This is a genomic window from Bradyrhizobium sp. cir1 (assembly GCF_014198245.1).
GTDB lineage: Bacteria > Pseudomonadota > Alphaproteobacteria > Rhizobiales > Xanthobacteraceae > Bradyrhizobium.
This window is the reverse complement of record NZ_JACIHE010000008.1, coordinates 171701-229371: the sequence shown is the minus strand read 5'-3', so window position 1 is coordinate 229371 and position 57671 is coordinate 171701. Positions and strand designations below refer to the sequence as shown.

Annotated in this window: 54 protein-coding genes (2 of these 54 running past the window's edge); 6 read left to right on the top strand and 48 right to left on the bottom strand. The window is 63.1% G+C overall.

The genetic code is table 11. The features are described from left to right. The 10 genes from GGD63_RS18865 to GGD63_RS18820 form a co-directional block, all read right to left on the bottom strand. Positions 1-538: the 5' portion of an ABC transporter ATP-binding protein gene (locus tag GGD63_RS18865; protein WP_183244584.1), read on the bottom strand. It extends 356 nt beyond the left edge of the window; the window shows 538 of its 894 coding nt (coding positions 1-538); it begins with the start codon at positions 536-538; its stop codon lies off the left edge, out of view. Next, a complete protein-coding gene (locus tag GGD63_RS18860) occupies positions 535-1569 on the bottom strand; it encodes a branched-chain amino acid ABC transporter permease (protein ID WP_183244582.1) in 1035 nt (344 codons plus the stop codon). The genes GGD63_RS18865 and GGD63_RS18860 overlap by 4 nt, the downstream gene beginning before the upstream one ends. 3 nt (positions 1570-1572) lie before the next feature. After that, the gene (locus GGD63_RS18855) at positions 1573-2439 is read right to left on the bottom strand and encodes a branched-chain amino acid ABC transporter permease (protein ID WP_183244580.1); all 867 of its coding nucleotides are present in this window, start codon (positions 2437-2439) and stop codon (positions 1573-1575) included. 12 nt (positions 2440-2451) lie between these two features. Then, positions 2452-3639 (bottom strand): ABC transporter substrate-binding protein, encoded by a 1188-nt coding sequence (locus GGD63_RS18850; protein WP_246785549.1) that lies wholly within the window; start codon positions 3637-3639, stop codon positions 2452-2454. 395 nt (positions 3640-4034) lie between these two features. Then, a complete protein-coding gene (locus GGD63_RS18845; protein ID WP_183244578.1) occupies positions 4035-4955 on the bottom strand; it encodes an SDR family NAD(P)-dependent oxidoreductase in 921 nt (306 codons plus the stop codon). 176 nt (positions 4956-5131) lie between these two features. After that, complete coding sequence (locus GGD63_RS18840; protein WP_183244576.1) at positions 5132-6007, bottom strand: MaoC/PaaZ C-terminal domain-containing protein; 876 nt, start codon at positions 6005-6007, stop codon at positions 5132-5134. After that, positions 6004-6810: a citryl-CoA lyase gene (locus GGD63_RS18835; protein ID WP_183244574.1), complete on the bottom strand. Its 807-nt coding sequence runs from the start codon at positions 6808-6810 to the stop codon at positions 6004-6006. The genes GGD63_RS18840 and GGD63_RS18835 overlap by 4 nt, the downstream gene beginning before the upstream one ends. Before the next feature lie 38 nt (positions 6811-6848). After that, positions 6849-7832, bottom strand: coding sequence for a tripartite tricarboxylate transporter substrate binding protein (locus tag GGD63_RS18830; RefSeq protein WP_183244572.1), 984 nt, complete (start codon positions 7830-7832; stop codon positions 6849-6851). After that, positions 7829-9994, bottom strand: a complete 2166-nt coding sequence (locus GGD63_RS18825; RefSeq protein ID WP_183244571.1) for an acetate--CoA ligase family protein — start codon at positions 9992-9994, stop codon at positions 7829-7831. Before GGD63_RS18825 ends, GGD63_RS18830 begins: the two co-directional genes overlap by 4 nt. After that, positions 9991-11322: an acyl-CoA dehydrogenase family protein gene (locus GGD63_RS18820; RefSeq protein ID WP_246785548.1), complete on the bottom strand. Its 1332-nt coding sequence runs from the start codon at positions 11320-11322 to the stop codon at positions 9991-9993. The genes GGD63_RS18825 and GGD63_RS18820 overlap by 4 nt, the downstream gene beginning before the upstream one ends. A 93-nt stretch (positions 11323-11415) precedes the next feature. Here GGD63_RS18820 and GGD63_RS18815 point away from each other — a divergent pair, with 93 nt between their 5' ends. Then, positions 11416-12459 carry a substrate-binding domain-containing protein gene (locus GGD63_RS18815; protein WP_210315868.1) on the top strand — a complete coding sequence of 348 codons (1044 nt, stop codon included), beginning with the start codon at positions 11416-11418 and terminating at the stop codon, positions 12457-12459. Positions 12460-12714: 255 nt separating this feature from the next. Here the strand turns inward: GGD63_RS18815 and GGD63_RS18810 are convergent, their stop codons facing one another. The 26 genes from GGD63_RS18810 to GGD63_RS18685 form a co-directional block, all read right to left on the bottom strand. Further along, complete coding sequence (locus GGD63_RS18810) at positions 12715-14028, bottom strand: alpha-amylase family glycosyl hydrolase (RefSeq protein ID WP_183244567.1); 1314 nt, start codon at positions 14026-14028, stop codon at positions 12715-12717. An 18-nt stretch (positions 14029-14046) separates the two neighbouring features. Further along, positions 14047-14241: a hypothetical protein gene (locus tag GGD63_RS18805; protein ID WP_183244565.1), complete on the bottom strand. Its 195-nt coding sequence runs from the start codon at positions 14239-14241 to the stop codon at positions 14047-14049. 12 nt (positions 14242-14253) lie between these two features. Next, positions 14254-15237: a dihydroxyacetone kinase subunit DhaK gene (dhaK, locus tag GGD63_RS18800; RefSeq protein ID WP_183244563.1), complete on the bottom strand. Its 984-nt coding sequence runs from the start codon at positions 15235-15237 to the stop codon at positions 14254-14256. 36 nt (positions 15238-15273) lie between these two features. Beyond that, complete coding sequence (locus tag GGD63_RS18795; protein ID WP_172784643.1) at positions 15274-15687, bottom strand: hypothetical protein; 414 nt, start codon at positions 15685-15687, stop codon at positions 15274-15276. 1 nt (position 15688) lies between these two features. After that, positions 15689-17308, bottom strand: a complete 1620-nt coding sequence (ptsP, locus tag GGD63_RS18790) for a phosphoenolpyruvate--protein phosphotransferase (protein WP_183244561.1) — start codon at positions 17306-17308, stop codon at positions 15689-15691. A gap of 1 nt (position 17309) precedes the next feature. Continuing rightward, entirely contained in the window at positions 17310-17612 is a 303-nt protein-coding gene (locus GGD63_RS18785; protein WP_183244559.1) for an HPr family phosphocarrier protein, read from the bottom strand. A 31-nt stretch (positions 17613-17643) separates the two neighbouring features. Then, complete coding sequence (gene dhaM / locus GGD63_RS18780) at positions 17644-18036, bottom strand: dihydroxyacetone kinase phosphoryl donor subunit DhaM (RefSeq protein WP_036041954.1); 393 nt, start codon at positions 18034-18036, stop codon at positions 17644-17646. Next, positions 18033-18656: a dihydroxyacetone kinase subunit DhaL gene (dhaL, locus tag GGD63_RS18775; RefSeq protein WP_183244557.1), complete on the bottom strand. Its 624-nt coding sequence runs from the start codon at positions 18654-18656 to the stop codon at positions 18033-18035. The genes dhaM and dhaL overlap by 4 nt, the downstream gene beginning before the upstream one ends. A gap of 13 nt (positions 18657-18669) precedes the next feature. Further along, the gene (locus GGD63_RS18770; protein ID WP_183244555.1) at positions 18670-19692 is read right to left on the bottom strand and encodes an ABC transporter ATP-binding protein; all 1023 of its coding nucleotides are present in this window, start codon (positions 19690-19692) and stop codon (positions 18670-18672) included. Next, on the bottom strand, positions 19685-20782 hold the full coding sequence (locus tag GGD63_RS18765; protein WP_183244553.1) for an ABC transporter ATP-binding protein: 1098 nt from the start codon (positions 20780-20782) through the stop codon (positions 19685-19687). The genes GGD63_RS18770 and GGD63_RS18765 overlap by 8 nt, the downstream gene beginning before the upstream one ends. A 10-nt stretch (positions 20783-20792) precedes the next feature. Next, entirely contained in the window at positions 20793-20996 is a 204-nt protein-coding gene (locus GGD63_RS18760) for a hypothetical protein (RefSeq protein WP_157284013.1), read from the bottom strand. Then, a complete protein-coding gene (locus GGD63_RS18755; RefSeq protein ID WP_183244551.1) occupies positions 20993-21955 on the bottom strand; it encodes a carbohydrate ABC transporter permease in 963 nt (320 codons plus the stop codon). Before GGD63_RS18755 ends, GGD63_RS18760 begins: the two co-directional genes overlap by 4 nt. After that, positions 21952-22875, bottom strand: coding sequence for a carbohydrate ABC transporter permease (locus GGD63_RS18750; protein ID WP_246785561.1), 924 nt, complete (start codon positions 22873-22875; stop codon positions 21952-21954). Before GGD63_RS18750 ends, GGD63_RS18755 begins: the two co-directional genes overlap by 4 nt. Before the next feature lie 123 nt (positions 22876-22998). Continuing rightward, on the bottom strand, positions 22999-24357 hold the full coding sequence (locus GGD63_RS18745; protein WP_183244547.1) for an ABC transporter substrate-binding protein: 1359 nt from the start codon (positions 24355-24357) through the stop codon (positions 22999-23001). 1102 nt (positions 24358-25459) lie between these two features. After that, a complete protein-coding gene (locus GGD63_RS18740; RefSeq protein WP_183244741.1) occupies positions 25460-27001 on the bottom strand; it encodes an aldehyde dehydrogenase family protein in 1542 nt (513 codons plus the stop codon). Between the two features lie 52 nt (positions 27002-27053). Then, complete coding sequence (locus GGD63_RS18735; protein ID WP_183244545.1) at positions 27054-28211, bottom strand: alpha-hydroxy acid oxidase; 1158 nt, start codon at positions 28209-28211, stop codon at positions 27054-27056. A 7-nt stretch (positions 28212-28218) separates the two neighbouring features. Beyond that, a complete protein-coding gene (locus GGD63_RS18730) occupies positions 28219-29094 on the bottom strand; it encodes an IclR family transcriptional regulator (protein ID WP_183244543.1) in 876 nt (291 codons plus the stop codon). Positions 29095-29109: 15 nt separating this feature from the next. Beyond that, a complete protein-coding gene (dapA, locus tag GGD63_RS18725) occupies positions 29110-30015 on the bottom strand; it encodes a 4-hydroxy-tetrahydrodipicolinate synthase (RefSeq protein WP_183244541.1) in 906 nt (301 codons plus the stop codon). A gap of 31 nt (positions 30016-30046) precedes the next feature. Further along, positions 30047-31858, bottom strand: a complete 1812-nt coding sequence (locus tag GGD63_RS18720) for an ABC transporter permease subunit (RefSeq protein WP_246785547.1) — start codon at positions 31856-31858, stop codon at positions 30047-30049. Continuing rightward, positions 31824-32924 carry an ABC transporter ATP-binding protein gene (locus GGD63_RS18715; protein ID WP_183244539.1) on the bottom strand — a complete coding sequence of 367 codons (1101 nt, stop codon included), beginning with the start codon at positions 32922-32924 and terminating at the stop codon, positions 31824-31826. The genes GGD63_RS18720 and GGD63_RS18715 overlap by 35 nt, the downstream gene beginning before the upstream one ends. Positions 32925-32950: 26 nt before the next feature. Next, positions 32951-34036: an ABC transporter substrate-binding protein gene (locus GGD63_RS18710; RefSeq protein ID WP_183244537.1), complete on the bottom strand. Its 1086-nt coding sequence runs from the start codon at positions 34034-34036 to the stop codon at positions 32951-32953. 1 nt (position 34037) lies between these two features. Beyond that, a complete protein-coding gene (locus GGD63_RS18705; RefSeq protein ID WP_183244535.1) occupies positions 34038-35504 on the bottom strand; it encodes an FAD-binding oxidoreductase in 1467 nt (488 codons plus the stop codon). 719 nt (positions 35505-36223) lie between these two features. Further along, a complete protein-coding gene (locus GGD63_RS18700) occupies positions 36224-36628 on the bottom strand; it encodes a hypothetical protein (protein ID WP_183244533.1) in 405 nt (134 codons plus the stop codon). 36 nt (positions 36629-36664) lie between these two features. Then, positions 36665-38320, bottom strand: coding sequence for a cation/acetate symporter ActP (gene actP, locus GGD63_RS18695; RefSeq protein ID WP_210315879.1), 1656 nt, complete (start codon positions 38318-38320; stop codon positions 36665-36667). After that, positions 38320-38619: a DUF485 domain-containing protein gene (locus tag GGD63_RS18690; RefSeq protein WP_183244531.1), complete on the bottom strand. Its 300-nt coding sequence runs from the start codon at positions 38617-38619 to the stop codon at positions 38320-38322. Before GGD63_RS18690 ends, actP begins: the two co-directional genes overlap by 1 nt. 31 nt (positions 38620-38650) lie before the next feature. Then, positions 38651-39901, bottom strand: coding sequence for an FAD binding domain-containing protein (locus GGD63_RS18685; protein ID WP_183244529.1), 1251 nt, complete (start codon positions 39899-39901; stop codon positions 38651-38653). 177 nt (positions 39902-40078) lie between these two features. Here GGD63_RS18685 and GGD63_RS18680 point away from each other — a divergent pair, with 177 nt between their 5' ends. Further along, positions 40079-40744 (top strand): TetR/AcrR family transcriptional regulator, encoded by a 666-nt coding sequence (locus tag GGD63_RS18680; RefSeq protein ID WP_183244527.1) that lies wholly within the window; start codon positions 40079-40081, stop codon positions 40742-40744. A gap of 98 nt (positions 40745-40842) precedes the next feature. Here the strand turns inward: GGD63_RS18680 and GGD63_RS18675 are convergent, their stop codons facing one another. From GGD63_RS18675 to GGD63_RS18665, 3 genes are read right to left on the bottom strand one after another with little or no spacing between them, the layout of a single operon-like run. Beyond that, positions 40843-43083, bottom strand: coding sequence for a molybdopterin cofactor-binding domain-containing protein (locus tag GGD63_RS18675; RefSeq protein ID WP_183244525.1), 2241 nt, complete (start codon positions 43081-43083; stop codon positions 40843-40845). Beyond that, positions 43080-43568, bottom strand: coding sequence for a (2Fe-2S)-binding protein (locus GGD63_RS18670; RefSeq protein WP_183244523.1), 489 nt, complete (start codon positions 43566-43568; stop codon positions 43080-43082). The genes GGD63_RS18675 and GGD63_RS18670 overlap by 4 nt, the downstream gene beginning before the upstream one ends. After that, positions 43565-44914: a cytochrome c gene (locus GGD63_RS18665; protein WP_183244521.1), complete on the bottom strand. Its 1350-nt coding sequence runs from the start codon at positions 44912-44914 to the stop codon at positions 43565-43567. Before GGD63_RS18665 ends, GGD63_RS18670 begins: the two co-directional genes overlap by 4 nt. A gap of 386 nt (positions 44915-45300) precedes the next feature. Here GGD63_RS18665 and GGD63_RS18660 point away from each other — a divergent pair, with 386 nt between their 5' ends. Then, the gene (locus GGD63_RS18660; RefSeq protein ID WP_183244519.1) at positions 45301-46509 is read left to right on the top strand and encodes an MFS transporter; all 1209 of its coding nucleotides are present in this window, start codon (positions 45301-45303) and stop codon (positions 46507-46509) included. A gap of 174 nt (positions 46510-46683) precedes the next feature. Next, positions 46684-47808 carry an alkene reductase gene (locus GGD63_RS18655; RefSeq protein ID WP_183244517.1) on the top strand — a complete coding sequence of 375 codons (1125 nt, stop codon included), beginning with the start codon at positions 46684-46686 and terminating at the stop codon, positions 47806-47808. Positions 47809-47834: 26 nt separating this feature from the next. On the opposite strand, the gene GGD63_RS18650 is transcribed toward GGD63_RS18655, so the two are convergent. From GGD63_RS18650 to GGD63_RS18615, 8 genes are all read right to left on the bottom strand, one after another. Beyond that, entirely contained in the window at positions 47835-49118 is a 1284-nt protein-coding gene (locus tag GGD63_RS18650; protein ID WP_246785544.1) for an adenylate/guanylate cyclase domain-containing protein, read from the bottom strand. A 101-nt stretch (positions 49119-49219) separates the two neighbouring features. Next, positions 49220-49900: a YoaK family protein gene (locus GGD63_RS18645; RefSeq protein ID WP_183244738.1), complete on the bottom strand. Its 681-nt coding sequence runs from the start codon at positions 49898-49900 to the stop codon at positions 49220-49222. A 1-nt stretch (position 49901) separates the two neighbouring features. Next, positions 49902-51317 carry an alginate export family protein gene (locus GGD63_RS18640; RefSeq protein ID WP_183244515.1) on the bottom strand — a complete coding sequence of 472 codons (1416 nt, stop codon included), beginning with the start codon at positions 51315-51317 and terminating at the stop codon, positions 49902-49904. A gap of 9 nt (positions 51318-51326) precedes the next feature. Next, positions 51327-52265 carry a glyoxalase gene (locus GGD63_RS18635; protein WP_183244513.1) on the bottom strand — a complete coding sequence of 313 codons (939 nt, stop codon included), beginning with the start codon at positions 52263-52265 and terminating at the stop codon, positions 51327-51329. After that, the gene (locus tag GGD63_RS18630; protein WP_183244511.1) at positions 52262-52729 is read right to left on the bottom strand and encodes a DoxX family protein; all 468 of its coding nucleotides are present in this window, start codon (positions 52727-52729) and stop codon (positions 52262-52264) included. The genes GGD63_RS18635 and GGD63_RS18630 overlap by 4 nt, the downstream gene beginning before the upstream one ends. Position 52730: 1 nt before the next feature. After that, entirely contained in the window at positions 52731-54617 is a 1887-nt protein-coding gene (locus GGD63_RS18625) for an amidohydrolase (RefSeq protein ID WP_183244509.1), read from the bottom strand. Then, the gene (locus GGD63_RS18620; RefSeq protein ID WP_183244507.1) at positions 54614-54904 is read right to left on the bottom strand and encodes a XapX domain-containing protein; all 291 of its coding nucleotides are present in this window, start codon (positions 54902-54904) and stop codon (positions 54614-54616) included. The genes GGD63_RS18625 and GGD63_RS18620 overlap by 4 nt, the downstream gene beginning before the upstream one ends. Positions 54905-54930: 26 nt before the next feature. Continuing rightward, positions 54931-55581, bottom strand: a complete 651-nt coding sequence (locus tag GGD63_RS18615) for a hydrolase (protein WP_183244737.1) — start codon at positions 55579-55581, stop codon at positions 54931-54933. Between the two features lie 88 nt (positions 55582-55669). Between GGD63_RS18615 and GGD63_RS18610 the strand changes: the two genes are divergently transcribed. Next, positions 55670-56710 (top strand): alpha/beta fold hydrolase, encoded by a 1041-nt coding sequence (locus GGD63_RS18610; protein WP_246785543.1) that lies wholly within the window; start codon positions 55670-55672, stop codon positions 56708-56710. Positions 56711-56723: 13 nt separating this feature from the next. After that, positions 56724-57356 carry a hydrolase gene (locus GGD63_RS18605; protein ID WP_124159847.1) on the top strand — a complete coding sequence of 211 codons (633 nt, stop codon included), beginning with the start codon at positions 56724-56726 and terminating at the stop codon, positions 57354-57356. 18 nt (positions 57357-57374) lie between these two features. Here the strand turns inward: GGD63_RS18605 and GGD63_RS40820 are convergent, their stop codons facing one another. After that, positions 57375-57671 carry the final stretch of an AraC family transcriptional regulator gene (locus GGD63_RS40820; RefSeq protein ID WP_312013324.1) on the bottom strand. The gene runs 345 nt beyond the window's last position, so the window shows 297 of its 642 coding nt (coding positions 346-642); its start codon lies off the right edge, out of view; it ends in the stop codon at positions 57375-57377.

Genomic DNA, 57671 nt, shown 5'->3' with positions numbered 1-57671 from the left:
GCCCGAACGCCTCGACCAACGGAGAGATCTTTTTCCAAGCGTTGCTCTCGCTCCGACTGAACCGCACCGCGCGGGAGATATTTTCGCGGACCGTCGCGTTCCGAAACGTATTCGTCTGCTGGAAACTCCGGATGACACCGCGGCGACTGGTTGCGTGTATCGGCCTCCCGGTTATGTCTTCATCCTCGAGCAGAACTCGTCCGGCGCTTGGCCGCAGCATTCCGCAAGCGACGTTGATGAGCGTCGTCTTGCCGGCGCCATTCGGCCCGATAATGCCCAGCACTTCGCCTGGAGCGACGGTGAAGCTCACGTCGCTGAACACATGAAGTCCACCAAAGCTCTTCCGAATGCCTTCCACTCTCAGCCCGGCACCCATGCCGTCTTCGGGGGACGGCACGGTCGTCCTTTCGATGTTTCGGGGACCCATAACGCCGTGCAAATCGCCGGGGCTGAGGCTCCCGAGGTCGCAAACCGGGGTTCCGCGCCCTGTCCAATCGGCGACTTCCTCACTCTTCGGCGATCCACTTGCGAAGCTCATGGTCGCGACTCCGTAGCGGTCGAAGTCGGTATCGTCGACGCTGTGTGCAGCGGCCGGCGAGTGTCCAAGGAGATCAATGGCTGCAAGACTCGTTGCAGAGTGCCGAGAATGCCTTCTCGCGCGACGAGGACCGCTACAACGATCAGTGAGCCGAACAGGAACTGTGAATACTCGCCGCGGAACGCAAACATGTCTCCGGCCCATACCAGCAGGATTGCGCCGACGACCGGACCGAGCATGTTGCCCTTACCGCCTATGATCACGTAGGCGATGTAGTTTACCGATGATAGCGGACTGAATGACGTCGGATGCGCCGTCAGCAGCATATTGGCCAGGGCGAAACCTGCCAGTCCGGCCACTCCTGCGGCAACCGCAAAGCCGAACGACTTGTAGTGCCACACCACAAGCCCGAGACTTTGCGCGAGCAGTTCATTCTCCTCGATGGCCGCGAAATGCTGATGCAGACCGAGAGTCACGGCCGACGTTATCAGCGCTCCGGCGAGCGCGAGACCGATCGTGACAAGGAGGACGCCCTTGTTGTCGCCGAGCTCGAAACCGAAGAGCGTCACCGCCGGCATACCGACAAGACCGTTCGATCCGCCGGTCAAGCCCGGGGTCTCGAACAGGACGAGTTGAGTAATCTCGGTCAGAACGAAGGTGACCAGGACGAAATAGACACCGGACAGACGGAGCACCAGCGCACCGAGCGGAAGCGCGAACAGCATAGGCACAAGGAAGCTGCACGCCCCCAGGATCAGGACATCGGTCACCCCGTGGCGAAGTCCCAGGAGGGCGGAGGTGTACGCCCCGATTGCCATGAAGGTCGGAACGGCGAACGTCATGAGATTCATGCGCAGCATGATGAAGACGCTGAATGCTGCCGTGACGGCGATGAGAATCTGATCCACCAGCGAGTAGATCGCCGGATTCTCGGTGCTCCACGGAACGACGAAGGCGAGCGCGATAGCCGCGATGCTCGCCGCAGCCGCAAGCACGCCAGCTGGTGCGGCTTCTTGACTTGAAATCAGCATGACTCAGGCTCCACGCACACGCTGACCGAACAGACCCGAGGGCTTCACCACCAGCATGAGAAGCACGAGTACGAACAGCACCAAGGCGCCCTTTGACCCCCCGAGGTAGACGGCCGAGAACGCCTCCACCATCCCCACGATGAACGCCGCGGCGGTCGCACCTCCGATGCTGCCGAGACCGCCGAGGATCACGATCAGGAATGAAGTCGCCAGCACGGGATCGCCAACGTGAGGCGCGAGCGAAAGTATCGGCGTGACCAACGCGCCTGTGAGTCCCGCAAGTCCGGTCGCCAGCGCAAACGCCGCGGGAAACAACAGCTTCGGCCGAAGGCCCTGGGCGGTCGCCACGGCCCGATCATCGGCGAGAGCACGAAGCGCGCGGCCGAAGTCGCTGCGATAAATCAGCGCGTACACCGAGGATATGCCGACCAGGCATACGACAAGAACCACAAGGTTCTCGATGGGGATGAAGAACCCGTGCCAGCGCAGGACGCCGGTCAAGGGAAAGGTGAACGCAGGCGACTGCGGCCCGAAAACGGCAAGGAGGCTGCTCGACATCATCAAGTACAATCCGAGCGTCAGCATGAGCGTCGACAGGTGGTCGTCGACGAGTCGATCAAGCAGGAAGCGCTCGAACAGGTATCCGAGCGCGGCTGTACCCAGCGCCGCAAGGATCACGGCGATCAGATATGGTGTGCCCAGGAACGCCATTGACGCGTACGCGAGATACCCGCCGAGGACGTAGAAGCCGCCGTGAGCGAAGTTGACCACGCCGAGAATGCCGAAGATCAGGGTGAAGCCGAGAGCGAGTAGCGCGTACTGCGCCCCCAGGCTGACACCGATGAGGATGGTGGCGACGATGCCTTCCACGGATAGGGCTCGCTATTTTCCGGTGGCTGCTTCGACGCGTGTGATCGGCTGCAGCTGGCCGTCGGTGATGAGACCCACGCCGAACGGAAAGGACAGTTCCTGATTGACGCCGAAGAACTCCTGCCCGATCCAGTGGCCCGTCCCGATGTTCGGATCCGTCACCGGCAGGGAGCGCAATGCCTCTGCCACCTTCGCCGTATCGGTGATCGTCCCAGCCTTGGCGATCGCCTTCAGCACCATCCGGACACCAGCCGCCCACTGGAAGAAGAGGTTGTTTTCGGGCCGGTCCGCGCCCATCATCTTCTTGTAATCGTCGGCGATCATCTGAGCCTTTTCGTCGACGACGATGGGCTCGTACCAATAGAAATTCTTGAGAACGGAGTCTCCGCCGGCGACCCGCGAAATCTCGCTATAACCCGGCCCTCCGAGCCGCCCGATCGGTCCCTCGAAACCCGCTTGGCGCAATTGCTTGACCAGGATGCCAGCGTCCCCGGTCGGCGAAGAGGCAAGATCAACCGCCTCCGGCTTCTCGTTCATGATGCGCGTCACAAGCGGCGCAAAGTTGGTCGTGCCACGCTGATAGTATTCCTCGGTGGCCGCGATACCGTTCTTCTTGTAGGCCTCGGCCTCGACCGGAACGATATCCGTCCCGCCTTGATCGTTCGGCGCAACCAACACGACGCTCTTCATTCCGAACTTCTGCTTAGCGATCTTGATAATCGGATCAGCCCAGCCGGACGGCCCCGGTCCCACGTGGAAGACCAGCGGCCATTGCGGTCCAATCGCATCCTTGGCGTAGCTGCTGGCCAATACCAGCATCGAGTTCCGCTTGGCGATCGGCTTGACCCCGGTCAGCTCGGGCGAGCCGATTGCGCCGATGATGAACTTCACCCCCTGACCTGCCAGCGCATTCGCCGCTGCCGCTCCGCCTTCCGCCGTATACTTGCTGTCGATGGCCACAACGCTGACCTGGCAGGGAGCGCCGTCGATCTTGATCAGGCCATCGCGATTTGCCTCGGCGGCCACGAACTCCACCGCGCCTTTGAGTGCCAGGCCCCACTGCGCCGCGGGCCCGGACAGCACGCCGACAACGCCGATCTTGAGCTCTTGGATCCCGGCAGCTGCAGCGCTGCCGGCTAACGTGCCCAGCGCGGCCAACGCCGCCCCAGCCATCGCGAAATCACGACGTGTGATCTTCATTATGTCCCTCCCATATAGATCGTTTCATTGTTCTAAGTCGTAAGCGGGTTGCGCAACTTGAGCTCCGCGCACGGTCACCGAGAAGCCCCTCATAAGCTGTTTCTCGGAAAATTTCGCGAATACTCTAGCCGGGTCCTGCTGCCGGGGCGTTTCTTATTACAGGCTTATGCACCCCACGCCGTCGTAAGTCAATGAAACGATTCATTTCGATTTGGAGATTTTACACAGGACCAAACTTCGTCCAGCGAGCCACAGAGCAGCCGATCCCTCCTGTGAAGGTCACACCGTGCTCGCAGAAGAAGGCCACGCCGTTTGCCGAGGCCACTCAGAACTAGCCGATCAATCGGTGACCGGCCTTAAGGTTGGCGCGGCCGCCGATTGCACGTCCGGTCGTCTTACACGGGGTCCCAGCAGAACACGTCGCTGGAGCGGTCGAGCCCGAAGAACGACGCGCGCATCGCGGGCATCGCGTGATCTGCGATGGTCTCGGGCGTCCATCCTTCCGTCCTCTGGACCGAGCGCAGCGGCCGCGGTTGGGACATGAGCATGATCTCGTTGTTGCGTACGACAAAGATCTGCCCGTTCACCGCGGCGGCTCTGTCGCTGCCGAGATAGACGGCAAGCGGCGCAATCTTGTCGGGGGTCATCTGCTTGACCTTTTCCACGCGCGCCTGCTGCTCGGGCGTATCGGTAGGAATGGCGCCGACCATACGGCTCCAGGCGAATGGTGATATGCAGTTGGACCGCACGTTGAACTTCTGCATGTCGAGCGCGATGATCTTCGACAGGCCGACGACGCCCATCTTCGCCGCGGCATAGTTCGATTGGCCGTAGTTGCCGATCAGGCCGGACGTGGACGTCATGTGCACGAAGGCACCGCTCTGCTGTTCCCGCATGTGCGGAGCAGCCGCCCGACTCACATGGAAGGCGCCATAGAGATGCACTTTGATTACGGCACTCCACTCTTCCGGGCTCATCTTGTAAAAATATCTGTCCCTCAGAATACCCGCGTTGTTAACGACGCAGTCTATCCTTCCGAAGGTGTCGAGAGCCTGCACGATGATCCGGCTGGCAGAGACGGCCTCCGCGACGCTGTCGGTATTTGCCACAGCCTGCCCACCGGCCGCTCTGATCTCTGCCGCCACCGACTGGGCCGGGCCCTCGTCGGCCCCCTCGCCGCTGACCGATGCGCCGATGTCGTTGACGACCACCTTCGCTCCGCGTGCCCCCATCAGCAGGGCGATGGAGCGCCCGATTCCTCCGCCGGCTCCGGTCACAATCACGACCTTGCCGTCCAGCCGCACCTCACTCGTCATGTTTTCGCTCTCTCGGTTGTTCGTCGGACCTCGCCGCCTTTCGTACGGTACGTCCCCAATCAATGGATCGCCGCCCAGTGCTTCAAAACGCCTGGGGCAAGGCGGCCTTTCCCCCGGCTGGCCGGATCGGACTGAACCGGCGTGATTGCTGAAATCGTCCGCTTTCGGGCGCGGCTCTAGCCAAGCCGGGCATTGCCGTGATTGAGCACCACAACTCCACGTTCGGTGGCGATGGCGCGGAACGCTACTTCTTCCCCCACGCGCCACATTTGAACCGCGATGGAATCGCCCGGAAGAACGGGCGCCGTGAACCTGGTGTCGAGGCCACGCAGGCGCTCGACACGCCCTTCGCAGCACGTCTCCAGCAGCGCCCGGCACGCTAGTCCGTAGGTCGCCAGACCATGGAGGATCGGACGCTGATATCCTGCTATCCGGGCGACCTTCGGATCCGCATGCAGCGGATTGTAGTCACCCGACAGCCGATAGATCAGCGCCATGTCGCGCCGCGTGTCGACTTGCCATACGGCGTCAGGCGGGCTGTCCGGGACTGCCTTCAGCGCGGGAAGCGGCTGATCGCTGGGCTGGCCTGTGGCGCTGTAGCCTCCGTCGCCGCGACAGAAGCGGACCTCCTGGACCGTCGCGAGATGCGCCCCGGAGGCCTTATCATGAATCATACGTTCCGTATGGATGAGCGCTCCCTTGCCTGCCCCCTTGTCGACGACGCTCGTCACGCGCGTGCGGCCGACGACGGTGCCTTCTGACGGAATTGGTCTGAGGATTTCGAGCCTCTGCTCGCCATGGACCAGCCGGATCCAGTCGATTCCTGTCGCGGGGTCCCGCACCCACTGGCCGGGCAAAGCGAGCACGCACGCCATGCTCGGCACCGCGCGCAACGGCTCTTCCCCCTGCTCGTACACGAAGGCGAGGTGCGCGGAGCTCAGCGGCTCGGCACCCAATCCGAGTCCCAGCGCATAGAGCATGGTGTCGCGTTGCGAGTATGTGTGCTCGACCTCGGGGAACTCCCAATTCTTCACACGCCAATAGTCGATCATGACGTCACCCCGTCAGCGGAAGACGACGTGGGCCGCAGGTGCCGGGCGGCCTCCTCTTCGGTTCGCCAAAGGATTTCCATGGCCATGGGCTGCTGAGATTCCTCGAGTATGTGGCCCACGAGACCGATGGCCCGCGCCATGACCCCGAAGCCGCGCACCACTTTCCAGGGAAAGCCGAACTCGCAACAGATGGCGCCGATGGCGCCGGTGGCGTTCACCGGCAGGGACTTGCCCGACTTGGCCTCGGCCTGGCGGGCGATCAGATTCATGAGTGTCGTATAGCGTCCTGCCATCCCGTTCTCGGCCGCGATCTCGAACAGGCGCGGTGCACGCGGATCGACGGGTTTGTGGTAGGGGTGGCCGATCCCGGGAATGATCTCTTTCCGAGCACGATATGCGTCGACCGTGGCGCTGGCGATCGCCTCGAGGTCCGACGCGTTCGCTGAGGCCTGAATGGCCTCGTAGAGCATGCGAGCCGCGCCCTCGGTACTGCCGACGAACACCGTTCCGAGGCCGCACAGCCCGGCGGCGACGGCGGCCTGGAGCGACTCCGGGGCACCCGCATAGGTCATCCTCGCAACGATGGCGCTCGGCGTGATTCCATGCTCCACAAGGGTAATCAGCATGGCGTTGAACACGCGCGACTGCTCCGGGGTCGGCCCGTTCCCCGTCAACTGGAGAAAGGCCATGTCTCCGAGATTCATATGGCCGAGAATCTCGCTGGCGATATCTTTCCCACGGACCGTTATCCGGTCGGGCGTGCTCCATGCAATGTCGGAGCGAATAGGATTGGTCTTACGCATTGGGGCCTTCCACTTGCTGTTCGCCTGGAGAGGCGCGCTCAATTCGAATCCACGTCGAGGGTCTTGATGAGCGCGCCGAGTTCCGCATAGTCCTTCCGCATCGTCTCGCCGAGTTCGTCTCCCGAAGCGTAGGCGACTTGATAGCCGGAGGATTCAAAGGTCGATCGCGCGTCAGGCTTGTTGAGCGTCCGCGCGATCGCATCGCTGAGCCGCGCGACGATCTGCGGCGGCGTGCCGGCCGGCGCAAAGATACCCGTCCACCCCGTCGCCTTGAATCCGGGAAACATTTCGGAGATCAGGGGAATGTTTTCGGGACTCTTGTCGAGAGTGGGGGCCGTGGAGGCAAGCGCGCGCAACGTGCCGGACTTGATGAAGTCGGCCGCGCTGCTGCCCCACACGTCGAACATGAAGTCGATATTGCCCGCCAGCAGGTCGGTCCGCGCAGGAGCATATCCCTTGTAGGGCACGTGAACGAACTTCACCCCGGCCGCGCGGGCAAGCTGCTCCGTGGCGAGGTGGTTGGTCGAGCCCAGCCCCGCCGAGCCGTAGGTGATCGTCTCGGGCTTTGCTTTCGCAGCGGCGAGAAGATCAGCGAGCGTCTTGTAGGGAAGGTTGGGATTTATGAGAAGGACGCTGTTGTACTCGGTCAGTTGCGCGACCGGAACGAAGGCCTTGAAAGGGTCGTAGGGGATATTCTTCTGCACATGCGGGTTGACCGCCTGCGTGCCGACGTGGCCGAGCCCGATCGTATAACCGTCGGGCGCGGCACGCGCCACCTGCATCATGCCGATTGTGCCGGCGGCGCCGCCGACGTTCTCAACGATAACCGACCCTCCGAGCACTTCGGCGATGCCCGCCGCTACATAGCGGGCGTGTGCGTCGCTGGGGCCGCCGGCGGAAAACGGAACGATCAGGCGAATAACCTTGCTCGGCCAGCCGGTCGGCTGGCCAAATACGGGTCCAGTCTCAGCGCACACCCCCGCCAGCAGGGCGCCTCCCAGAAGCCCACGTCTCGAGATCATGCTGTTACACTCCGGTCTTGCCGGGTCTTGCCATCTTGCAGAATGTCCGACACGGATTGCGGGCGCGTGCTTTCCTTCCGCACGATGAGCGCGTCGAGTGCGACCACGCCCTCGCCTTCCGGAAGGACCATCATTGGATTGATGTCGACCTCGGCCACCTGATCACGATGCGCGACCGCGAAGCGCGACAGAGCTGCCAAACTGCTGGCCAACGCATTCACGTCACCCCGCACCCCACCCCGCGCGCCGAACAGGATCTGCGCGCCGCGGATCTCGCCGATCATACGATGGGCTTCAGCTTCGTCGAAGGGCGCGAGCCTGAACGAGACGTCTCGCAGGAGCTCCACATGGATGCCCCCGAGGCCGAACACGACGACGGGCCCGAACACAGCGTCGTTGACGACGCCACAGATCGACTCGATCCCACCGGTTCGCATGGGCGAAACCAGAATGCCGCTAACTCGCGCATCCGGCCTGGCTTCGGCAACGCGCTGCAGAAGCGCCCTCGCCTGCTCCTCAACCGCCTCCGGCGTGCGCACGTCGAGCACGACGCCGCCGACCTCCGTCTTATGCGGAATGTCCGGGGAGACGATCTTCAGCACCACCGGAAGCCCCACCTCCCGCGCGGCCTCGGCCGCCTGCGCAGGCGTGGACACGACCCGCTCCGCAAGAACCGGAATTCCGTGCCTGCTGAGAAGAAGCTTGGCATTGTACTCGTCGCCGACATCGGGCAACACGGCTGCTGCGGGCGCATTCAGGACGCGGGAAGGAGGCAACTCGAGGCGGCTTCGTATGACGTGGAGCGCATGGAGCGTCCGAATGGCACGATGCAGATCCTCGAAGACAAGGAAGCCGGCCTCCTCGTACTGCCGCCGAATCTCCGATGGCACGACCATCTCTAGCGCAATGACGGCGTCAGGATGGTCCTGCCTCAGTGCGGCAAGGGCGCCGAGCAGCGGGGAGCCAATGCTCGGGACGGCTGGAGCGCTGGTGAGAAAGCAGACGAGCGATCCGTATTCGCCCTCGTCGAGCGCACACGCGATGGAGCGGCTGATGAGGCTTGGATCGTTCACGCCTTGAGCTGTGACGTCAATGGGGTTGCGCGTTCCCGCGAACGGGATCATGGCGGTGATCTTGCCGCGCGCGCCTTCGTTCAGCGGGGTGACGTCCAGTCCCGTCTGCACCGCCGCGTCCGCCGCGAGAATGCCGAGACCACCCGAGGTCGTCACGATGCCGAGCCGCGAGCTGGATGGGAAGCGGCCCTGGAGGCAGGCATAGGTCAGGTCGAGGAGTTCGTCGATGCTCTCGGCACGGTAGGCACCATGTTGGCGCAACACCGCATCATAGATCTTGTCCTCTCCAACAAGCGCGCCGGTATGGGATGCGGCGGCGAGCGCGCCCGCTGCGGAGCGCCCGACCTTGATCGCGATGACCGGCTTGCCGTGCTCACGAGCAGCTTCCAGCGCGCGCACGAATCTCGGACCTTTGCGGATCGCCTCGACAAAGAGCGCGATCACCTTCACGTGCGGGGCGCGCGCCATCCATTCGACGCACTCCGACACCTCGATGTCCGCCTCGTTGCCGGTGGTGATCCAGTGTCCAATGCCGATGCCGCGCTGACGGCACATATAGGCGAGATGTCCCCCGGCTGCTCCGCTCTGGCTGACGACGCCGAGCCCTCCCGGGAACATGACGCCGGTGTCGAATGCCTGCGTGAAGGTGCCAAAGAAGCCCAAATGCGAATTGAATGCACCGAGGCAGTTGGGGCCGAGCAGACGCATTCCGGACACCCGGGCAATCTCCTCGATCCGCTGCTGCCGCCCTGCGCCCTCCGGCCCCACTTCGGCGAAGCCAGAAGAGAAGATGATGGCGCAGCCTATCCCCTTTTCGGCGCAGGCCTCGATCGTCTCGACCACGAGTTCGGCGCTCACGATGACGATGGCAAGATCCACCGCCCCCGGAATATCGCGGACGTCGGCGTAGGCGCGAAGACCCTGCACTTCGTTGCGGCGGGAATTGACGGGATAGACCGCGCCGGCGAAGCCGGCCTCGCGCAGATAGCGCAGGGGACGCCCGCCGATACGATTGCTGTCATCGGAGGCTCCGATGATTGCAACCGATCGCGGCGCGAACAGCGCAACGAGAGTTGCGGGAGCGGTCATTCGAGGTCTCCCGCCAGAAGATACCGCGCAATCGTGCGCAGTTGAATCTCCGTCGTCCCGTCCGGAATGCGCAACAGTCGCGCCCAGCGGTACCCCGCCTCCAGCCTGAGCTCATTCGAGAGCCCCATGGCGCCGTGGACCTGGATGCACTGGTCCATCACGCGATTGAGCATCTCGGTGGCGTACATCTTCACCATCGAGACCTGCTTGGTCGCCGGAAGCCCCTGGTCGATACGCCAGGCACAGTCCCGGGTCATAGATTTGGCGGCGTAGATGTCGGTTGCGCAGCGGGCGATCATCATCTGAATGGCCTGGTGACCGGCGATGGGCCGCCCGCCGGTCTTGCGGATCGCGGCATAGTCCACGGCCTGTCGAAGCGCCCAACGCGCCAGCCCAATACACGATCCCGCCATTGCGAGCCGTCCGACGCTCACGCCTCCAATCGCAACCGACAGGCCATCATCGATCGCGCCCAGACGCTGCCCATCCGGTACCCGCACATGATCGAGGCTGATGATGCCCGTCTCGGAGCCGAGATGCCCCATCGTCGGGATCACGCTCGGCACGCTGAAGCCTGACGTGGAGGTCTCGATAAAGAAGCCGGTGATTCCGCCTTTGCGTTGCCGTACAAGATCCTCATTCGTCACGGCGAAGATCATCGCGTAATCCGCGTGCGGCGCGTTCGTGATCCACTGCTTCGTTCCTGTGATCACCCAGCCGTCGCCGTCCCTCACGGCGCGCGTCTTCATTCCGAAGACATCGGATCCCGCGTCCGGCTCGCTGAGCCCGAAGCACATCGTCTTCTCGCCGCTTGCGAGGACGCCCCGATACCGTTCGAACACTTGCCTATCCAGGTGGACGAGGACGGGTGAGAGTCCATTGGTGAAAGGAGAAGGAAGCACCACCGTCTGAACGAGGTGCCGGGAAGGACCCACGTGTGCATTCACGCGCTCCTGAATCTCCACCGCCGCCACGGCGCCCATTCCTTCACCACCAAGCTCGGTGGGACCGAACAGATTGTAGAAGCCGAGTTCGGCCGAGCGCATCCGCACGCGCTTGCGCAGCGCCACAACCTCCGGAGCATAGCGGCCCGACGCGTCGTAGAGCTGGCGCTCCGAAGAGAGCAAAGAGTGGTTATCTCGTTCGATCGCGGCGACCTCACGATCGATGAAACGCACGACAGCATCACCGATCGCGGTGATTTCTTCGGTGACTGAAAGATCCATATCCTCCCCATGTACCCAATCGCGCATTTTTCTGAGAACCGCGCGCAGCGAAGCGACAGCAGGCGGTAGTCGGCGATCAGCGCGGACAATAAAACGTTTCATCAACGAGTCAAGTCGACGGTCTCAAGATGCTGGGCGCACGGATTTTTTCGTTGTATGACAAGCTGTAAGCTCTGCCCAGCGAGGGATTTTTGCGTGAAACGGATCACTATCCGCGACGTGGCCAAGCAGGCCGACGTCTCAATCGGCACCGCCTCAAGGGTCATCAACGGTGCGCCGAACGTGGAAGCGGCATATCGGACGCGGGTGTTGGCTGCGATAAAAATGCTCGGCTTTGTGCCGAACCGTGCGGCGCAAGAGGTCCGCAAGGGCCGCTCCCGCGAAATCGGCATCATCGTGCGCGACATCACCACGCCCGTCCTCGCGAGCTTTGTGAGGGCGGCGCAGGATCTGTTTGAGGAAGCAGGCTATGGCCTGCTGATCTGCTCGTCAGATAACCGGAAGGATCGCGAGCTCGAGCTGCTGCGACGCTTCCGGCAGCGCCGGATCGAGGGGCTGATCACCACGACATCGTCTGAGGTCGACGCGGATCTGGCCCAGGCACGGAATGATCTCGACTTTCCCATCCTGATGTTCGACCGCGAGGTCGATGGCGCACATGACATCGTGCAGGTCGATCATGCGAGCGGGGTGCATCAGGCTGTTACTTACCTTCTCTCGCTCGGGCATCGACGCATCCTCCTGTTGACGGGCCCATTGAACATCTACCCTGCCCGCGCGCGCGTTGAGGGTTACAAGCGGGCATTCGCCGCGCAGAAGCTTGATGTCGACCCGACGCTCGTTCGCACGGCCGGATTCGACGCAGCCACGGGATTCCGGGAGACCGCCGTAGCGCTCGAGCGGGCGAATAGGCCGTCGGCGATCATCGCGGGTGGCATCGACATGCTGCCCGGCGTGCTGAAGGCAATCCGTGCCACGCATCTTAACGTTCCGCGCGATATCTCAGTCATCGGCGGCGCGGATTCGGACCTCGCCCTCCTGGCGGATCCGGCGATCTCCGTCGTGCGGTGGGATTTTACGGAAATCGGCGCGACCTGCGCGCGAATGTTGCTCGAACGCGTCGAAGCCGCCAGCACGGAGCCACGGAGGCTCGCTTTCGCGCCGGAGCTCGTGGTGCGCGATTCGTGCGCAGCCGTCGCGATCGCGCCGACGCAAAAGCGGGAATCGCGCCGGAAATAGACTGCCAATGGCCCGCCTTGGGGAGCGTCTCCGGGAAAATTTCTATGAATCGGTTCATTGGCCCGATAGGCGTCGGCCCAGCCGCCATCATTCAGCAGGAATGGTTTAAACATGCCAATCCTGCGAAAGCATGTTTCCGCGACGCCCTGTAACCTCACCATCAAGGGGGCGGCCTGCAAGAAAAGCAGCATACTAACCTCGAAGGAAATCATCAGCTTGTATTGTCCGATGCCTGCCGCGCCTGGCAAGCTGCCGCTAGCCGAGGATAATCCACCCGTTCGGCGGCAGCGTGAGCTCGGTCTTTGCGCCCGTCCTGCGCACCGCAGCTGATCCCGCGAGCCTATCGGCGGCCGCATCGATGGTACGCACGACCGCTGCGTCGGCCAAATTCAGAGCAACCCAGAGCCGATTGCCCTCGTCGAATGCTTCGAAGACAAGGTCCGTATTGCGAAGCTCGATCACACGGGATTTCGCCCGATAGAGCCATGGGTGCCTCCGCCGCAGTCCGATCAGTTCCTGATGTAGCCGGTAGATCGGCCAGCCGAACGGCGCCAGCTCAACTGGCGCCGCCGGAAAGGCCGGACGGATCGCGTCGTCACCTCCGGCACGGCGCTCCTTGATCCCGCGGAACGCCTGTTCATCGCCGGCATAGATCGAGGGCGTGCCGCCACAGGTCATGAGGATAACCAGCGCGTGCGCGATATGCCGTTCGTCCAGAAGCCGGCTCGCGATCCGCGTGACGTCGTGATTGCCGATGAACGTCTGCGGTACGAACCTGTCGATCATCGCATTATGCCGCGCGAGCGCCCATGCGAGCTCATGGAAGTTGCGATCGTTCAGTGCGCTCCAGATCGCCTTCCAAAGCTCGTATTGCGTGACCGCATCGACGCCAGTTTCGTCGACGAAGGCGGAACAGTCACCGTGGATCACCTCGCCGAAGATGTAGGCGTCGGGATGCCGCACACGAACCGCGGGCAGAACGCGCTGCCAGAATTGCCGCGGAACGGCATAGGCCGCGTCGAGGCGCCAACCATCGGCACCGCGATCAAGCCAGTGATTCATCACGCGGATGACATAGTCGACGACCGCGGGCTCGTCATGATTGAGCGTCACAAGCTGGTGGTGACCTTCGAAGGTCGCGCAATCAGGTTCCTTTCCGTCCGGCGGCCAGGTCAAGCGAAACCAGGCGGCATCCGGCGATTGCGGGCCGCCGGCGACGGCGCGCTGAAAGGCTGGAGATTCGCGGCCGACATGGTTGAACACGCCATCCAGGATGATGCGCAGGCCGCGCCGACGGGCTGCTGCGACCAATGCATCGAAATCGGCACCATCTCCAAGCCGCCTGTCGATCCGGAAGTGATCGGTGGTGTCGTATCCGTGAGTCGACGAGGCAAAGATCGGCCCCAGCAGGATACCGGATACGCCGAGCTCCACGGCGTAATCGAACCATAGCACAAGGTGGTCAAGGCGATGCACGATGCTGGCACACGCGTCGGCCTCCCGTTCGGCGCCGGCGAAGCCGAGCGGGTACACATGCCACCAGACGGCGTGCTCGATCCATTTGCCCACGCGACCCTCCAGGCACATTCACTGCTCTAGCCGATCGCCACCCTTGACGAAGGTCATGCCGATATAGCTGTCTACCGCCACACAAAAGAAGCCGTGTCCGAGGGACACGGCAAGTTTCAGGGAGGGTGAACCGGGAAAATTCCCGATGCATGCGCGAGGCGTGGCCCCCGGCCGATCATCCGCCGGAGCGCGATCGAAAAAATCAGCAGCCATTCGCAGCCGCCGTCACCATTTCAACGCGGCCGTGCGCACGGGATGGTCCCACAGCGCCCGGGTCTCGGTATCGAGCAGGCTCACGGTGAGCGAGCACCCCGCCATGTCCAGCGAGGTGACATAGCTGCCGACCAGCGAGCGGGCGATGCGCAAGCCGCGCTTTTCGAGCATCCGCCGCGCCGCATTGTACATCAGATAGAGCTCGATCGCGGGCGTTCCGCCAAATCCATTGACGAGCAGCAGGGCTTCGTTGCCTTCGCGGGCGTCGAGATCCTTGGCAATGGCAGTGGTCATCTCAAAAGCGATCACATCGGCGCGCTCCAGCTTGACGCGGCGGCGTCCCGGTTCGCCATGGATGCCGACACCCACTTCCATCTCGTCCTCGGCGAGCACAAAGGTCGGAGTTCCTGCAGCCGGAACCGTGCAACTCGTCAGTGCCACCCCCATCGAGCGCGTCCGGGCGTTGACGCGCTCGCCGAGTGCAACGCAAGCTTGGAGGTCGGCCCCCTTCTCGGCCGCCGCGCCGACGATCTTCTCGACGATCAGAGTGCCGGCCACACCCCGGCGGCCGATGCTGTGGGTGGAATTCTCGACCGCGACGTCGTCGTCGGTGACGATGGTGGCCGTGCGCCCCTCGGAAATCTCGGCCGCCATCTCGAAATTCATGCGATCGCCCGCATAGTTCTTCACGACGAAGAGCACGCCGGCGTCGCCCGAAACGGCCTGCGCCGCCTCGACGATCTGGTCCGGTGTCGGCGAGGTGAAGACCTGTCCCGGACAGGCCGCATCGAGCATGCCATAGCCGACGAAGCCCGCATGCAGCGGCTCGTGCCCGCTACCGCCGCCGGATACGAGCGCGACCTTCCGCGAGTTGAGCTCGCGGCGCCGCACGAATTTCCGCTCGGGCCCGAGCGTCACGAGATCGGCATGCGCCGCAGCTAACCCGTCGAGGCTCTCCGCGAGCACGCCATCAACCGAATTGATGAACTTTTTCATGTTCTCCTCCCCTCTTCGTCCCTCTGAGCTTGGCGCTCATTTTTCCCGTATGATCGCACTCAAGCGCCGCGCGAATTCCTGCAGCAGCGCATCGAGCTCCGCATTGCGCTTCGAGCTGCCGAGGTCCGGCAGGTGCAGCGTCAGCGTCCGTTCATGCGCCCCCTCCGTCAGGCGGCCGATCCGGCGCGGGTGCGCACGGGTGTAGGCACGAAGGAACGCCGCCTTCGCCTGCGGCGGGAAATGGCAGACGTCGAAGATCGTGTTTAGGTGCTGCACGGGAATCGGCACCGGATAGGCCGGATTGCTGATCTGGCTGACGAAGCTGCGGTTCTTGCCCATGGCATGGGCCAGGCGCAGCCGCATACCTGACGGGCGGCTCTCAAGCACCTCCTTGAAGATGCGCTTGTAAACCGCAACGGCGCCGGCCTCGGCCGGTTCATCGATCGCCATATCAGCCAAGCCCGCCTCCGCTGCTCAAGCGGTCGATGGTCTGCTTGATCTGCGCGAGCGCCGACGCATTCACCGACAACTCGCGCAGGCCGCAATTCAGGAGCGCGGGCAGACAGCGCGGGTCGCCCGCCATGTCGCCGCACAGGCTGACGCTGGTTCCGGCGCGACGTCCGTGCTCCGCGGTTCGCGCGATCAGTTCGAGGAGGGCCGGATGCAAGGGATCCATCAAGGGGGCGAGAGCTCCATTAGAACGGTCGCACGCAAGGACATATTGCGCGAGATCGTTCGAGCCGATCGAGAAGAAGGAGGCCTTGAAGGTCGCGATCGCCAGGGCCGCCGCCGGGACCTCGACCATGATTCCCAGCTCCGGGAGCATCGCGGCAATGCCCTCGGCCTGCAAGCGCTGCACGATTTCGGCGAACAGCTTCCGTCCGGACTCGAACTCGTCCGGCGCCGTGACCATCGGAAACATGACCCTGAGATTTCCTTGCACGGCCGCACGCGCCAGCGCGCGGAGCTGCACGCTGAATATCTCGGGGCGGGCGAGGCAAAGCCGCAGGCCACGCACGCCCAGGAAGGGATTGGCCTCACCGTCGATGGTGAATCCAGGTACCGGCTTGTCGCCGCCGGCATCAAAGGTGCGAATGGTAACCGGGCGTCGATCGGCCCAGCGCAGAACGGCATCGTAGGCGCGATACTGCGTCTCCTCGTCGGGCAGGCCGCCGCGCTCGGCGAGCAGAAACTCGGTGCGCATCAACCCAATGCCGTCAGCATATTGTGCGTCGGCATGATCGAGATCCTCGACGCGCTGGATGTTGATGAGCAGCTTGATCCGCTCCCCGCGCCATGATGCGGTCGGCCGTCGCAGGATCGCCCGCGCGGACGCCCGGCTCTTGCGATGAATTTCGCGCCGCTTCTCGAACAGCCGGAGCTGCTCGGCACTGGGATCGAGCTCGAGAGTAGCGCCCTCGCCATCGAGCAGCGCCGTCGCGCCGATCTCCGGAATGGCGCCGAGCTGCACGACCATGGGGATGCCCCGCGCGCGCGCCAGCATCGCGACATGACTCGTGGGGCTACCGCGCAGGAGCGCAAGACCACCGCCGGCCGACCAGTCGATCTCCAGGAAACGCGAGGGCGGCAGATCGTCGGCGCAAACGACGGCACCGCTCGGTATCTTGGGGGCCTCGCCCCCGCCTCCGCGCAAGATGCTGATGATGCGGTCGCGCAGATCCGCAAGATCGGAGCAGCGCGCCTTCAGATACTCGTCCTCGGCCGAATTATAGTCCGCAATCTGCTCGTCGAGCGCGGAACGCCACGCGACGTCGGCGGCATCCCCCTCGCTTATCGCCGTGAAGATCGCTTCGATAAAATCCTCATCCTCCAGCAGCGCGACCTGGAACTCGAGAATCTGCGCGGCCTCACCTCCCGCGATCGCGGCGAGCTCGGCGATCTGCCCACTCGCCGCGTCGATCGCCTTGCGAAGATCGAGCGCCTCCTCGACCAGCGAGCCTGCGATCCGCTCGCCATTCGTGCCCGCATCGACACGGACGAGCGGGCCGTGGGCAAAGCCGATCGAGGCGGTCCTGCCGCGATAAGCCAGTCCGGCAGCGCCTCCCTGCATGCTACGACGCCTCGTCCGGAAAGTCGGTTACGATCAGGTTGACCAGGGCGGCGACGGCAGCCTCTGCGTCGCTACCCGACGCCTTGATCTCGATCGTGCTGCCGTGAGCCGCGCGCATGGCCATGATCTTGGCCACGCTCTTGGCATTGATCCACTCGGCCGCGCCCGCGACCCGGACGGAAATCTGGGCCTGGAACTTCTTGGCCAGCTTGGTCAGCTTGACCGCCGGGCGTGCATGCATGCCCACTGCGTGCACCAGCCGCACATTCTCGGTGATAATCTGACCGTCCGCTTTATCCAGCATCGTCTTATTCCATCATCGTTTCGCCGACGCATCAGTCGGCAGAGAGTTCTTCGGCCACGGCCTTGACCTGAGCCAGCGAGCTGCCGCCCGCCGCCTCGGTCGCCGCCATCACGGCGCCCTCGACGATCGGCGCGTTGCATACGACAACGAGATCGCGCCGTGCCGGCTCCAGCATTTCGACCGCCATCTCGCTGTTTGTTTCGGCGCCGCCGAGATCGACGAGGATCGCGACGCCTTTCGCCGACCAGGCATCGTTGATGGCGTCGACGATCAGCGACACGCTGGTGCCGAGCCCGCCATCGGGATTGCCGCCGCAAAAGGCCACCTTGACCTCGCTGCCGACCATCTGCCGCACCATGTCGGCGGTGCCTTTGGCGATGTCCTTCGAATGCGAGACGATCACGATTCCCACGGCATCAGTCATTGCTTTCCCTCCAGGCTCGCGCATACCGCCTGCACGAGAACACAGCTCGAGCGCGCGCCGGGGTCGATGTGACCGACGCTGCGCGGCCCGAGAAACGACGCCCGTCCCTTGGTGGCCCGCATCGGCGCTGTCCGCTCGACCGCCTCTGCGGCCGTTGTGCTGACTCGCGCGATCAGGTCCGGTTGGCCGGCCGCATTCTTCAGCGTCTCCAGCACGGGAACGAGCACGTCGAGCATGGTCTTTTCACCGGCGTGCGAACGGCCTCGGGCGCTGACGGCGCTCACGCCGCTGCCGAAGACATCAGCGATGTCCTCAGGCAGATGCTTGTCGTGCGAGAGGGCCTCGCCTGCGGCCAGGAAGAAGCTGCCGTAAAGCGGGCCGGAAGCACCGCCGACCGTCATCACAAGCGTCTTGCCGATCGTCTTCAAAGCCTCGTCGAACGGCTGTTCGGAGATCGCATCGAGCTTGCCGAGCACGGCTTCGAACCCGCGCTTCATGTTGAATCCGTGGTCGCCGTCGCCAATCGCCTGATCCAGGCTCGTGAGCTCCGGCGCGCTGGCAATGACCCGCTCTGCGGCCACCTTGACCAGCGATTTGAACGTTTCGGGTTGCAGCGACATTGCGTTTGATCCTCTAATGAACCGCCGGGAGGCGCTGCCCGGCGCCGTCGAAGCAGAGCGGATGCACCAGATCCAGCTCGACCTCCTGACCGGCATGCAGCGGTTGATGCGGATCCGCAAGCGTGACCAGCATCTCTCCTTTATAGTCCAAGTGAATGTGATTCTGCTCGCCGAGGTGCTCGACCCGGTGCACGCGGCCGACCATCGGCCCGCCATTGCGCGCCGCGAGGCGAAGGTGCTCGGTGCGGATGCCGACTGTCTCCGTTCCCGGCGGCAGCGGCACGTCCGACAACAGCCGCGCGGGGAGGAAATTGATCTGGGGCGTGCCGAGGCGCGAGGCGACATAGCTCGACGACGGACTCTCGTAGATCCCCCGGGGCGTGCCGAGCTGGAGCAGCTCGCCGTCCTTGATCACGCCGATCCGGGACGCCATCGTCATGGCCTCGACCTGATCGTGGGTCACGTAGAGGATGGTCGCACCAAGCTCGAGCTGGATCCGCTTGAGCTCCAGCCGAAGCTCGGCACGGAGCTTGGCGTCCAGCGACGACAGCGGCTCGTCCATCAGATAGATCGAGGGATCGCGGACCAGCGCACGACCGATTGCCACCCGCTGCATCTCGCCGCCCGAAAGTCGGGTTGCGCGATTGTTCAGCTTACTTGCAATATGCAGCAACTCCGCCGTCTGCTCGACCCGCTTCTTGATGATCGGCTCCGATATCCGTCGCGCGGGCGAGCGCAACGGGAACGCAAGGTTGTCATAGACGGTGAGATGCGGATAGAGCGAATATTGCTGGAAGACGAAGGCAATATCGCGCGCTCCCGGAGGAGCCAGCGTCACGTCGCGTCCGTCGATCATGACCGAGCCGGAATCGGGAGTCTCGAGCCCGGTGATCAACCGCAAGGTCGTGGTCTTGCCGGCACCGCTCGGTCCGAGCAAGACCATGAATTCTCCGTCATTCACCGAGAGCGAGAGCTCGCGCACCGCCGCCACCGCGCCGAAGCGCTTGCTGATGTTGCGTAGGGCGACGTCAGCCATGGTTTGCGCTCCCCTCGTTGGCAGTTCGTATCGCAAGGCCGCTGGCGACGTCGAACAACGCGAGTCGTTCCGAACGGAATTCAAGGCCGACCCGCTCGCCGATCCGCACGGGCGCGCTGGAAGGCAACCGCGCCGCAATGCGCCCATGCGCGGTGTCGACGGTGACGATCTGGGTGGTCCCAAGATACTCGGCGCCAAACACCTCGCCGCGGACGGGTGCCGCGTCGGCGAAGCGGATATGCTCCGGACGAACGCCGAGTGCCATACCGGCGCTGGCGCGATCCTCTCGGATCTCCGGCACCGCGATGCTCGTATCATGGAAGCTGATCGTCCGATCGCCGGAGCGCAGACCTGCCTCGAAGCGCAGAAAATTCATGGGCGGCGAGCCGATGAAATCGGCCACGAACATGCTCGCGGGCCGATCATAGATCTCCTGCGGCAGGCCGATCTGTTCAACGCGTCCCTCGTTCATGACGGCGATCCGATCCGCCATCGACATCGCCTCGAGCTGGTCATGCGTCACGTAGACGGTGGTCGCCCCGATGCGATCGTGCAGGTCGCGGAGCTCGCTGCACATCAGATGACGAAACTCGGCATCGAGCGCGCCCAGCGGCTCGTCCATCAGAAAGGCCTTTGGCCGCCGCACCATGGCGCGCCCCAGCGCAACGCGCTGCCGATCGCCGCCAGACAGCTTCGACGTCTTGTTCGACAGCAGATGCTCGATTCGCAGCAGTTTGGCTGTCTCCTGCACCCGCTGGTAAATATCGCGCCGGGCCATGCCCTGGCACTTGAGGGGAAAGCCGATATTCTCGGCGACGTTCATGTGCGGATACAGCGCGAAAAGCTGAAATACGAAGGCGATATCGCGCGCGGATGCGCGCTGGAAGGTCACGTCCTCATTGTCGAGCAGGATCTTGCCCTCGGTCGGCAGCTCCAGGCCCGCAATCATGCGCAAGGTGGTGGTCTTGCCGCAGCCGGAGGGGCCGAGCATCGCAAAGAAGGCGCCATCGTCGATCGTGAAGTTGGAGCCTTGTACGGCCGCAAACTGATCGAACGACTTGCGCAGGCTTTCGACGCGGATTTGTGCCATGTCTGCCGCCTTATTCCGGAAAATGGCTCACGACGACGTAGCCGAGCGTGCCGGCGAGAATCGTCACGAAGGAATAGCTGTAGAGATCGATCGACCAGGGTTGCACCAGCATGACGATGCCTCCCCCGATCAGGGTCATGGCAGCCGTCTCCCAGGGTCCGCGTCGGAACCAGCGAGAGACCACGCCTTTGGCGATTGCAGCAGAACCGCTCATTTGCGCACAGCTCCGAAGGTGATGCCGCGCAGCAGGTGCTTGCGCAACAACACGGTGAACAGGACGATCGGCACGACGAACAGCGTGGTGGCCGCGGCAACGGCCGGCCAATCCTGCCCGCCCTCCCCGATGATGAAGGGGATGAAGGGCGGCATGGTCTGCGCCTCGCCGCTGGTCAGGAGAACCGCAAACGCATATTCGTTCCAGGAGAAGATCAGGCAGAAGATCGCGGTGGCTGCGATACCCGTGACGGCTTGCGGCAACACCACCTTGCGCAGCGCCTGCAGCCGCGTGTAGCCGTCGACAAGAGCGGCCTCCTCGTATTCGCGCGGAATCTCGTCGATGAATCCCTTGAGCAGCCAGACCGCGAGCGAGACGTTCACGGCAGTGTAGAGCAGGATCATTCCGAGCCGGGTGTCGGTCAGATTGAGCTGCCGGTACATCAGATAGATGGGGATTGCGACCGCAACGGGCGGCATCATGCGCGTCGAGAGAATGAAGAACAGAAGGTCGTCAGCCAGGGGAATGCGGAACCGCGAGAACGCGTAGGCCGCGAGCGTGCCGAGAAAGACGGCCAGGAAGGTCGAGCCGAACCCGATGATCAGCGAGTTGACGAAGCGCGGCACGACCTTCGACGGTCCGGCAATCACCATGTCGCGCTGGCGCACGAGTTTGTCGTACCAGGTCTGCGGCGGCGGCAGCTTGGCGATGAAGTCCGGCGTCTGCCGGGTGCGCACAGTGAACAGGTTCACATAGCCTTCGAGAGTCGGCTCGAAGATCACCTTGGGCGGATATGCGATCGCGTCGCTCTGCGACTTGAAGGCGGTGGCGACGATCCAGACGAGCGGCAGGATCGTGATCACGGCGTAGAGGATGACGAGGCTACCCGCCACCGTCTTTGCGCGCGGCGACGCTTCGACAATGGAGTGCGCGGTGGACTTGGCGAGGGCGGCGGTCATCGTTGCTTCACCTTGTTGAGCGCTTTGACGTAGATGTTGGCGGCACCGAACACGGTGACGAACAGGATGATGGCGAGCGCACTGGAATAGCCGGTGCGCCATTTCTCGAACGCGGCGCGCTTCAGCGTGATCGACACGAGTTCGGTGGTCGAGCCCGGGCCCCCGGACGTCAACAGATTGACCATATCGAACATCTTGAAGTTCTCGATCGCGCGGAACAGCACGGCGAGCATCAGGAATGGAACCGTCATCGGCAGCGTGATCGACCAGAATTGCCGCCAGGCCGAGGCGCGATCGACTTCGGCGGCCTCGTAGATGTAATCGGGGATGGAGCGAAGCCCGGCGAGGCAGATCAGCATGACGTAGGGCGCCCACATCCAGGTGTCGACCAGCACGATGGTCCACGGCGCGAGCGAGACCTGCCCGGTCATGCTGAACGAGCTCGGCGGCACGCCGGTGAACAGACTGATCAGATAGTTGAATGGCCCGATCTGCGGCTGCAACAGCAACGTCCAGAAGTTGCCCACCACCGCCGGCGACAGCATCATCGGCAGCAGGATGATCGTGGTCCAGAAGCTGTGGCCGCGAAACTGGCGGTTGATCAGGAGCGCGAGGCCGAAGCCAATGGCGACCTGAAACGCGACGGACCAGATCACGAACTGCGCCGTGGTCTGCAGCCGGATCCAGACGTCCTCGTCGGTGAGGATGTCGGTGAAATTGTCGAGCCCGACGAAGCGCAGCGGCAGATAGGACATGCTGAGATTGAGGCTGGTGAAGGACAGCCGGATCATCCAGACCAGCGGAAAGATGTTGATCGCCAGCAGGAGCGCGATCGTCGGCGCGACGAACAGCCAGGCGATCGTCCGGTCCGACAGTCCGCGGACAGGTCGCGCGGTGCGAGATTTGGCGGGCTCGCTCATGCCGGGAAACGTAGCATCGTCAGGTTGAAGGATCGTGGTCATCTTGTCCATCGGCTGGCTGATCCGGGTTCCCCGAGGCGCACACGCCCCGGGTACCGTTTCGGTCGACGCGAGGCCTACGACCTATTGCGAGGCGACCTGCTTGCCCTGCTCCTTAAAGACCTTGGTCCAATCCTTGACCAGGAGATCGAGCGCCTGCTGCGCCGTGCCCTTGTCGGCGACGACGTAGTCATGCACACGCTTCTGCATGTCGAGCAACAACTGGGCGTATGACGGCTCGGCCCAGAAGTCCTTGACGATGCCCATCGACTCCAGGAATTGAGGCGCGAACGCCGCGCTTTTCGGGAAGTCTGGCGCGTCAACAACGGCCTTCAGCGCCGAGTAGCCGCCGAGCTGCCACCATTTCTGTTGCACGGCAGGCTGTGCGAACCACTTGATGTAGGCGAGCGCGTCGTCCTTGTGGTCCGAGGTCGCGACCACCGAGATGCCCTGTCCGCCGAGCTGGGTGAAATGTCCGTTCGGGCCGGCCGGATTGACGAAGAAGCCGATCCTGTCGCCGCCGACGTTCGGATCCTTGTAGAGGCCGGGGAAGAAGGCGAACCAGTTCATCTGCATCGCCACCTGGCCCGACTTGAAGGCGTCGAGCCCCTCCTGCATATAGGCGTTGGTCATGCCCGGCGCCGTGCAGCACTTGTAGAGCTCCTTGTAGAACTCGAGCCCCTTGGCCGCCTCGGGCGAATTGACGATGCCCTGCATCTGGTACGGCTTGCTCGGATTGTCGTAAGCGAAGCCGTAATTATAGAGCACGTTGGTCACGCCCATGGTGATGCCTTCGGAGCCGCGCTCGGTGAAAATGTAGGCGCCATAGACCTTCTTGCCGTCGATCTCGCGGCCCTGGAAGAACTGCGCGATCTGCTTCAACTCGTCATAGGTCTTCGGCGGCGCCAGATCGCGGCCGTACTTCGTCTTGAACGCCGACTGGACATCCGGGCGCGAGAACCAGTCCTTGCGATAGGTCCAGCCGACCGCATCCGCCATCGCCGGCAGCGCCCAATAGTTCGGCGAGTTCTTCGGCCACTGCGAATAGCCGACAACCGTCGCCGGAACGAAGTCGTCCATCGATATCTTCTCCTTGTCGAAGAAATCGTTGAGCTTCACGTACCACTTGTTCTCGGCGGCTCCGCCGATCCACTGGCTGTCGCCGATAATCAGGTCGCAGAGCTTGCCGTGGGAATTGAGCTCATTGAGGAAGCGATCGGCATAGCTCGTCCACGGGACGAACTCGTATTTCATCTCGATGCCGGATTGCTTGGTGAAGTCCTTGCCGAGCTCGACCAGCGCGTTGGCCGGATCCCATGCCGCCCAGCACAGCGTGAGCTGCTTACCTTGGGCCGCAGCTTCGCCTCCGCCAAGTCCCCCCAGCAGCGCCGCCCCGAGAACCGTGGTGGCCGCCGAGCCTCTCAACCAATTGAATGTCCGCATATCCGTTTCCTCTCTCGTTGAAGCATCTAACCCGCTCGGCGCGTCCTGCCGGAACGACGCCAAGACCCTGAAACCGAGTTTGAGGAGCGATGAGTGAAGGACGAGACGGACCGCTTCCGGAGACGGCTCCGGAATGGCTTGGGCCCCTCCCACACATCGGCCCGATGCGTGATGTTTAGTTTTTTTGTGACACTAAACGTATTACTAAATTTCGGAGATCGTCAAGCCCCGTTTGTCGCGAGTCTGGCAAAAGACTTACGGCGTTCGCGCGCAAGCGGGATGTTCGCAGTCGCAGCGAAAATGTCCGGAAAATCTTGCCGAATGCGACCGCCGATGTCGCCCGGCAGGAAGAATCCAGCCCATCCGAACAACAGGAGAGCAGGAAGGTCGGCCATAGCCGCGTGTTTAGCAAACTACTTTACTGAATGTTCAATGAAGCAGGCGCGAGTAGCCCCCTCGTCGTCCGAAAGTTGACGATGGCCGCTTCCGTTCGGATTCGTCGTGTCTGTGCGGTCAGTGCTGCCACTCGCTCGCTACCTACCTCGCAGACATTTCACGGGCAGCAGGCTGCGAGCATGTAGCGTATCGTGCAAGGCGAGCCGCTAGCTCTGTCCGGGCTTGGGCGATGTCGAGGCGTGTCACGGAAGCGCTACCAACCCACACCGCAACAGATGTTCGTTTCTTCGTTGGATTAGCAGACCTACGTGAATGCGAGGTGAAGGCATGACGCTTTCTACCTCCCGCAACTGACACTGATCGTCAGCACTCACCTATCTCCCCAGCCCTCGGAAGGAGTGATTGTGCTCACAGGGTCTGCTCACATTTGCTGTGATGAGACTTTTCTTGATTTCCCGGTGCACACGGCGTGCACACGGCGCCTTCTAACCAGTTGAAAAACTTGAGCACTCGCTCCAATCCATCATTGGACCGACTGCCCCTCCGCGGCTTAGCCCTTCCAGGTCCAAATATGTATGAACGGGGGAGCGGAAACCGCGTCTTCGGATGTTGAGTCAGGTCCAGAGAAAGAGAATGCAGATGCGGCTCCTTCGCCGCGGACTCGAAGTTCTATCCCATCGAACGAGACTTTCCCGGGCGCAATTGGTCACGCCACGTCGAACTTGACGCCTTGCGCCAGCGGGAGCGTGCGACCGTAATTGATGGTGTTGGTGACACGCCGCATATACGTTTTCCACGCGTCCGATCCGGACTCGCGTCCGCCGCCGGTCTCCTTCTCACCGCCGAAGGCGCCGCCAATCTCCGCGCCGGATGGGCCGATATTGACGTTGGCAATGCCGCAGTCGGAGCCGCGGGCCGACAAGAAGGTTTCCGCTTCGCGTAGGTCGTTGGTGAAGATCGATGACGACAACCCTTGCGGAACGGCATTGTGGAGCTCAAGCACGGAATCGAAATCGCGATATTTCATCACGTAGAGGATAGGCGCAAAGGTCTCGTGCTTCACCGGTCCGGTCTGCGCCGCGATCTCGACCAGCGCCGGGCGGACATAGTAGGCGTCGGCCGCCCCTTCGATGGCAATGCGCTCACCACCCTGGACTTGCCCTCCGGCAGCGCTTGCAGCCTCGAGCGCACTCCGCATCGCGCGATAGGCCGCGCCGTCGATCAGCGGACCAACCAGGTTTCCGTCTTCCAGCGGAGAGCCGACGGTGACGGACGCATAGGCCTGTTTCAGGCGCGGTATGAAGCTGTCGTAGACGCTTTCGTGGACGAACAGGCGGCGCAATGTGGTGCAGCGCTGTCCCGCCGTTCCCATCGCGGCAAAGGCGACGCCACGCAGCGTGAGGTCGAGGTCGGCGGTCGGCGCAACGATCGCCGCGTTGTTGCCGCCGAGTTCGAGCAGCGCCCGGGCGAACCGGCTGGCGAGCCGCGGGCCGACCGCGCGTCCCATCGCCGTGGAGCCGGTGGCCGAGACCAGCGGCACCTTTGCATGGTCGACGAGCACCTCACCGATCTCACGGCCGCCGATCAGCACTGCCGCAAGCCCCTGCGGCGCGCCTCCGCCGGCCTCATTGAAGCGTTTGAGCGCGCGCTCAAAGAGGGCGTGTGTCGCAAGCGCGGTCAGCGGCGTCTTCTCCGACGGCTTCCAGACCAGGCTGTTGCCGCACACCAGCGCCAAGGCTGCGTTCCAGGCCCATACGGCGACCGGAAAATTGAACGCAGAGATGATGCCGGTGACGCCAAGCGGATGCCAGCTTTCCATCATGCGATGCTCGCCGCGCTCAGTTGCGATCGTCAAGCCGTAGAGCTGTCGTGACAGGCCGACCGCGAAATCGCAGATGTCGATCATTTCCTGAACCTCGCCGAGGCCTTCGGAAACGATCTTGCCGACCTCGATCGACACCAGTCGGCCCAAAGCCACCTTGCTGGCGCGCAGCTCCTCGCCGAACAGTCGCACGAGCTCCCCTCGCTTGGGTGGCGGCACCAGCCGCCAGCCGAGGTACGCCGCGTGCACCTGTTCGATCACGCCGGCGGCTTCGGTTGCGCCGATCTCCACGACGCGGCCGATGATCCCGCCGGTGATCGGCGTACGAACGACGATGGTACCCTCCACATAGTCGGAGCGTTTGACGCCGAGCGCTGCGAGGAGGCTGTCGACTTCGCCGGCAAGATCGGCATTGGCGGCATGCATGTGCGGTGCGGATTTGACGGACATGATGGTTTTCCAAATGTTGGAGTTGATCTTAGTTCCGTTGCTGGCTCGCGCGCCCATGCCGCAAGGCCGGAGCGCGATGCGCTCCCAGGAAAGCCATGGCGGTATCCATCTCACGCAGAACCATGCGCAGGACGGCTTCGGCGCCTGCCTCTCCCCCGGCTGCAAGCCCCCAAAGCGGCAAGCGGCCGAGAAGCACAGTTTCCGCGCCCAGCGCCAGATACTTCAGGACGTCGGTGCCGCGCCGAACGCCGCTGTCGGCCAGAATCGTCAGACGGCCTTTCACGGCGCCGACAATCGCCGGAATGCAATCCGCCGGAGCCGGCAGACAGTCGAGATTGCGCCCGCCATGGGCCGAGACCACGATGCCGTCGGCCCCGATCTCGACCGCCTTTTCAGCATCCTCCACCGCGAGCACACCCTTGATGGTGAGTTTACCCGGCCAGATCTCGCGCAGCCAGCGCATGTCGTCCCAGCTCAGCCGCGGCTCGATCCGGACCGACTCGGCGATGTCAGCGCGGGTGATGGCGGTGCGGAATGCTTCCGGATAATGGCCGTAGGTCGGCATGCCCTCGCTCACGAAATAGCGCGCCAGAACCCCGAACAGCCAACCCGGATGCAGTGCCACGTCGATCATGCTGCGCAGCCGCGGTTTGAAAGGAATACCGAAACCGTTGCGTTCATTATATTCCCGGTTCGGCGAGACCGGCGTATCGACCGTGACGAGCAGGTTGTCGCAGCCGCAGGCGCTCGCCCGCTCCAGGAGGCGTCCGGTCAGGGCGCGATCGCGCCAGACATAGAGCTGGAACCAGAGCAAGGCATCCGGGGCGCCGCGCCGGATTGCTTCCACGGTGGTCACCGATTGCGTCGAGATGCAGACGGGAATGCCGACGCGCGAGGCCGCGCGGGCCAGCCTCGTCTCCCCATCATGCGAAACAAGACCGGCGAGCGCCGTTGGCGCGACAACGAGCGGCGCGGCGATCCTTCGACCGAACAACACCGTGTCGAGATCGCGCCTGTCTTGCCCCGTCAGCACCGCCGGCAGCAAGGTAATGGCGTCAAGCGAGGCACGCAGGCGCATCAATGCCGTTTCGTCCTCCGAGCCGCGATCGATATACTCGAACAAGCCGCGCGGAAGGAATCGTCGCGCGCGGCGGCGATAGTCGCTGGCATTGAGGAGCATCGGCATCGGCGTTTCAGGCCGCGTAGCGTTTGAACTTGGACTTCGAGATCGACGTTGCGGCGACGTGAACATGCTGAACGAGCTCGGCCTCGACACGCTCCGTGGTCCAGCGCGTCGTCGGTACGGAGATGTTGACCGCGGCAATCGCCCGCCCGTGCTCGTCGATGATCGGCGCCGCGACGGAAATATCGCCCATGACGCTTTGGTTAATCTGGATCGAATAGCCGCGCTTGGCGGCGAGGTGCACCTGCTCCATAAGCTTACCGGGATCCGTAATCGTGTAAGGCGTGAGTGGCTCAAGCCGCGTACGCTTCAAGAGGTCCTGTTGCTCAGCCTCCGGAAGGGCCGCCAGGATGGCTATGCCGGACGCCGTGAAGTACGCCGGCAGCCGGCTTCCGATCACGAAGTCGATATGGATCAGGTGCCGGCCGGGAAAGCGCGCCACGAACACGACCTCGTGGCCGTCGAGCTCATGCAGGTTGCAGGTCTCGCCAAGATTGCGGCTCATCTCGAGAAGATAGGGCGAGGCCTTGTCGATGAGCTCGTTGGCCTTGAGATAGCTGTGGGAGAACTGCAGCACCTTCGACGTCAGCCCGTAGTCGCGCGTGCCCTCGATACGCTTGAGATAACCGAGCGATTCCAGCGTGTAGACCAGGCGCTGCGTCGCGCTGCGATCGAGATTGGCGGCCCGTGCGATATCGGCAAGTGTCATGAAGCGTCGCGGCCCATCGAAGGCATGCAGGACCTGAAACGCCTTCTCGGTCGAGCCGACGAACAGGGACGAGCGTCCCGGCTCTGCACGTTTGGCGACACGCGTCGCAGCACGAGCTCTTGCAGGACTCTTGGCCTTGCCGGATTTCTGGGAGCCACCCTGGTCACTACGCGCCATGTCGCCATCCCCCCATCATGCAACGTTCTCGGAAACCGCCAACTGCTTGCCGAATTCGGCGCGGAGATCGGATACCAGCGCCGGCGCCGGCTGGACCAGCGGCGCCAGCATGCGCGGTGCGTCGACGCCGATCATGTCCATCACCGCCTTCATCGGCCCCGGATTGGTTTCGGCAAACGCCATGTTCATGAGCGGGATCAGGCGGCGGTGCAGACTCAATGCTTCCGCGGTTCGCCCGGCAATCGCCGTCTCGTAGATTTGCCGCCAGGCGCGCGGCAGCAGGCACGCGGTCACGATGATGCCGCCCTTGGCGCCAGCAGCGAGATGCAGCGGAAACAGGCTGTCCTCGCCGCTCAGCACCGCAAAGCTCTCGTCGACGCCGGCAACCACCTGCAGGAAATGATACATGTCGAGATTGCAGGCCTTCATACCGATGATGTTGGGGTGCCTGGAGAGCTCATGCAGGATCTTCGGTTCGATCGCGATCCGGGTGCGGTAAGGGATTTCGTAGATCAGGACGGGCACGGGCGAGGCATCGGCATAGCGCAGGAAATAGTCGCGAATGCCCGCCTGAGTCGGGTTGGTGTAGTATGGCGTAAGGACAAGCAGGCCGTCCACGCCCTCCGCGGCGAATTCCCTGCCCGCCTGAAGCGCATCGTGAAAGCCGGTGTCCAGCACACCCGCGATCACCGGGCCTCTGCCGTTCATGGCCTTCACCGAGAGGCCCGCCATCTTGATCCGCTCGGCTCGCGCCAGCGCGCCGTATTCACCGGTGCCGCCAAGCGGTACGACGCCGTCAATGCCCTGCTTGTTGAGCCAGGCGAACAGCGCCGAGACGGCGGCCGCATCGATGGTGTCGTCGGCCTTGACCGGGGTCGGAATGGCGGGGAACAGGCCGCGAAGACGAGAAGCAGTGAGCATGTGAGAGAACCTCTATTTCGAGAGTGGACGGCTACCGTGCAGCAGCACGCCGCCTCAGGCGTTCGGCAGTGAAGATCAAGAGTCCCATAAAGATGAACAGGCAGGTCGACACGGCCGCGATGACCGGCGAGACCTGAAGCGTCACCTCGTCCCAGAACTGCTTCGGCAGCGTGGCATTGAGGCCGCCGGTCGCAAACAGCGCGATCGTCAGTTCGTCGAACGAGGTCGCAAATGCGAACAGGAACGACGACATCATGCCCGCGCCGAGGATCGGAAAGGTCACGTGGCGCAGCGTGGCGAACGGCCGCGCGCCGAGGCTCGAGGCCGCATGATCGAGCCTCGTATCGTAGTTGCGCAGCACGGCCATCATGGTCATCACCACATAGGGCACCGCGACGACGGTGTGGCCGAGGATGAGGCCGAAGGCGCTGCCGACCAGGCCGATATTCGCGAAAACGTAGAACAGGCCAACCGCGATGATCATGCGCGGCACGACGATCGGCGACAGAATGAAGGCGAGCCAGGCACCCTTTCCCGGAATGTTGCTGCGCACCAGCAGGAACGCCGCCGGCGTGCCGATCAGCATGGCCAGGAGCCCCGTGCCGACGCCGACCATCAGCGAGCGCAGCAGGGCCTGCGTCCACACCGGCGAGGCCAGCACGGTCTCGTACCAGTGCAGCGTAAAGCCCTGCGGCGGCCAGTTCAGCCCGCCTTTGCCGAAAGACAGCGGGATCATCAGGATTGTCGGCAGGCTGATGATGAGGAGCATGGTCCAGGCGAACGCCTGCAAGCCGAATCCGGGCTGGTCCGGATTGCGGCCGCGCCGGCGCGACGGCAGCAGCGAGATGATGGCATCCGAGATGGTTCCGAGCAGCGTCAGGAGCACGTCGCCGACCTTCGCGATCGGTTCTGACAGGCGCGACGGCTTGGACTTCGGTGCCGTGGCGACGCCCGTCATCGTCGACAGGCCGAGCAGCCGGTCGTAGGCGGCAAAGACGATCAACACGACGAACAGCAACAGCACGGAGATCGCGCCGGCAAAGCCCCAGTTCATGGTCTGCTGGATCTGGTCGATGATGAGCTGCGTGATCATGGTCTCGCGCCGGCCGCCGAGCAGCGCCGGCACGATGAAGAAGCCGATCGCGGTGACGAACACCATGATGCCGGCCGCCGCGACGCCGGGCAGCGACAGCGGAAAGTAGATCTTCCAGAACGCCATGCCGGACCGCGCCCCGAGCGTCGCCGCCGCACGCGGCAGGTTGCGGTCGATGTTCTCCATGACCGACAGCATGGTCAGCACGGCGAGCGGCAGCAACGCATTGACCATGCCGACCAGGACGCTGCCGAAATTGTAGAGCAGGCTCGCCGGACTCGAGATGATGCCGAGCGACAACAGCAGCTTGTTGATGACGCCGTTGCGTCCCAACAGCACGATCCAGGCAAAGGCGCGCACCAGAAAACTGGTCCAGAAAGACAACAGCACCCAGAACAGCAGCGTCGCCTTGCGCTCCTTGCCGACCACGGAGATCAGATAGGCGATGGGATAGCCGGTGACGACGCAGACCAATGTCGTGACCAGCGAGATCTTGAGCGTAATGAGGAGAACGTCGACATAGACCGAAGATGCGAAGAGCTGGCGATACTGCGCCAGCGTGAAGCCGCTGTCGTTGTGGATGCTGAGCAGCAGCAGCTGGCCGACTGGATAGACCAGGAACAGCACGAGCAGCAGGGCGAGCGGGCCGCCCATGGCGACCCAGCTCCAGATCTGGCTCCGCGGCAGTGCGCGCTGCTTGGCCGTCCCCATGATCTCAATGCCCTCCGCCGTCCCGGATCGCGACCGCATCCGCCGGATTCCAGCCGAGCGAGACGAGCTGCCCGATCTCATGGGGCGGAGATCCCGAGCGGGTCGGATAGGCCGCGACGAGCTGCGGCATGCCCGAGGTCTCCGGCGCGATGTAGAGCCGCGTCAGGCTGCCGCTGATCATCACGTCGACAAGCCGGCCGGTGAGCCCGCCGCTATCCGCGGCGGCGGTCACGACATGCAGATTCTGCGGCCGGACCATGATCTTGATGGGTTCGCCGGCGGCGAAGCTGGAGCCATTGCCGACAGCCCGCGAGGGCGCGGCCTGGTCGGCCAGCACGATGTCGAGTCCTTCCGCATCGACGTCGCGCACGGTGGCGCTGAGCAGGTTCGACTCGCCGAGAAAGTCTGCGACGAACATCGAACGCGGACGGAAGTAGAGATCCTCCGGCGTACCGAGCTGCTCGATCGCGCCCGCATTCATCAGGCAGATGCGATCCGACATTGTCATCGCCTCTTCCTGGTCGTGGGTAACGTAGATGATGGTGGCGCGAAGCTCGCGATGGATGCGCTTGATCTCGAGCTGCATCTGGTCGCGCAGCTTCTTGTCGAGCGCGCCCAGCGGCTCATCCATCAGGATGATCGCGGGCCGGTAGACGATGCAGCGCGCGAGCGCAATGCGCTGCTGCTGGCCGCCCGAAAGCTCGCGCGGAAAGCGCTTTGCGACGTGCGGCAGGCGCACGGTCTCCAGCGCCTCCATCGTGCGACGACGCGCCTCGGCATCGCTCACTTTCCGCATCTTCAGGGGAAAGGCGATGTTGTCCTCGACCGTCATGTGCGGAAACAGCGCATAGTTCTGGAACACCACGCCGATGTCCCGGTCATAGGCGGGGCTGTGCGTCACGTCGGCATCGTCGACGAGGATCTGGCCCTCGTCGGGATGTGCGAGGCCTGCGATCAGGCTGAGCAGCGTCGTCTTGCCCGACCCGGAGGGGCCGAGCAACGTGAGGAATTCGCCCTTTGCAACGTCGAGACTGGTCGGCGCCAGGGCGACGAAGTCGCCATAGCGCTTGGACAGTTCCAGAATGCGCAGGCTCGACGAGACCATGGGCTGCTCCGATCGGGCAAGACGGTTTAGGACAGGACCCAGCTGTTGAAGCGCTCGATGACGGCGGCCTGATTGTCGAGCCAGAATTTCGCATCGATCTTCAGGCCGACCTTGATGTTGTCCGGATAGGTCGGACAGTTCTTGGCGATTTCCGGCTTGACGTAATTGAAGGCCTCCGGCTGCGTCAGCCCGGCCGGGAAGTACTCTGTCAGCGCTGCCTGGCGCTTCGGGTCGGAGGCGAACTTGATGAATTCGCGACATGCATCCGCGTTCGGCGTGCCGGCGAGGATCGACCAGTTGTCGCCACCCCAGATGCCCTGGTTCCAGACGATCTCGACCGGCGCGCCGGCCGCCTGGGCCGCCTGCGGACGGGACACCCAGGTCGGCAACAGGTCGATCTCGCCCGAGGTTAGCATCTGCTCGACCTGCGCTCCGCTCGTCCACCATACCGCGACCGATGGCTTGATCTTGTCGAGCGAGGCGAAGGCCTTGTTGAGGTCGCAAGGGTAGACCTGCGCGGTCGGCGTGCCCGCCCCCATCAGCGCCTCCTCGATCGTGTCGAAGGGGTGCTTGCGGACGGCACGGCGGCCCGGAAATTCGCTCACGTTCCAGAAGTCGGCCCAGGATTGCGGCGCCTTGCGGCCCTTGAAGGCATCGGTGCGATAGGCGAGCACCGTGGTGTAGACGTTGGTGCCGACGCCATAGGGCGACATGAATTCGGCGGGAATCGACTTGATGACCGGCTCGGCCTCGAGGCCGTGCTTCTCGAGATAGGACTTGCTGCCGGTGGTCAGCAGCAGGATCGCGGGCCAGCTGATCTTGGCCATGTCCCAGGTGTAGTTCTTGGTGTCGACCATGGTCTTGATCTGGGCGACCGGCTCGGCATTGGCCTGCACGCCGACGACCTCGATTCCCGTCGCCTCGGTGAAGGGACGGTAGAACACCGCGCCGTAGGCCTTGGTGTAGATGCCGCCATCGTCGCGCACGACGATGCGCTTGCCTGCCGCGCGTGACGGCGACCAGACGGAAGGTGCGGCGAGCGCGACGGCTCCGGCTCCGGCTCCCAGCAGCAGGCGACGGCGGGAGGTGATGATGTCAGGAAGATGGCTCATGTCAGTCCCCTCTTTGCGATGTTGCGATGGATGGCGAGGCACTTGGTGATGGCGGCGGCAGGACGCGGCCGGGATTGAACAGGCCCTTTGGATCGAAAGCCTGCTTCACGGCGCGCATCAAGGCGAGCTCTGGCTGAGGCTTGTAGCGGGTCATCTCGCCGGTCAGCGTCCGACCGACGCCGTGCTCGGCGCTGAAAGTGCCGCGCAGCGAGCTTGCGGCGTCGTTCATGGCGCGGCGGATGCGCTGCGCGAGCGCGTCGCGATCCGGCATGGCGTCCCATTGCGCAAAGCTGAAAAACGGAATGAAGTGAACGTTGCCGTCGCCGAGATGGCCGACGATCACGAACCGAACATCCGCCACGATGGCGCGTACCGACGCCATCGCCAGGTCGATAAACGCGGGTACCGCCGAGACCGGCACCGCGCAATCCGACGTGAGGCCAACGCCTGCCTTCTTGTTGGCCTCGGACACGCTGTGCCGCAATAGCCACATCGCCTTGCGCTGCCCTTCGCTCGAGGCAACGACGCCGTCGCGGATCATGCCGGCTTCGAGCGCCTGCTCAAGCACGCCTTGCATGGCCGCAGCCAACGCGCTGGCATCACCGGTGTCGGAGAGTTCGACCAGCACATGCCAAGTATCGATCTCGGCGAGCGGACAGCGACGGCCTGGCACCTGCTCGAGCACGAGCCGAACCTGTTCCGCGTTCATCATCTCGAAGGCTGAAAGGCGCGAATTCCACGTCGCCTGGAACAGGCCGAGCATGTCGAGCGCCCGCTGCGGATTCTCGACCGCGAGCCACGCGACGGCTTCCGCCGTCGGCAGCGGATGCAGCTTCAGCACCGCGCCGGTGACGATGCCGAGCGTGCCTTCCGAGCCGATGAAGAGATGCTTGAGGTCGTAGCCCGTGTTGTTCTTGCGCAGCGCGTAGAGCCCGTCCCAGACCGAGCCGTCCGGCAGCACGACTTCGAGGCCGAGCACGTTCTCGCGCGTGTTACCGTAGCGCAGCACGCCGGTGCCGCCGGCATTGGTCGCGATGTTGCCGCCGATCTGGCAGGAGCCTTCGGCGCCGAGGCTGACGGGATAGAGCCGCCCCTCAGCCGCGGCCGCTTCCTGAATGGTAGCGAGCACGCAGCCGGCATCGACAACCATGGCATTGTTGGCCGGATCGATCGCGCGGATCCTCCGCATGCGCGTCAACAGGACGATGACCGGACGCTCGCCTTGATCGGACGGCGTCGCGCCGCCGCACAGGCTGGTGTTGCCGCCCTGCGGCAGCACCGGTACGCCGTTCTCGACACAGAGGCGAACGACTGCGGCGACCTGCTCGGTTGTCGAGGGCAGCACTGCGCAAAGTGCCGGCGCCCGATAGCGGCCGCGCCAATCCTCGGTGAATGCGGCAAGATCTTCATCGCGCGTCAGCACGGCCGTGTCGCCCAGCAACCGCTTGAACGCCTCGATCAGAGCCATCGAACCTGCCTCTCGGGAGGGCCGACAGTGGCCCCGGTCGCGGACTGCAAGTAATTGCAATGCGATTATTTCAATTGTATTATGGTAACTATGAATTTCGCGAGACGGCGAGTCAAGCAAGTCTGCGGAGCCAAGAGAGAGCAGGTCTCATGGTTTCATCGCTCGAGCAGCGTCTCCGGCCCCGAGAGTACTTCTCAAGTCATGGCGCCAGCCCCACTATCGACTAAGCTTGGCGTGCAAAATCGTACGGTTGGTGGCGGGGAGCGCTACCGCCCTTCCCCACTCCAAGCAGGCCTACGTTGCCTTACCCAACCTTACGCATAGCAGTTCGTGAGCGCAGCACTACGCTCATAGAGGAACATCGAAAGACCTCGGGCTGCCGATCAAGCGCAAGCGATCTCGTCGAAACAGCCAGTGTCGCGCCATTCATTAGACCGCAGCCATAGCAAGACCGCTGGATACAGTAGAGAAGCAGTGCGGCGGAGAGAGTGGGGGTCAAACCCACGGTTCACGACGATGAACTGCCGCTCAAGATTGCCTCGATGCAGTGCTGCGAGTCGAGGAGGCGCGATACCGTGGAGCCGACGCCGCAACTATCCGTCGCATCGAAGGACGTATTCCGCGATCAACGGAATAGACCCCTGCCCTCGAAGGCAAAGATCACACGTTCGAATCCTGTCCGCTTCGCGCCAAGAGCTACTCTCTTTTTCGCAATGGACTTAACGGTCAAGTTCCAAGGCCTTGTTCGAGCTGTCGAGGAATTCGACAGTGGTGAACCACAAATCGGCCTCTCCGACGTTTTCGAGATCGTGGATCTTGTATTCGCCCTTCCCATAGACGAAGTGACGGGTCTCGCCAGCCGAATAAATGGCTTCGACGATCGTCCCATCCTCCGCGTGGGATCGCGCCCGACCTGGCGTGACTGCGGTCCAAAAATAGTCCAACACGTGACGATGGAATCCAATGCGCTCGCCTGGAGCAAGCCGGATTTCCCAGACGCGCACGCGTTCCGTTTCAGACAAGAGCTGGGTGCCGACCCGCCCGTTGAACTGATTGGCGTCAAACTCCTTGCGAATGAAGTCGGGCCAAGCGGCCCTGCCCTTTTCGACCACACCAGCGTTCATAGTAGTTCCTCCTTGAGGTGAGCTCTGCGAGAAGCATCATTCGACGACCAAGCCGGTCTGGGCGCGAACATGCTGCGCGCCGAACGATGCGCGGACCGAGGCAGCCGCTGCGCTGCGATCCAACATCGACACCGCCCAAGACACAGCAAAGGCCAGAGGAACCGAGACGAGGGCCGGATTGTCGTAGGGAAACGGCGCCGGCCCGAGCTTGAACGTGGCGGTCCATGCGCCGGGGCTGAGAGCGACCAACCCGACCGATGCCAACAGGCCAGCGAGCGATCCGCATACTGCTCCCCGCGTCGTGAGATCGGGCCAGACGATCGAGAGAAGTATGATTGGGAAATTCGCGCTGGCGGCAATCGCGAACACCAGCCCTACCATGAACGCGATGTTCTGGTTCTCGAACAGGATGCCCAGCCCCATCGAAAGCACGCTGATTCCGACTGCGGCGGCCTTCGAGACAAGCACTTCCTCGCGTTCGCCCGCAAGACCTCTGCGGATCACGCGCGCATAGAGATCATGGCTCGCCGCCGAAGCGCCCGCGAGTGTCAGCCCGGATACGACGGCCAGGATGGTCGCGAACGCCACCGCCGAGATGAATCCGAGCAGGAGCGACCCGCCCACGGCGTCCGCCAGATGCAGGGCGACCATGTTGACGCCCCCAAGCAGATCACCCGACGCATCGCGAAACAGGGGATTCGCCGAAACGATCGCAATGGCGCCGAAGCCGAGCACGAACAGCAGGCTATAGAAGATGGAGATGAACCCCGTTGCGACCAGAACCGACGTGCGAGCCTGACGGGCATCGCTCACGGTGAAGAAGCGCATAAGGATGTGAGGCAGCCCGGCCGTACCGAAGATCAGGGCCAATCCGAGAGAGATCGCCGATATCGGATCCTTGACCAGTCCGCCGGGGGCCATGATCGCGTCGGCCTTCGGGTGCAAGATGATCGCCTCTCGGAAGAGAGCCTCCAGGCTGAAACCGAAGTGTCCGAGGATCAGGATCGACATCAGCACCGAGCCCGACATCAACAGCAGGGCTTTGATGATCTGCACCCAGGTCGTCGCCAGCATGCCGCCGAACGTCACATAAACCATCATGAGCCCACCCACGATGCCGACCGCGTAGATATAAGGTAGCCCGAACAACAGCTGGATCAGCTTGCCGGCGCCCACCAGCTGGGCGATGAGATAGAAGACCACAATCACGAGGGTGTTCACACTCGCGACGGCCCTCACCGGCACCTCTGACAGCCGATAGGCCGCGACGTCGGCGAATGTGTAACGGCCGAGATTGCGCAACGGCTCGGCAATCAGGAACAGGATCATCGGGAAGCCGACGAGAAAGCCGATCGCGTAGATCATGCCGTCGTAGCCCGAGCTGTAGACGAGAGCCGTGACTCCCAGGAATGTCGCCGCCGAGGTGTAGTCGCCGGCGATCGCAAGCCCATTCTGGACGCCCGTGAGCCCGGCGCCGGCGGCATAGAAGTCTTTCGCCGTGCTTGTCCCCCTTCTCGCCGCCCACCATGTGATCGCGAGACTAACTGCGACAAAGCCGAGGAACATGGTGATCGCCGTCGCATTCAATGATTGCCGCGCGTTGACAGCTGAAGCCAGCGCGTCAGCTGCTGCAGGGTCTGAAAGAAGGACCAATGCGGTCGCAAACAAAGCTCCACAACCCGAGCGCGACATCATCGCAGGTCCTCCAGAAGAAGCTGACTGAGCTGATCGAAACGGGAATTGGCCCGCCGGACATAGACGGCGGTGAGAATGAAGCCGAGCGCGATCAGACCGACGCCGATCAACACGCCCCAAGTGATCACGGTACCATCCCATAGTGGGCGCCCGAGCAACCGGGGCCAGAATGCGATGGTCAGGATGTAGGCGAAATAGGCGGCGGCCATGACGATCGACATACCCACGCCAAGGCGTGCACGTTCGCGCGCAAGCTGATTGAACGCGGGATGGGTCTGGATGACTTGCAAATCCATTGGTCTCCTGTCCTCCATTTTTTGAATCCTGTTAGGCGGCGATGCCCGCCGCGACGGCGGTCTCCGTCATCACTGCCTCGGGGCTGCGATGCCGCTCCGCCATCGCCCGTTCCTCGGCGGTGGCAATCTGCGCCTGCATGTACGCGCCGAGATCGCGGGCACGACGGACGACCGCGGCTCCGAACGGAAGCCGCATCGACTCGAATTTCGCAAGCGCCGCGGGCAAATCGGCCGGGTGCGCTCGCAAAGCATCAGCCAGCGCTGCCGCGTCGGCGGCGGCCTTCGTCACTCCCATTCCGACATGGGGCCTGGCCACGAACGCGGCATCACCCAGGATCACCGTTCGGGATCCCAGCGCCATGCGCGGTGTCTCGAGATCCAGAATGGCCTGGATGAACGGCTGAGGGGTAAGGCGAACGACCTCGGCGAATTGCGGTGCAAGCAATTGCTCCGCGTCCCGACGCATTGAGGCGATCACCTCGGATCGAATCCTGGTCGGCGGAATGGACAGTTCGTGCCGGACGCCGTCAATGTCCGTCAGCAAATCTGACAAGCCATGGTCGGCGTCGGCCGGGCGGTACCAAACAAAATTGAAGCGACGCTCGCCGACATCCATCTCTTCGTTGGCGCCGGCGACGGGATAGCCGAGCATTTGCTCGCCCGGAGGGAGGCTGAAGGCGAACCAATCGCACAATTCTGCGCGCGTCCGAGACGACAGGTCTCGCTCATTGACGAGGCCACGCCACGCGACATAGCCCGCGTAGGCAGGACGGACCTTGGCCGCAAGCTGGGCCCTGACGCACGAAAATATACCATCCGCGCCGATCAGCAGATCTCCTGAAACCTCCGAGCCGTCGGAGAAACGCGCCACCACGCGATCGCCAAGCTCGGCAACCTCCGCAAGGTTTTTGCCGTGATGATAGTGCTCTGCCGGGAGCGCTGCCTTCAGAAGCCCATAGAGGTGTCCCCACGAAGTTAGGACCTGCCGCAGCCCGAGTTCGCCCACGATGCGGCCGCTCCGGTCCAGCACCCGCCGTCCTGGGACAACGACTCCGACGGCGGCGGCGTCGGTATCGATACCCGCCCTGCCCAGGACCTCGAACAGTTCACGATGGGTCACGATGCCCGCGCCACGGCCTGCCAGTTCGGCGCCGATACGCTCGTACACATCGACGTTCCAGCCTTGCCGCCGCAATAGCAACGCGGCGAACAGTCCGGCCATGGACCCTCCAACCACCAGCGCTTTCGGCTGTGCCCCTTGGCTCCAACGATGGTCACTCAAGAGCGACCTCCCTTTTGCAATCGTTATTTATCGATCGATCAATTATCGGGATGTCATTGACGCAAGTCAACGGCTATTTATCGTTCGATAAACAAACCGTGATGGCCGCGCCCCGATCGGCTGCGACGGCAAATCGGTGTATGAAGTTTCGAAGGCACTCAAACTGACGAATCAGATGTGAAGCAGCGCAGCAAAGCGGGTCACCGGACGCCGATCCGAGAGCAGCAGAGACTGGACCCGTCGGAGCGGGAAGCCATTATCGCGCGAGAAGCCGTCACGTTTTTCGCCGAGTACGGGTTCGAGGGGCAGACCCGCGAACTCGCAAAGCGGCTGCACATTACCCAGCCCCTGCTCTATCGCTACTTTCCGAGCAAGGAAGCTCTCATCGAGCGGGTCTATCAGGACGTTTTCGTCGAGCGCTGGAAGCCGTCCTGGGAGAAAATCATCACCGACCGCTCGGTACCCCTGAAGGCGAGGCTAGTCCGTTTCTATCGCGAATATGCCGCAGTCATTCTCACCTACGAGTGGATCCGCTTGTTCATGTTCGCGGGCCTGAAGGATCTCGGATTGAATGCCCGCTATCTCAAAATGCTGCGCGAGCGCGCGTTCGAGAAGGTCATTGAGGAAATCAGGGTCGAGTATGGACGCCCCTCGACTGGCGAACTCCCGGTCACCGATCTCGAAATCGAGATGGTGTGGGGACTCCACGCAGCGATCTTCTACCTCGGCGTGCGCCAATTCATCTACTCGATGCCCCTCGAAACGGACGTCAATTCCATCATCGATGCAAAAATAGCAACCTTCCTGAATGGCTTTCGCTCCGTTCTGCCGGCGAAGGGCTAGCTAGGTCCGGGAGGCGCGTCTGCCGTCTTATTCGAAGCGCAAATCGGATGTTGAGTGTATCGGCAGGCCGTGCATCTACCGCGCCTTCAAACCTCCATTCAGCCTTCCGATCGGACGGCGACCGCTCTCTTGATTCGGGCCGCAGTGAACGGAAGTTCGTACATTCGAACACCGGTCGCATCCCTGATCGCATTGGCGATCGCGGCTCCGGCAGGCCCCTGTGCGGCCTCAGCGACACCATAGAAGGCGTCGCCCGGACGATCTATCAGGCGGACTTCGACGGACTCCGGGACGCTGTCAAACCGCATGATCGGATAGGCCGACCAATCGACCGATGTGACGCGGGTGCGATCGAACGTCACACGTTCGAAAAGCGTCCAGCTCATCGACTGCAAGATGCCGCCTTCAATCTGATTGCGGATACCGTCCGGGTTCACGACCTGCCCGGTGTCCACCGCCGCCACGATGCGACGGACGCGAACGACGCCACTCTGACGCGGCACCTCGATCTCGACTGCCACGGCACACCAGGCCTCGAGATTCTTGTAACGTGCAAAGCCAAATCCGAATCCGGTGCTCTCCGAACGCTTGACCCGCCCAGCCCAGCCGAAACGCGATGCCGCCGTTTCGATGACCTCACGCGCACGAGGGTCTTCGATGTGCCGAAGCCGAAACGTCACGGGATCTTGGCCCGAGCGAGCCGCCAATTCATCGAGGACGCTCTCGATCGAAAGGACGTTAAGGTAGCCTCCCAGAGAGCGCATGGAGGATCCGCGCAAGGGCATGTCAGGCAGAAAGTGACTAACCACCTTTGAGTTCGGGATCTCGTAAAGCGGAATGGCATTCCGGTCGCCGCCGCCCTCAGGCTGGGCCAGCGCAACGGGCGGCGCCGGCGGAAAGGCGTCGGCTTTCAGTCGGGCAGCAATCAGCGCCCCGGGAGGGCCAGGCCGCATCATATGCGACTGGCTCCAAACCTCGTGGCGCCAATCCGCAATCGCACCGTCCCCCCCGACTGTCGCCCTGAGCTTGACCACCATACCCGGCCCGAATGGGTCCCACGCGTGCTCCTGTTCACGCATCAGCTGGACCCTGACCGGACGACCGGGCATCGCGAGGGCAAGCATCGCCGCATCGGCCGCCGCGTCGTCGGCGCCGTTATGGCCGTAGCAACCGGAGCCCTCTGCGTGGATGCAGCGCACATTCTCGGCAGGCATCCGCAGCATGCCCGCGATCGCGTCGCGTAGGAAAAACACGCCTTGCGTATGGGTCCAAACCGTAAGCTTCCCGTCCCCGAATTGCGCAATCGCGCAGGACGGTCCGATCGAACCGTGCGTAAGATAGGGTCTGCTGAAGGTCCCCTCGACCAGAATTCCGGGCTCACCCGGATTTCCTGTGTCGTGAATCGTCGTGTCGTGCGAGGGCAGCTTCATCAGAGCGGCCGGCAAGTCCGCGCTGTCCGGAAGGGCTTGCTGCTCGATCCAGGTCGTGGTTGCCGCGAGGGTTCGCATTCCCTGGATCGCAGTCCATTCCCGGTCTGCAAGCACGCCGAGGAAGTTGCCGTCCCGCACGACCTTGACGATCCCGCCCATTTGCTCGACCTGCGCGACGTCACAGTCCCGCAATGTGGCGCCATAACTCGGCGGGCGAACGACGCGACCGTGCAGCATCCCCTCGGGGCGCAGGTCCTGGACGTAGGCTGCTCCACCCGTCACCTTGGCCGGAATATCGATCCGCGGCACGGGTTGGTTCATCACAACGAAATCTGCCGGCGAAGTCAAATGCGAGGTCTGCTGTGCGTCGACCGTGAGCATCTGATCGCGGACCAGTTCGCCGTAGCCCAGGCGCATGCGGTTCGGGCCGAATACCTCGCCGTTGCGGATCTGCAGCGAGGTAGCGGGCACGCCGAGTCGGCGGGCTGCCTCGTCCCGGAGTATTTCGCGCGCCTGCGCCGCCGCATGCCGAATTGCGGTGCCGGAATCCTGCATCGAGTGGCTGGCGGCCGTGTAGCCCTCATTGGGCGTCCGCGCAGTGTCGGCCGTGATCAGCGATAGCCGCGCAAGGGGCAACTTGAGCTCCTCTGCCGCGACCTGAAGCAGCGCAGTCTTGAGGCCCTGTCCAAGTTCGGCTTTGCCGGTGAGGATCGTAGCGGCGCCCGAGGCGTCGATGCGGATCCAGGCGTCGATCCTCGGAGTGTCGTCGAGGCTTCCGGGCAAACCGTGCTTCGAGGGTTTTCCACCCGTACCGGTTTCGGTCTGTGCATGTGCTCCGGAAAGCCGGAAGGCGATGATGAGCGCGCCGGCGCCCGCCAATACGCCGCGTCGCGAGACGGCATGCGTCATCGTCTTGTCCTTGCGTCGGCAGTCTTCAGCTTCATCTCTTCTGCGGCCCGCCGGATCGCACGCAGAATGCGCATATGTGTTCCGCATCGGCAGAGATGAGGCTGAAGTTCGCCCTTGATCGACTCGTCGGTGGCATGCGGGTCGCGATTCAGCAGCGCCTGGGCGCGCATAATCATGCCGGGAATACAATAGCCGCATTGTGCCGCCTGCTCGGCAAGGAAGGCACGCTGCATTGGGCCAGGCGCATCCGGACTTCCAAGTCCTTCGAGCGTCGTGATCGTCCGCCCTTCCAACAGCATCACCGGCGTTATGCAGGAGAAAATGGCCTTGCCGTCGACGATGACCGTGCAAGCTCCGCATTGACCGAGTCCGCAACCATACTTTGCGGCATTCAGCGCGAGCTCGTCCCTGAGGACGTAGAGAAGCGGAGTGTCCGGGCTCGCCTTGATCGATCGGCTCTCGCCGTTAATGGTCAGCGTTGTCATGGCCCTTCACCGAACCTTTTACTCTTTGTTGCCGAGTCCAGTTCACCGGTTACCCTGGCGTCCGCGACCGCTTTACCTATCCCATCCCACTGACTTTTCCCTGCAAACTGGGTTCGCAGATAGTTGGCGAGATCCGATATCTGCCGGTCGCCGAGAACGTCGCCAAAGCCGGGCATGATCGGATGCGCAGAGCCGCCGGTGGACGCTGGTATTCCCCGCACAACAAGGTTGACCAGGTTTGCGGGCGTCTCGCCCCCAATGGCGGTGGAGAGACCAAGTCTTACGCCGCCCAGCGGCAAGGCTCTGTCGCCTTCGTGGCACGACGCACAAACAGCGGCATAGATCGCTCCGCCGGAGTCGGATGGAATAGAAGGCGTGGCCGCCTGAATGCCCGCGGCTTGCGGCAGGCGGCCCGGACCGGAAGGAGCTGTCTCCACATCCTTCCGTCCTTCGCCCTTGCCGAGCGAGGCAAGATAGTGGGCCATTGCGCTTACGTCCGTGGAGTCGACAAGGGACAAATTGTCAACCACGTTCGCCATGGGGCCCTGAGCCGTCCCATGCTGGGGATGCGAGCCACGTGCAAGATAGTCCGTCAGCGCAGCCTCGTCCCACGGGACGGGCGATTGCGAGCGTCGGCCGAGCGCGTAGGCGCGCCAACCTTCGGCTTCGCCTCCTTCGAAACTGGCCGATGCCTTTTCCGCCCCAAGCAGATTGCGCGGAGAATGACAGGCGCCGCAATGCCCCAGTCCGTCGACCAAATACTTTCCCCTGTTCCACTTCTCATCCTTCGAAGAGTCAGCGACGAAACGCACCTGACGCAGAAACATCAGCTTCCAGCCGGCGAGTGTCAGGCGAACATTGAGAGGAAACGGGAGTTCGTTCGGAGGCGCCGACGACCTGACTGGATCGATCGACATGAAGAAGGCATACATCGCCTTCGCATCATCATCCGACACGCGTGTGAAGTGATCGTATGGGAACGCTGGGTAAAGGTGGCGGCCTTCGCGATCCACGCCGGACCGCAGAGCACGAATGAACGCCGCCTCCGACCATCGCCCAATGCCGGTTTCCGGATCGGGCGTGATGTTGGTGGAGTAGATCGTTCCGAAGGGCGTGGGCATCGCAAGCCCCCCGGCGTAGGGGAGTCCGCCGGGTGCCGTATGACACGTGGCACAGTCTCCGAGCAGAGCAAGGCTCGCTCCACGACGCGCCTTCGCCCGATCCGGGGCTCCGGCTGACCGTGAATCGATGGAAGGAATCGGCGCTTCCCAAGCATAGAGAAGTGCCGCCGTCCCGCCGATCGCTCCAATCACAAGCAGTGCGAGCAGAACGGACCTAAGCTTCATCGGTCTCCCCTCCTGGATGCGAACGCCATATCAGACCGGTCCAGGCGACATCTTTTCAGTTTCGTGCGCGACTTGCACAATCTCTCGATCACGGCTCGACGAGCCAATCCAAAGCGTGCGCACGGAATCCAATACGCCCGCTCGTCCGCGGCGTAGGGATCGAAGACTCTCTCGCCTGAAGAACGAGCGTGCGGCCAAGACAGCTGTTGCGGCGATTGCCGAGACCATCGTGGCCATGTGCAGATGCCGCCATTTGCACATGGGAGCCATTCATCTTTGACGACCCCTAGTTATTTATCGATTGATAATTAACATTGGTGACGCTGAGGTCAAGAACCGGCGCGTTGAACCGAGCTTGCGTACCGACGAAAAGAGGATTTGCCGCCATGTCCACATCAACGATCGCGACTGACCAACAGGCCTCCGCGCTCACGCGTGCACGCATCTTCGCGATGGCGGTCTGCGCGGGCATCGCCGTCGCGAACATCTACTACAATCAGCCTCTGCTCGGCCTGATCGAGGCAAATTATCCGAACTCCTCGGCCATCGGTCTCATACCCACGGCCACACAGTTCGGTTACGCGGTCGGCCTCCTCTTTTTGGTTCCCTTGGGTGACCTTGTCGAGAGACGCCGTCTCATCGCCGTACAATTCGTCGTTCTTGCAGCGGCTCTTGCGTTCGCTGCCATCGCTCCGACCACGCTGGCGTTGATCGCGGCGTCGCTCTTGCTGGGCGTAGCGGCCACTGTGGCTCAACAGATCGTCCCATTCGCTGCAACGCTTGCCGATAACCGGACGAGAGGCGCCGCGGTCGGAACGGTGGTGAGCGGTATCTTAGGTGGCATTCTGCTCAGCCGCACGATAGCCGGCTTCGTCGGATCGCATTTCGGATGGCGGGAGATGTTTTGGCTCGGCGTCCCTTTGGCGCTCGGCGCCGCCGCGCTGGTCCGTTTGACCTTGCCGCGCCACCATGCGACGCAAAGTATCGGATACACTGACGCGCTGCGTTCGCTCATCCACCTGCTCGTCGAGGAGCCGGCGCTTCGACTGGCGGCAGCGACACAAGCGATGCTGTTTGCTTCATTCATCGCCTTCTGGACCGTCCTGTCTCTCCATCTTCAAGAGCCCAAATTCGGACTCGGACCGGAGATCGCTGGCCTGTTCGGCGTGATCGGGGCGTCAGGGATCCTCGCTGCGCCTCTCGCGGGTCGGGTCGCCGATAAGCGGGGGCCTCACATGGTGGTTGCGATTGCTGCCGCCATCTCCCTTTTCTCATGGGTCGTATTCGCGAGCTGGAACGCCGTCGCGGGATTGGTCGTCGGGGTTGTGCTGCTCGACGCGGGGGTGAACGCAGCGCTCGTGTCAAATCAGCACCTGATTTTCGCCCTCCGCCCGGAGGCACGAAGCAGGCTCAACACCGTGTTCATGACGGCGATGTTCATCGGCGGTTCGCTCGGATCCCTCGGGGCGAGCTGGGCCTATACCCACTCCTCATGGCTCGGCGTCTGCGGTTATGGCGCCGCGCTTGCGACGGCGGGTCTGCTGCTGCAGTTGCCGACGCTTTCATCCCGAATCGGAAATTCATCGCGCCACTGACGCCACGCCGGGTTCTCTCAATAATTGTCATGGCAAAGTTGGTCACCCGGCAGGCAGATCGAATCCGGGAGCGCGCGCTATCGATCCGGTGCCGCGCAATCGCTGGTCGCGCGAGGATGGCGCCGACTAGCCCGGTCGACCGGCACCAGATCCCAACCTCAAAGGAGTATAGACATGGCGGGTCTTTTTGATCGGACGACCCTGGGTGATCTCGATCTCGCGAACAGGATAGTCATGGCCCCAATGACGCGGTCGCGTGCCGACCAGCGCGGCGTCATCAATCCTACCGCGTCGGAATACTACGCAGCGCGGACGAGCGCCGGCTTAATCATAAGCGAAGGCATTAACGTTGGACCGATGTCCAATGCCTTCGACCATACGCCCGGTCTCTGGACCGAGGAACAGACCGAGGGATGGAAAGCGGTCGTCGATCGGATCCACGAAAAAGGGGGGCGCGTTGTCGCGCAACTCTGGCACGCCGGACGCGCGAGCGCGCGTGGCCTGCTGTCCGACAAGCAACCGCTGTCGCCGTCGGGCGTGAACGACGACCTGGATCGGCTGCAGGTGTGGGCGCTGCTTGCCAACGGCGCATACGTGCGGATCGCGGCTACGCCGTCGCGCGCGATGACACTCGGAGAGGTCCAAGGCGTCGTCAACGAATTCAGACTGGCGGCCGCCAACGCCGTTCGCGCAGGGTTCGACGGCGTGGAAATCCATGGCGCCAATGGTTATTTGATCCACCAGTTTCTATCCCCGACGATCAACCTGCGAACCGACGACTACGGCGGGAGCGCCGAAAGACGATCCAGGCTGCTTCAGGAAATCGTCTCGGCGATTGCCGAGGTCATGCCGCGTTCGCGGATAGGACTGCGGCTATCGCCGTTCGCAGACTACAACAGCGCTCGCGACCCAAAACCAGAAGATACCTATGGGCAAATCGCGCCTCTGTTGCAGGCCGCCGGGCTCGCATATCTGCATCTTGCCGATACCAACGCCTGGACGGGAGCACCGGATTACGAAAGGATGCTTCCAATCTTCCGCGGACGCTATCGCGGACCACTCATCGTCAATGCGAGCATCACCCCCGAGCACGCCGCCCGGATCGTCAGTTCCGGAGAGGCGGACGCTATCGCCTTCGGCCGCCTCTTTCTCGCCAATCCGGATCTTCCGGCACGGATTCGGGCTGGTGGTCCCTACAATGCCCCCAAACCGTTCGGGATATACGGTGGTTCGGATTCCGGTTATCTCGACTATTCGCTGCTCGAGACCATCAACGGAAAGGCCGCTGCGCGAGCTTGATGCCGGCAGAACAGCGCAGGCAGTCGTCATCCCGCGAGGCCGTACACGGACATCCGGGCGGAGACTCCTCGCAACTGGTGCTCGCCGAGGTGCTCGACATCGGCAACATGTCCAGCGACGGCTTCCGTCATGAGCAGGTCCCGACCTATCGTCTTGGTGAGCGCTTCCACGCGGCAGGCCTCATTGACGGCTGCGCCAATGACCGTGAAGTCCAGTCGATCCGGAGCACCGACGTTGCCGAAAAAGACCTCACCCTCATGAAGGACGATACCCGCCCGGAGCTCGGGGCGGGCTCCAGCGTCGGACACGGCCCGGATTGTCCGATTGGAAGTTTCGAGGCTGGCGATTGCCTCTTTCGCCGCCGAGACGGCCGCGCGCGACGCTTCGGCGACCCCCACCGTCACTGGAAAGACAGCGAGCATCCCGTCGCCGATGAACTTGAGGGTTTCACCGCCGTGGGCGGCCACGGCGCTCGCCATCGCTTCGAAGTAGGCGTTGAGCAGCACGAGCATCTCGGCCGGGGCCAGAACGTCCGACATCTTGGTGAAATTTCTGAGATCCGAGACCCAAATCACGGCGCGAATCGAGTCTCCCGCGCCGCGCTTGATCGCTCCTTCGAGCACCTTGGCGGCAGCGCCGTAGCCAAGATAGGCGCCCAACGCATTTTCGGAGATCTTCAACTCGCTGTGCCGCTGCACGTGCAAGGCGAACAGCTTGAAGAGGCGTGTCAGGGAATCGATCTCCGCCTCGGCGAAGCCGCCGGCCATTTTCGTCGCAATGGTGATCACGTTGCGCGTATCCAGGCCGGATAAGGGGATCGCCAAGTAGTCGGTCATGCCGGCGGACGCGAGCTCGATCATGATGGGAAATTCGGCCTGCGCCGACGGCTCATTCGGCGCTCGCCGAATCGTTTCGCCGGTCTCGACGATTCGTTGCAGCGGATTGAGCTTGTAGGCGTCAGAATCGATCGCCGCGTCGGCGACCCGCACTTCGTCGCAGAAGCCGTCATCGATGTTCCAGACCCACGCGAAGCCAACGAGTTGAGGGTGGAGCGTTCCGATATGCAAGGTCAGACGATCGACCGAAGAGCCGGCGGCCTTCATCCGACGGATCAGCTTGACCAGCAGGTCGATCATTTGCCGTTCGGCGGAGGCCCCTTCCAGCAGCCAGATTTCGATCTCGGCAAATGTGTCCATGTTCCCGGTGGCAACCGAGATGGGGCCGGCCCGACGCACGAACGAGACCGACGAGGGATAAGATCGAGGCGACGGATCAGGAGTACTGCCGGCCATCTCAATTGCCTCGCTCATTGGCCTTGCGCCCGACGCGTTCGACGAGGAAATCGATGAAGTACCGCACCTCGATCGACATTTGTCTGGCCCAACCTGTTCGCCAGATCGCTCCCGCCGCGTCACTTCGGTTCCGCGGTGGCAAGAAACACCGCCGGCAGCGCGATCAGCGGAGGCAGCACGAAACACCACGTCCCAAATTTCGCGTAGAGACAGGCGCCAGCGGCGCAGCCAAGAGCGAAGGCCGCCACGCTCGCCGCCATCTTGCCAAGGCGAGGCGTGGCGACGGCCAACACGGAAGCCGGTGCGCCGCGCAAAAAGTCCGCGACATCGATCATGATCTGGGTGGTCGTGCCCGTCATGAGCGTGCTCGGAGGCTCGGTGCTCATGTGGATGCGGTGCGCGGCATTCTGAATGGCCATGGCGGCGACCAGAATCATGCCGGTGCAGATCGCCTGCCAGCTATCGCCTTGGACGAACGGCCCAAAGTAGACGGCACATGCACCGCCCGCCGCCAGAAGTATCATCTTGATGGCGAGCATCGAGCGAAAAATCGGCAGCCCGATTGCCGGCAGAAAGAAGCTGAACATCCGAGTGGTGATTACCACCACGCAAAAGACCGGCAGAGCGAGAAGCTTCGCGACTCCGCCCGATGTCCCAAGCACCATGGCAGCTCCGAAGGTGACGAAATTGCCGGTGACGTGCGCGGTGAACAGCCCCTGGAGCGCCAGGAATCCGCCAGTATCCACGAACCCGGCGTTGAAGCTCATCAGAAGCGGAAGCAGGAGTATTTGCCGCGGCATCTCACCAACCGTACTGAAGCTGGACACCCAGATAGTTGCTGGTGTGACCACCAGCGCGGAGGATCGTGTCGCCGACGTCGAAATGCACCGCCTCGATGGCTCCCGTGAGATGGTCGTTGAACGCGTAGTCGACGCGGAGCTGTCCGTATGCTCCCGTCCAATTGCTTCCCTTGCCGGCGGTCCCCGCGATCGGCACGTTGGGCTGGACGTAGATGGCATCGGCCGTCGTCTCGCGCCATTGCAGGCCGATGGCGCCCATCACCTTCAGCCGGCTCGCCGGACTGATGGTGATGGATGGCTTGAGATGTACCAGGTTCACATAGCCCGTATAGCCGGCGAGCGTGAAGTAGTAGCCGTTCGGGAACAGCGGATTGAACGTTCCCAACGCTCCGTCTCCGGGACTATGGTCGCCGGATGCGGCGTCGACCTGAAGGCCGACGCGCGGCTGCCAGGGCGCGCTGACGAAGGTGTAGCCCGTCCGCGCGCCGACGGCCCAGGCGCGAATGTCCTTCGTCCCCACTTGGCCCGCCTGTCCCATGGCCTCGAGATCCCAATCGAAATTTTGCGCGTTGCCCGCGAAGCGAACATCGAAGACGTGGCGGTGCTCGTCGCCAAAAGCGTCCAGGTACTTGGCGCCGTTGCGTTCGTAGAGCGAATAGTAGCCGGAGAGCTCTTTGTCACCGAACACCTTGCGCTCGACCCTGAGCGTGCTGAAGCGGAAGTTGTCGTTCGACGTGTCGTCGAAGGGACGGACATCGAAGTATTGGACGGGACGGCTGACGAAGCCGATGAACCGCCAGGCGCCGGTCTCCCAGTCGGCCCAGATGGCATCGAACGACTGCCGGACGTTGGGCCCGTCTCGGGAAGATACGAAACGCTGCAGATCGAACGCGAAGTCCTGCCGCCCGACGCGTGCCTTCAGCGTTCCGCCCGAGAACGTATTGACGTATTCCAGGAAGGCGAGACGAAGATCGAGCCTATCCTGATCGACCGGGGAGATGCTCGTCTTGTCGAATGCGCGATCGTCCTCCAGCTGCACGAACGCACGCCAGTTTTCGTTGAAGTGGACGTCGGCATGGACCTGCAACCGTTGCAGGAAGTACCCGTCAGACGGCGTGTTGCCGGTGCCGAAGCCCGCTGCGTTGTTGCTCTCGAAACGCTCGCGCAGCGTAGCGCCCAACGAGATGTAGCTCTTCGGGTCGGTGGCCCAAAGCGGGATGTACTTGAGCTCATCGAACGGCTCGGTCCGCAGCCTGGGATCGGCAAGGACCGACCAGTCCTCCGCCCAGCGGTTTGCCTGGATAGTGGGCCTCTTCGGGAGCGAGGCATCGCCGTCCTCGGCCCGCGCGACGCCTGCGGCAAGGCTCACAAGCACCGGCAGGACCCAGAAGCTACGCAGTTCGATCCGTGCCGGCATCGGCGGACATCACCTCGTCTTGCCGTCGGCACGAGATGCGCTCCTCGGCCCCACTACATGTATTTCGGCGACGTAGCCGCCGGGGAACATGACCATCGCGGCCGAGCGATCGCCGGACGTGTAGGGCTCGACCAGTACCGTCGCGCCCGCATCCTTCGCCTTGCCCAACGTTGCAGCGAGATCGGCCACTTCGTAGCCCGTCGTCTCCCGCCCATAGGGATAGGGCAGATGACCATCCGTGACCAGTACGACCATCTTCCCGAAGGCAGATTCGATCCGGATGCGCCTGTAAGTCGCGTCCGGCCTGCCGATCTCGACGCCAGGCGCCTTTGCATCGTCGGAGACGACTTTGCCGCGAGAGAACGCTACGAAGCTCCGCGTGAAAGCGGCCGCCTTGTCGGGCGAGACGTACACGCGGTTTTCCGGAACACGCTCGAAGGGGACATAGTCCGGCTTCGTCGTGTGCCAGTAGAGCTGAAGGTTGATGCCGCCGGGCCACTGGACCACGGCATCGCGCCCGATGGGATCGGGGAAGGCGGACACGATCACGTCGGCGCCCGCGGCGCGCGCCGTCTTGATCGCCTCGTCGAAATCAGCGACCAGGTAGCCGTTGCGCTCGGCGCCGAAAGGATACGGGATCGGCGTCTTGAAGCCGAACAATGAGACGGTGCCGACGGGCGTCTGCAGTAGTTGCGACGTGGTGCTGCTCGGCGTGGGCGTTACGGTCGCCACCACCTGCTTGGTGCTCTTGCCGCCAAACGTCGCCAGGAAGCTCGAAACGAACTTGTCGACATCGTCGGGCGCCACGTAGACGTGGGTCGTATCGTATTGGGGCGCGACGGCAACCGCCGCCTCCTTGGACTTCGCCGCTTCCTTCGCCATGACGGACGTATTCGCGGCGATTGCCGCGGCCAACGCCAGCAGAGCGACGACTCTTACTGATTTCATTGCGAAACTCCTTGGAAGGCATGAGATTGCGCAGCGCGGCGCGAGTCGGAAGAGGCCGGGTCGGCGACGATCGACACGATGATGAGGCCCGCAATCAGCCCGAGATGTTCAAAAAAGGCATTGGTGGCCATGAATCTCTCATGGCCGCCCATTGTCCAGAAGGTATTGGCGGTGAGCATCGCGACGAACGTCAGCACACCGAGCCCGCCTGCTCCGAACCACACGAAGCGATTGACGATGACAAGCAGTGAGCCACCCAGTTCGACCACGATGGCCGCTGCAGCCCACAATGAGCCCGGATACAGGCCGAAGTGTTCCTGCTCGGCCGCCGCGCCCGCGAAGTCGAGCAGCTTGGTAAAGCCGCCGAGCACGTAGGCCGAGACTAGCGCCAGCCTCGCCGCATGCCATAGCAGCGGCCAGCGCAGGATTGTGGATACCCAGTTCGGTGAGGTTCCGCCAGACACGTCAGACCGCCCAGCACGCGCAGCCGAGGGCGCCCCAGAAACTCTTCAGGTCGGAGACAGGCAAACGGCTCGACCAGGCGGTGGCGTGATCATGTCCATGCACGCCGCAGGAATTTGCGCAACCGCACATCTGCATGGCCTTCATTGCAAGGCTGCCCTCCTTCGCCTTTGCCTTGTCATCGGCCCAGGCTGCATACCCGCCGAACCGACGGACGGGCGACCAATCCGGCATGGCTGGCGGCGGCGTAACCGCCTCCAACTTGGAGAAATCGCCGGCACCGAACACGATCCTGCCGCCGACCATCGTCAGGATGGACGTCGTGTCGGCGATCTCCGCCTCGCTGCAAGAGAAGTAGTCGCGGTCCGGGACAACAAGATCCGCGAGTTGACCGACCTGGATCCGGCCCTTGTTGCCCTCTTCATTCGAGAACCATGTCACGTTCTCGGTCCACATCCGCAGCGCCGTCTCGCGATCGAGGCAGTTGCGCTGGGGCGTAATCCGCAATCCGCCGACGGTCCGACCGGTGACGAGCCAGGACAATGAAACCCACGGATTATAGGACGCCACGCGCGTCGCGTCGGTGCCGGCCGAGACCTTGACACCCTTGTCGATGATCTTCTTGACCGGCGGCGTCGCTTCGGCAGCCCCCGCCCCGTATCTCTCGACGAAGTATTCGCCCTGGTAAGCCATTCGATGCTGCACGGCGATGCCGCCGCCCAGCGCCGCGATGCGGTCGATCGACTGGTCCGAGATCGTTTCAGCGTGGTCAAAGAACCAGTGCAGCCCTTCCAACGGCATGTCCTGGTTGACTCGCTCAAAGACGTCCAGCGCCCGCGAGATCGTCTCGTCGTAGGTCGCATGCAGTCGCCACGGCCACTTGTTCTGGACCAGCACGCGAACGACCTCCTCGAGCTCGCCCTCCATCTCCGGCGGCATATCTGGACGGGCGACGCGAAAATCCTCGAAGTCGGCGGCCGAGAACACCAGCATCTCGCCGGCGCCATTGTGACGGAAATAGTCGTCGCCCTGCTTGTATTTCGACGCCTTCGTCCAGTTGAGGAAGTCTTCCTTCTCGCCCTTTGGCTTCTGGGTGAAGAGATTATAGGCAAGGCGTATCGTCAGGAGGCCTTCATCGCTCAGCTTCTGAATGACGGCATAGTCGTCCGGATAGTTCTGGAATCCTCCGCCGGCATCGATCGCACCGGTCACGCCCAACCGGTTCAACTCCCGCATGAAATGTCGCGTCGAGTTGACCTGGTAGTCGAGCGGGAGTTTCGGCCCCTTCGCGAGCGTCGCGTAGAGGATGTTGGCGTTGGGTTTCGCGAGCAGAAGCCCCGTGGGATTGCCCCTTGCGTCGCGCATGATTTCGCCGCCCGGCGGTTCGGGCGTATCCTTGGTATAGCCGACGGCGCGCAGCGCAGCGCCGTTCAAGATAGCGCGATCGTAGAGGTGCAGCAGGAACACCGGCGTATCCGGTGCGACAGCGTTGAGCTCGTCGATGGTCGGAAGCCGCTTTTCCACGAACTGGTGTTCGGTGAATCCGCCGACCACCCTCACCCATTGCGGCGGCGGCGTGACCGCGACCTGCCGCTTCAACATGCCCATGGCGTCGGCGAGCGAACGCACGCCGTCCCAGCGGAGTTCCATGTTGAAGTTCAGGCCGCCGCGGATGATGTGGAGATGGTTGTCGATCAAGCCAGGGAGCACGCGATGCCCCCCGAGATCGATGAGTTTCGAGGCGGGCCCGGCGAGCTTCATCACCTCATGGTCGTGTCCGACGGCCACGAACCGGCCGTCGGCGATTGCGACGGCCGAAGCCGTCGGGTTCGTGCGATCGAGCGTCGTAAACAGACCACGGTGCAGAATAACGTCCGGCGTCGAGCTCATGAGTGTTTCTCCAGACCTTCCTGCGAGGAAACTCGTTTAGATTGGTCGCTTTGGCGTCCGGGCAGCATCCCGAACATGTGCGGAGCGCATTTGGCCTGTTGCCAGGCCGATGCGAGCCCGTGCCCCGAAATCAATTGCCGGGCGACGGGAACGATCTGTTCGCCGGCGAGGATGCCAAGCAGCCCGACCAGAGCGATCAGCGGCGGGGCCGGCGAACGCACATCCAAGAGGCTATAGATGACGCCGACCAAAAGGCCGGCGCCGAGGGACAACAGATAGATTTTCATCACGGCTATCCGCTACTCGAGGAGATCTAGCCGGTTTTCGCGCCGCCTTCGGAGGCGTGCTCGCCCAGCGCCCATTTGGAGAAGCGGATCTGGATGCCGTAGGGCGAATGCGCGCGCTGAATGTCCATCATTCCTTCGTAGGTCTCGGTGCGCGCCCAGTCTTGCTGAAGCTCGTAGGCGTACTGCGACGAAGTGATCGGAACAGCGCCAGCCTGGATGGCGCGCTCCATTGCACGATTGTGCGCTTCGAGCGAGAGGTCGCCGCAAGCATCGGCGGCGATGTAGATCTCAAAGCCTTCCTTGAGCATGTCCAACGTCGGGAAGATCACACACGCCTCGGTCCAAAGTCCCGCCAGCACGAATTTCTTGCGGCCGGTGGCAGCCACCGCCTTACGGAAGTTCGCATCGAGCCAGGAATTCATGGACGTGCGGTCGATGACGTCGTGCTTCGGAAACAGCGAGGTCACTTCCGGGATGAACGGCCCGGAAAACGAATCCCGCGCCACCGTAGTCAGCACCGTCGGGATTTTGAAAAGCTTGGCGGCCTTGGCGAGGATCTGGACATTGTTGATCGTGACCAGGCGGTCATGCGACTGAACACCCTGGAACATGGCCGGCTGATAGTCGATCAGTGCGATGGCGCTATTGTCCGGGGTGAGCATATCGAGTTTCGACATTTGATGGGCTCCTTGCGATCGACATCGCGATCGAGCAAAACGGGGTGTTGCAAGCAGCTGCACCGTGAACCCTGAACGCCGACGGAGCTTGGACGATTTCGTCGCGGCTTGGACTTCGGCCCGATCATTCATTCTGGTGCGACGAATTGCCGAACGCCCCCTCGGTGGCCCCGGTTCGAGATCGCCAGCATGTCCAAAGCACGCGCAGATAGTCCAAGCTAATCTGTGCTCCATCCGCGACCGTGTGCGCGGGAGCCGGACGACCTCGCTGGATGACGTCCCGGTCCTGATAACCTCGTCACAGGAGCGAACGATGGCCTTGCTGAAATTGCGGGATGGTACCGAGCTTTATTACAAGGATTGGGGAAGCGGAACGCCGATCCTGTTCAGCCACGGCTGGCCCCTCAGCGCGGACATGTGGGACGCGCAGATGCTCTTCTTCGCCGAGCACGGCTACCGGACCGTGGCCTTCGATCGCAGGGGTTTTGGCCGGTCGAGCCAGCCCTGGACCGGCTACGACTACGACACCTTCGCCGACGACATCGCCGATCTCGTCAAGCATCTCGACCTGAAGGATGTGACGCTCGTCGGATTCTCCATGGGAGGCGGAGACATCGCGCGCTACGTGGCACGCCACGGGACGTCGCGGGTCGCCAAGTTCGTTCTGCTCAGTGCCGTAACGCCTCTCTTCGTCAAGACCGCGGATCACGATGGCGTCGACAAGTCGGTGTTCGACGGCATCAAGGCCGGGTTGGTCAAGGACCGCCCACAATTCCTCGACGACTTCAGCCCCCTCTTCTACGGCACGAACCACGGCACGAACGTGTCTCAGGGCATTTTCAAGCAAACCTTGCAGGTCGCGCTTCAAGCTTCGATCAAGGCGACGATCGATTGCGTTACTGCGTTTTCGGAAACCGATTTCCGGCCCGACATGGCCAAGATCGACGTACCCACACTGGTCATCCATGGCGAGGACGACCAGGTCGTGCCGTTCCCCTATACGGGCAAGCTGGCCGCGGAGATGATCAAGGGCGCCAAGTTGAAGATCTACCCGGGCGCGCCGCACGCCACCGCCACGACGCACGCCGATCAGGTCAATGCGGACCTGCTCGCGTTCCTGAAAGCCTGACCGGAGAACGCCGATGGCCCCGAATCCACTTCATCTGCTCGAGCCGAAGGACTGTGCCCTGCTCCTGGTCGACCAACAGGCCGGCCTGGCATTCGGCGTGGGTTCGATCGACCGGCAGGTTCTCATCAACAACGTCGTCGCGCTCGCCAAGACCGCGACGGTGTTCGGGCTGCCAGTCGTCGCCTCGACCTCGGCGACAAAGGTGTACAGCGGACCGCTGATGCCGGCCGTTAAGTCGGCGCTGCCCGGCATCGAGCCGATCGACCGGCGCAGCATGAACGTGTGGGAGGATGACAAGGCGCGTGAGGCCGTCCTCGCCACCGGTCGAAGCCGCCTGATCGTTTCGGGCCTGCTTACCGAAGCGTGCGTGACATTCGCGGTGCTCTCGGCGCTGGCGGCCGGATTGGAAGTCTATGTCGTCGGCGATGCCTGCGGAGGCCTCACGACTGCAAGCCACGAACTGGCTCTCGGCAGGATGCAGGCCGCCGGTGCTCGCCTGACATCCTGGATCCAGGTCCTGCTCGAGATGCAGCGCGATTGGACAAGGCACGAAACGTACGACGGCGCACGCGCCATCGTTGAATCTCATGCGGGCGGATACGGGATCGGTTTGGCCTATGCCCGCGATATGATCCACCCCACCTGAAACGAGGCGCGTCCGGACCTAGCCGTCGGTCCGGGCCCGTCGCCAGGCGCCGGGGCTTGCGCCGACGTTGCGGGAAAACACCCTGGTGAAGTAGCTCTGGTCGCCGAAACCGCAGATGAGCGCAATGTCGGCGAGCGGAAGCTTCGTGGTCAGCATGAGGCGCTTGGCTTCATCGATCCGGAGTTGAGACAGGAATTCGTGCGGCGCGACCCCGATGCTGCGCCGGAACGATCGCGCGAAGTGGCTGGGCGTCAACTTGCATTCCGCGGCAACGTCGGCGATCGTCAGGTTGCTGGCAAGCCGCGTCCGCATGAT

Coding starts and splice junctions, on each gene's coding strand:
- GGD63_RS18860 (WP_183244582.1), bottom strand. CDS start 1,569: ATGCTGATTTCAAGTCAAGAAGCCGCACCAGCTGGCGTGCTTGCGGCT.
- GGD63_RS18850 (WP_246785549.1), bottom strand. CDS start 3,639: ATGAAGATCACACGTCGTGATTTCGCGATGGCTGGGGCGGCGTTGGCC.
- GGD63_RS18845 (WP_183244578.1), bottom strand. CDS start 4,955: ATGACGAGTGAGGTGCGGCTGGACGGCAAGGTCGTGATTGTGACCGGA.
- GGD63_RS18840 (WP_183244576.1), bottom strand. CDS start 6,007: ATGATCGACTATTGGCGTGTGAAGAATTGGGAGTTCCCCGAGGTCGAG.
- GGD63_RS18835 (WP_183244574.1), bottom strand. CDS start 6,810: ATGCGTAAGACCAATCCTATTCGCTCCGACATTGCATGGAGCACGCCC.
- GGD63_RS18830 (WP_183244572.1), bottom strand. CDS start 7,832: ATGATCTCGAGACGTGGGCTTCTGGGAGGCGCCCTGCTGGCGGGGGTG.
- GGD63_RS18825 (WP_183244571.1), bottom strand. CDS start 9,994: ATGACCGCTCCCGCAACTCTCGTTGCGCTGTTCGCGCCGCGATCGGTT.
- GGD63_RS18820 (WP_246785548.1), bottom strand. CDS start 11,322: ATGAAACGTTTTATTGTCCGCGCTGATCGCCGACTACCGCCTGCTGTC.
- GGD63_RS18805 (WP_183244565.1), bottom strand. CDS start 14,241: ATGGCTGCTGATTTTTTCGATCGCGCTCCGGCGGATGATCGGCCGGGG.
- dhaK (WP_183244563.1), bottom strand. CDS start 15,237: ATGAAAAAGTTCATCAATTCGGTTGATGGCGTGCTCGCGGAGAGCCTC.
- GGD63_RS18795 (WP_172784643.1), bottom strand. CDS start 15,687: ATGGCGATCGATGAACCGGCCGAGGCCGGCGCCGTTGCGGTTTACAAG.
- ptsP (WP_183244561.1), bottom strand. CDS start 17,308: ATGCAGGGAGGCGCTGCCGGACTGGCTTATCGCGGCAGGACCGCCTCG.
- GGD63_RS18785 (WP_183244559.1), bottom strand. CDS start 17,612: ATGCTGGATAAAGCGGACGGTCAGATTATCACCGAGAATGTGCGGCTG.
- dhaM (WP_036041954.1), bottom strand. CDS start 18,036: ATGACTGATGCCGTGGGAATCGTGATCGTCTCGCATTCGAAGGACATC.
- dhaL (WP_183244557.1), bottom strand. CDS start 18,656: ATGTCGCTGCAACCCGAAACGTTCAAATCGCTGGTCAAGGTGGCCGCA.
- GGD63_RS18770 (WP_183244555.1), bottom strand. CDS start 19,692: ATGGCTGACGTCGCCCTACGCAACATCAGCAAGCGCTTCGGCGCGGTG.
- GGD63_RS18765 (WP_183244553.1), bottom strand. CDS start 20,782: ATGGCACAAATCCGCGTCGAAAGCCTGCGCAAGTCGTTCGATCAGTTT.
- GGD63_RS18760 (WP_157284013.1), bottom strand. CDS start 20,996: ATGAGCGGTTCTGCTGCAATCGCCAAAGGCGTGGTCTCTCGCTGGTTC.
- GGD63_RS18755 (WP_183244551.1), bottom strand. CDS start 21,955: ATGACCGCCGCCCTCGCCAAGTCCACCGCGCACTCCATTGTCGAAGCG.
- GGD63_RS18750 (WP_246785561.1), bottom strand. CDS start 22,875: ATGAGCGAGCCCGCCAAATCTCGCACCGCGCGACCTGTCCGCGGACTG.
- GGD63_RS18745 (WP_183244547.1), bottom strand. CDS start 24,357: ATGCGGACATTCAATTGGTTGAGAGGCTCGGCGGCCACCACGGTTCTC.
- GGD63_RS18740 (WP_183244741.1), bottom strand. CDS start 27,001: ATGCATGCCGCCAATGCCGATCTTGCCGGCGAAGTCGACAGCCTCCTC.
- GGD63_RS18735 (WP_183244545.1), bottom strand. CDS start 28,211: ATGCCGATGCTCCTCAATGCCAGCGACTATCGCCGCCGCGCGCGACGA.
- GGD63_RS18730 (WP_183244543.1), bottom strand. CDS start 29,094: ATGGCGCGTAGTGACCAGGGTGGCTCCCAGAAATCCGGCAAGGCCAAG.
- dapA (WP_183244541.1), bottom strand. CDS start 30,015: ATGCTCACTGCTTCTCGTCTTCGCGGCCTGTTCCCCGCCATTCCGACC.
- GGD63_RS18720 (WP_246785547.1), bottom strand. CDS start 31,858: ATGCGGTCGCGATCCGGGACGGCGGAGGGCATTGAGATCATGGGGACG.
- GGD63_RS18715 (WP_183244539.1), bottom strand. CDS start 32,924: ATGGTCTCGTCGAGCCTGCGCATTCTGGAACTGTCCAAGCGCTATGGC.
- GGD63_RS18710 (WP_183244537.1), bottom strand. CDS start 34,036: ATGAGCCATCTTCCTGACATCATCACCTCCCGCCGTCGCCTGCTGCTG.
- GGD63_RS18705 (WP_183244535.1), bottom strand. CDS start 35,504: ATGGCTCTGATCGAGGCGTTCAAGCGGTTGCTGGGCGACACGGCCGTG.
- GGD63_RS18700 (WP_183244533.1), bottom strand. CDS start 36,628: ATGAACGCTGGTGTGGTCGAAAAGGGCAGGGCCGCTTGGCCCGACTTC.
- actP (WP_210315879.1), bottom strand. CDS start 38,320: ATGTCGCGCTCGGGTTGTGGAGCTTTGTTTGCGACCGCATTGGTCCTT.
- GGD63_RS18690 (WP_183244531.1), bottom strand. CDS start 38,619: ATGGATTTGCAAGTCATCCAGACCCATCCCGCGTTCAATCAGCTTGCG.
- GGD63_RS18675 (WP_183244525.1), bottom strand. CDS start 43,083: ATGACGCATGCCGTCTCGCGACGCGGCGTATTGGCGGGCGCCGGCGCG.
- GGD63_RS18670 (WP_183244523.1), bottom strand. CDS start 43,568: ATGACAACGCTGACCATTAACGGCGAGAGCCGATCGATCAAGGCGAGC.
- GGD63_RS18665 (WP_183244521.1), bottom strand. CDS start 44,914: ATGAAGCTTAGGTCCGTTCTGCTCGCACTGCTTGTGATTGGAGCGATC.
- GGD63_RS18660 (WP_183244519.1), top strand. CDS start 45,301: ATGTCCACATCAACGATCGCGACTGACCAACAGGCCTCCGCGCTCACG.
- GGD63_RS18655 (WP_183244517.1), top strand. CDS start 46,684: ATGGCGGGTCTTTTTGATCGGACGACCCTGGGTGATCTCGATCTCGCG.
- GGD63_RS18650 (WP_246785544.1), bottom strand. CDS start 49,118: ATGAGCGAGGCAATTGAGATGGCCGGCAGTACTCCTGATCCGTCGCCT.
- GGD63_RS18645 (WP_183244738.1), bottom strand. CDS start 49,900: ATGCCGCGGCAAATACTCCTGCTTCCGCTTCTGATGAGCTTCAACGCC.
- GGD63_RS18640 (WP_183244515.1), bottom strand. CDS start 51,317: ATGCCGGCACGGATCGAACTGCGTAGCTTCTGGGTCCTGCCGGTGCTT.
- GGD63_RS18635 (WP_183244513.1), bottom strand. CDS start 52,265: ATGAAATCAGTAAGAGTCGTCGCTCTGCTGGCGTTGGCCGCGGCAATC.
- GGD63_RS18625 (WP_183244509.1), bottom strand. CDS start 54,617: ATGAGCTCGACGCCGGACGTTATTCTGCACCGTGGTCTGTTTACGACG.
- GGD63_RS18620 (WP_183244507.1), bottom strand. CDS start 54,904: ATGAAAATCTATCTGTTGTCCCTCGGCGCCGGCCTTTTGGTCGGCGTC.
- GGD63_RS18615 (WP_183244737.1), bottom strand. CDS start 55,581: ATGTCGAAACTCGATATGCTCACCCCGGACAATAGCGCCATCGCACTG.
- GGD63_RS18605 (WP_124159847.1), top strand. CDS start 56,724: ATGGCCCCGAATCCACTTCATCTGCTCGAGCCGAAGGACTGTGCCCTG.